The 57671-nt window shown below is 74.2% G+C and carries 30 protein-coding genes (2 of these 30 cut by a window edge); 12 read left to right on the forward strand and 18 right to left on the reverse strand.

What is annotated here, in order from left to right; genetic code table 11:
* Window positions 1-274, reverse strand: partial view of a bifunctional 3-(3-hydroxy-phenyl)propionate/3-hydroxycinnamic acid hydroxylase MhpA gene (mhpA, locus tag GA0070610_RS16070; RefSeq protein WP_089000793.1) — the 5' portion only. Its footprint begins 1298 nt before the window's first position; only the first 274 of its 1572 coding nucleotides appear in the window; it begins with the start codon at window positions 272-274; the stop codon falls past the left edge of the window.
* Between the two features lie 76 nt (window positions 275-350).
* Window positions 351-15233, reverse strand: a complete 14883-nt coding sequence (locus GA0070610_RS16075) for a type I polyketide synthase (protein ID WP_089000794.1) — start codon at window positions 15231-15233, stop codon at window positions 351-353.
* 224 nt (window positions 15234-15457) lie between these two features.
* Here GA0070610_RS16075 and GA0070610_RS16080 point away from each other — a divergent pair, with 224 nt between their 5' ends.
* Together GA0070610_RS16080 and GA0070610_RS16085 are read left to right on the forward strand one after the other, a co-directional pair.
* The gene (locus GA0070610_RS16080) at window positions 15458-16294 is read left to right on the forward strand and encodes a hypothetical protein (RefSeq protein WP_231925594.1); all 837 of its coding nucleotides are present in this window, start codon (window positions 15458-15460) and stop codon (window positions 16292-16294) included.
* Window positions 16275-17315: a 3-dehydroquinate synthase family protein gene (locus GA0070610_RS16085; RefSeq protein ID WP_089000795.1), complete on the forward strand. Its 1041-nt coding sequence runs from the start codon at window positions 16275-16277 to the stop codon at window positions 17313-17315. Before GA0070610_RS16080 ends, GA0070610_RS16085 begins: the two co-directional genes overlap by 20 nt.
* A gap of 124 nt (window positions 17316-17439) precedes the next feature.
* Here GA0070610_RS16085 and GA0070610_RS16090 read toward each other — a convergent pair whose 3' ends face one another.
* On the reverse strand, window positions 17440-18783 hold the full coding sequence (locus GA0070610_RS16090; protein WP_231925595.1) for an ATP-grasp domain-containing protein: 1344 nt from the start codon (window positions 18781-18783) through the stop codon (window positions 17440-17442).
* A gap of 929 nt (window positions 18784-19712) precedes the next feature.
* On the opposite strand from GA0070610_RS16090, the gene GA0070610_RS16095 reads away from it, so the two are divergent.
* The 3 genes from GA0070610_RS16095 (at window position 19713) to GA0070610_RS16105 (ending at window position 31022) form a co-directional block, all read left to right on the forward strand.
* On the forward strand, window positions 19713-23411 hold the full coding sequence (locus tag GA0070610_RS16095) for a non-ribosomal peptide synthetase (protein ID WP_089000797.1): 3699 nt from the start codon (window positions 19713-19715) through the stop codon (window positions 23409-23411).
* A gap of 127 nt (window positions 23412-23538) precedes the next feature.
* The gene (locus tag GA0070610_RS16100) at window positions 23539-27231 is read left to right on the forward strand and encodes a non-ribosomal peptide synthetase (RefSeq protein ID WP_089000798.1); all 3693 of its coding nucleotides are present in this window, start codon (window positions 23539-23541) and stop codon (window positions 27229-27231) included.
* Between the two features lie 86 nt (window positions 27232-27317).
* Window positions 27318-31022, forward strand: coding sequence for a non-ribosomal peptide synthetase (locus tag GA0070610_RS16105; protein WP_089000799.1), 3705 nt, complete (start codon window positions 27318-27320; stop codon window positions 31020-31022).
* 145 nt (window positions 31023-31167) lie between these two features.
* Here the strand turns inward: GA0070610_RS16105 and GA0070610_RS16110 are convergent, their stop codons facing one another.
* The 3 genes from GA0070610_RS16110 to GA0070610_RS16120 all read right to left on the reverse strand — a co-directional run bounded on the left by GA0070610_RS16110 (window position 31168) and on the right by GA0070610_RS16120 (window position 36674).
* Window positions 31168-32148 carry a hypothetical protein gene (locus tag GA0070610_RS16110; protein ID WP_157747167.1) on the reverse strand — a complete coding sequence of 327 codons (981 nt, stop codon included), beginning with the start codon at window positions 32146-32148 and terminating at the stop codon, window positions 31168-31170.
* A gap of 579 nt (window positions 32149-32727) precedes the next feature.
* Window positions 32728-35322 carry a DUF6493 family protein gene (locus GA0070610_RS16115; protein ID WP_089000801.1) on the reverse strand — a complete coding sequence of 865 codons (2595 nt, stop codon included), beginning with the start codon at window positions 35320-35322 and terminating at the stop codon, window positions 32728-32730.
* Window positions 35322-36674, reverse strand: a complete 1353-nt coding sequence (locus tag GA0070610_RS16120; protein WP_089003543.1) for an SWIM zinc finger family protein — start codon at window positions 36672-36674, stop codon at window positions 35322-35324. The genes GA0070610_RS16115 and GA0070610_RS16120 overlap by 1 nt, the downstream gene beginning before the upstream one ends.
* A 242-nt stretch (window positions 36675-36916) precedes the next feature.
* Here GA0070610_RS16120 and GA0070610_RS16125 point away from each other — a divergent pair, with 242 nt between their 5' ends.
* Window positions 36917-37240 (forward strand): mycothiol transferase, encoded by a 324-nt coding sequence (locus GA0070610_RS16125; RefSeq protein ID WP_157747168.1) that lies wholly within the window; start codon window positions 36917-36919, stop codon window positions 37238-37240.
* Window positions 37241-37259: 19 nt separating this feature from the next.
* On the opposite strand, the gene GA0070610_RS16130 is transcribed toward GA0070610_RS16125, so the two are convergent.
* Genes GA0070610_RS16130 through GA0070610_RS16140 form a run of 3 tightly spaced genes read right to left on the reverse strand, consistent with a single transcriptional unit; the run spans window position 37260 to window position 40286 of the window.
* The gene (locus tag GA0070610_RS16130) at window positions 37260-37955 is read right to left on the reverse strand and encodes an HAD-IA family hydrolase (protein WP_089000803.1); all 696 of its coding nucleotides are present in this window, start codon (window positions 37953-37955) and stop codon (window positions 37260-37262) included.
* Window positions 37956-37992: 37 nt separating this feature from the next.
* A complete protein-coding gene (locus tag GA0070610_RS16135; protein WP_089000804.1) occupies window positions 37993-39126 on the reverse strand; it encodes a Gfo/Idh/MocA family protein in 1134 nt (377 codons plus the stop codon).
* Window positions 39123-40286 (reverse strand): DegT/DnrJ/EryC1/StrS family aminotransferase, encoded by a 1164-nt coding sequence (locus GA0070610_RS16140; RefSeq protein WP_089000805.1) that lies wholly within the window; start codon window positions 40284-40286, stop codon window positions 39123-39125. The genes GA0070610_RS16135 and GA0070610_RS16140 overlap by 4 nt, the downstream gene beginning before the upstream one ends.
* A 335-nt stretch (window positions 40287-40621) precedes the next feature.
* On the opposite strand from GA0070610_RS16140, the gene GA0070610_RS16145 reads away from it, so the two are divergent.
* From GA0070610_RS16145 to GA0070610_RS16160, 4 genes are all read left to right on the forward strand, one after another.
* A complete protein-coding gene (locus GA0070610_RS16145; protein WP_089000806.1) occupies window positions 40622-41053 on the forward strand; it encodes a type II 3-dehydroquinate dehydratase in 432 nt (143 codons plus the stop codon).
* A gap of 91 nt (window positions 41054-41144) precedes the next feature.
* Window positions 41145-41498 carry a DoxX family protein gene (locus tag GA0070610_RS16150; protein WP_089000807.1) on the forward strand — a complete coding sequence of 118 codons (354 nt, stop codon included), beginning with the start codon at window positions 41145-41147 and terminating at the stop codon, window positions 41496-41498.
* Window positions 41499-41507: 9 nt separating this feature from the next.
* Window positions 41508-42443, forward strand: coding sequence for an ROK family protein (locus GA0070610_RS16155; RefSeq protein ID WP_089000808.1), 936 nt, complete (start codon window positions 41508-41510; stop codon window positions 42441-42443).
* 12 nt (window positions 42444-42455) lie between these two features.
* Window positions 42456-43016 carry an NADPH-dependent FMN reductase gene (locus GA0070610_RS16160; RefSeq protein WP_089000809.1) on the forward strand — a complete coding sequence of 187 codons (561 nt, stop codon included), beginning with the start codon at window positions 42456-42458 and terminating at the stop codon, window positions 43014-43016.
* Between the two features lie 137 nt (window positions 43017-43153).
* Here GA0070610_RS16160 and GA0070610_RS16165 read toward each other — a convergent pair whose 3' ends face one another.
* The 7 genes from GA0070610_RS16165 to GA0070610_RS16195 all read right to left on the reverse strand — a co-directional run bounded on the left by GA0070610_RS16165 (window position 43154) and on the right by GA0070610_RS16195 (window position 52023).
* Entirely contained in the window at window positions 43154-44662 is a 1509-nt protein-coding gene (locus tag GA0070610_RS16165; protein ID WP_089000810.1) for an MFS transporter, read from the reverse strand.
* Entirely contained in the window at window positions 44659-46482 is a 1824-nt protein-coding gene (locus tag GA0070610_RS16170; protein ID WP_089000811.1) for an IucA/IucC family protein, read from the reverse strand. The genes GA0070610_RS16165 and GA0070610_RS16170 overlap by 4 nt, the downstream gene beginning before the upstream one ends.
* Window positions 46479-47045 (reverse strand): GNAT family N-acetyltransferase, encoded by a 567-nt coding sequence (locus tag GA0070610_RS16175; protein ID WP_089003544.1) that lies wholly within the window; start codon window positions 47043-47045, stop codon window positions 46479-46481. Before GA0070610_RS16175 ends, GA0070610_RS16170 begins: the two co-directional genes overlap by 4 nt.
* A 5-nt stretch (window positions 47046-47050) precedes the next feature.
* Window positions 47051-48349, reverse strand: coding sequence for a lysine N(6)-hydroxylase/L-ornithine N(5)-oxygenase family protein (locus GA0070610_RS16180; protein WP_089000812.1), 1299 nt, complete (start codon window positions 48347-48349; stop codon window positions 47051-47053).
* 28 nt (window positions 48350-48377) lie between these two features.
* On the reverse strand, window positions 48378-49934 hold the full coding sequence (locus GA0070610_RS16185; RefSeq protein WP_089000813.1) for a pyridoxal phosphate-dependent decarboxylase family protein: 1557 nt from the start codon (window positions 49932-49934) through the stop codon (window positions 48378-48380).
* Between the two features lie 140 nt (window positions 49935-50074).
* Window positions 50075-51316, reverse strand: a complete 1242-nt coding sequence (locus tag GA0070610_RS16190; RefSeq protein ID WP_089000814.1) for an MFS transporter — start codon at window positions 51314-51316, stop codon at window positions 50075-50077.
* On the reverse strand, window positions 51313-52023 hold the full coding sequence (locus GA0070610_RS16195) for a siderophore-interacting protein (RefSeq protein WP_089000815.1): 711 nt from the start codon (window positions 52021-52023) through the stop codon (window positions 51313-51315). The genes GA0070610_RS16190 and GA0070610_RS16195 overlap by 4 nt, the downstream gene beginning before the upstream one ends.
* A gap of 98 nt (window positions 52024-52121) precedes the next feature.
* Here GA0070610_RS16195 and GA0070610_RS16200 point away from each other — a divergent pair, with 98 nt between their 5' ends.
* Together GA0070610_RS16200 and GA0070610_RS16205 are read left to right on the forward strand one after the other, a co-directional pair.
* A complete protein-coding gene (locus GA0070610_RS16200) occupies window positions 52122-54191 on the forward strand; it encodes a penicillin acylase family protein (protein WP_089000816.1) in 2070 nt (689 codons plus the stop codon).
* Window positions 54188-54748, forward strand: a complete 561-nt coding sequence (locus GA0070610_RS16205) for a GNAT family N-acetyltransferase (protein ID WP_089000817.1) — start codon at window positions 54188-54190, stop codon at window positions 54746-54748. The genes GA0070610_RS16200 and GA0070610_RS16205 overlap by 4 nt, the downstream gene beginning before the upstream one ends.
* Before the next feature lie 140 nt (window positions 54749-54888).
* On the opposite strand, the gene GA0070610_RS16210 is transcribed toward GA0070610_RS16205, so the two are convergent.
* Together GA0070610_RS16210 and GA0070610_RS16215 are read right to left on the reverse strand one after the other, a co-directional pair.
* Window positions 54889-56346: a cellulase family glycosylhydrolase gene (locus GA0070610_RS16210; RefSeq protein WP_089000818.1), complete on the reverse strand. Its 1458-nt coding sequence runs from the start codon at window positions 56344-56346 to the stop codon at window positions 54889-54891.
* A gap of 226 nt (window positions 56347-56572) precedes the next feature.
* Window positions 56573-57671, reverse strand: partial view of a S8 family peptidase gene (locus tag GA0070610_RS16215; RefSeq protein WP_089000819.1) — the 3' portion only. Its footprint extends 137 nt past the window's final position; only the last 1099 of its 1236 coding nucleotides appear in the window; its start codon lies beyond the right edge, outside the window; it ends in the stop codon at window positions 56573-56575.

Here is a 57671-nt window from a genome sequence, read left to right on the forward strand (position 1 = left end):
CGCCGGTCACCTTGACGTGCAGCAGGGTCCGGCCGAAGCCGTTCTTGAAGGTGTACTCGCCCGACGACTCCACCACCGGGCCGAGCCGGTCGGCGACCCCGGCGGCGGCCAGGATGCGGCTCGCCTCCCCGTCGTACGACACGGCACGCGGGAAGTTGTACGGGGTGGCCCAGCGCTCGACCGCCGTGACGGTGAGCCCTCGCTGCGCCAGCAGGATCGTGAGCATCTCACCGACGGGGCCGTAGCCCACGATCAGGACGTCGGTCATCAGCATCGGTATCGGTTCCTCGCAGGGTCGGTCGGACACGGTGTCGCAGGGACGGCTGCCGTGTGGGGCGGCCGGACGGCCATCAGAGACCGAGTTCGGAGTCGATGAGGTCGAAGAGGTCGTCGTCGCTGGCCAGTTCGAGGTCGAGGTCGGGATCGCCGCCCGATCCGGCGCGCATCGTCCGCCACTTGGCGATGAGCACCTCCAGGCGGGACCCGATCTGCTCGTGCAGCTCCGGCTCCACGCTGGCCTCGGTCAGCGAGCGTTCGAGGTTCTCCAGGTCCGCGAGGACCGGCGGAACCGCCGGGCCGGTGTCCGGCGCCAGCTGCGACACCAGGAACGTGGCCAGCTCGTTCGGGTCCGGGTAGTCGAAGATCAGCGTGGCCGGCAGGCGCAGGCCGGTGGCAGTGGTGAGCCGGTTGCGCAGCTCGACGGCGGTCAACGAGTCGAAGCCGATCTGGCTGAAGGCCCGGCCGGGGGCGACCGCGGCCCGGCTGCCGTGCCCGAGCACGCTCGCCGCCTGCTCGCGTACGAGGTCGACCACCAGGGTGTGGCGCTCGGGTCCCGCCAGTGCCGCCAGCTCGTCGGCGAGGGTGCGCGCGCCGCCGCTCGGGGTGGCCGAGCGCGCGGTCGGCCGTTCCCGCCGCAGGAGCCCGCGCAGCAGGGCCGGGGGCCGCTCGACCCGTTCGCCGAGCGCGGCGACGTCGATCCTGGTCGGCACCAGCACCGGCTCGGCCAACCGCAGGCCCGCGTCGAACAGGGTCATGCCCAGGTCGGACGGGATCGCGAGCTGCCCGTCGCGGGCGGTGATGCGGGGGTCGGTGCGGTCCAGCTTGGCGGTCATCTCGCTGGCCTGCTCCCACAGCCCCCAGGCGAACGAGCGGCCCGGCAGGCCCTCGGCGCGACGCGCCAGGGCGAGCGCGTCGAGGAACGCGTTGGCCGCCGCGTAGTTGGCCTGACCGGGCACGCCGAAGACGCCCGCGCCGGAGGAGAACAGCACGAAGCCGGCCAGGTCGAGGTGGCGGGTGAGCTCGTGCAGGTGCCACGCGGCGTCGAGCTTCGGCGCGAAGACCGTGTCGACGCGCTGCGGCGTCAGGGCGGTGACCACCCCGTCGTCGAGCACCCCGGCGAGGTGCACGACCGCGGTCAGCGGGTGCCGCGCCGGTACCGCCGCCAGCACCCGGGCCAGGGTGTCCCGGTCGGCCACGTCGGCCGCCACCACCGTGGCCTCGGCCCCCAGCGCGCGCAGTTCGTCGACCGCCTCGGTCGCCCCGGGGGCCCGCTCGCCGCGGCGGCTGACCAGCAGCAGCCGCCGTACGCCGTGGGTCTCGACCAGCCGCCGGGCGACCAGCCGACCCAGGGTCCCGGTCCCGCCGGTCAGCAGCACCGTGCCCTCGGGGTCCCACGCCCGGGGCGTGGTCAGCACCACCTTGCCGACGTGCCGGGCCTGGCTGACGTGCCGGAACGCCTCCGGCGCCTGACGGACGTCCCACACCTGGGTGGGCAGCGGGGTGAGCGTCCCCCGTTCGAAGAGCCCCAGCAGCTCGACGAGCATGCGCTGCACCTCGTCGGGGTCCTCCAGGGTCAGGTCGAAGGCGGTGTAGGCCACCCCCGGGTGGTCGGCGGCGACGCGGTCGGCGTCGCGGATGTCGGTCTTGCCCATCTCGATGAACCGTCCGCCGCGCGGCAGCAGCCGCAGCGAGGCGTCCACGAACTCGCGGGCCAGCGAGTCCAGCACCACGTCGACGCCCCGTCCGCCGGTGGCCTCGGCGAAGCGGGTCTCGAAGTCGAGGGTCCGGGACGAGGCCAGGTGCTCCTCGTCGAGGCCCATCGACCGCAGGGCGTCCCACTTGGCGGGGCTGGCGGTGGCGTACACCTCGGCGCCGAGGTGCCGGGCGAGCTGCACGGCGGCCATGCCGACGCCGCCGGCCGCCGCGTGCACCAGCACCGACTCGCCCCGGGTGAGCCCGGCCAGGTTGACCAGCCCGTGGTACGCGGTCAGGAAGACCACCGGCACGGAGGCGGCCTCGACGTACGACCAGCCGGCCGGCATCGGGGCCAGCAGCCGGCGGTCGGTGACCGCGACGGGCCCGAAGCAGCCCACGAAGACCCCGAACACCCGGTCGCCGGGGCGCAGGTCGGTCACCTCGGCGCCCACCTCGACGACCTCGCCGGCGCCCTCGCCGCCGAGCGGCCCCGCGTCGCCCGGGTAGAGGCCGAGCGCGTTGAGCACGTCGCGGAAGTTCAGGCCGGCGGCGCGGACGCGGACCCGGACCTCGCGGGGGCCGAGGGCGACGTCGGCGGCGTCGGTGGGAACCAGGGTGAGGTTCTCCAGGCTGCCGCGCACCGGCGCGTCCAGGCGCCACGCGGCGGCGGGCGGTGCGGTCAGCTCGCCGGCCGAACCGGCCCGCGCCAGCCGCGGCACGTACGCCGTGCCGCCCCGGATCGCGGCCTGCGGCTCGTCCGCCGCCAGCAGGGCGGCGACCTGGTCGGGGCCGATCCCGTCGCCGTCGACGTCGACGACGACCACCTGGCCCGGGTTCTCCGACTGGGCGGAGCGCACCAGACCCCACGCCGCCGCAGCGGCCGGGTCGGTCACCTCGCCGGCGTGGTGCACGGCCACCGCGCCCCGGGTCACCAGCAGCAGCCGGGACGCCGCCCAGCGGGGCTCGGTGAGCCAGCGCCGGACCAGGTCGAGGGCCCGTACGGCGGCGTGGCGCGCCGCGCGGGGGGTGGGCTGCGCGGGGTCCGCGTCGAGCGGCACGAGCACGACCCCGGGCAGGGCCAGTCCCGCGTCGACGGCGTCGGCGAGCCCGTCCAGTCCCGGCTGGAACGGGAACCCGGCCAGGCCGGGGGCGACGGCCACGGCGTCGACCGGGGTGGCCGCGTCGGCCGGCGGCAGCGGCGTCCAGTCGATCCGGAACAGGGCGTCGCGGGTGGCGCGGTCGTCGGTGACGGCCAGCTCCGCGGTGGAGATCGGCCGCATGGTCAGGGCGGTCACCTCGGCGACCGGGGCGCCGGTCGGGTCGGCGGCGGTCAGCGCGATGGCGTGCGGCCCGACCTGGGTGAGCCGTACCCGCAGGGCGTTCGCGCCGGTGGCGTGCAGGCTGACGCCGTTCCAGGCGAACGGCAGCAGCAGCCGCCCGTCGCCGGCCCCGGCGAGACCGCCGAAGTGCGCGGCGTGCAGGGCGGCGTCGAACAGGGCCGGGTGCAGACCGTAGCGGTCGGCGTCGACCCGCTGGGCCGCCGGCAGCTCCACCTCGGCGTAGACCTCGTCGCCGCTGGTCCACACCGCGCGCAGCCCCTGGAACGCCGGCCCGTACGCGTAGCCGTCGGCCGCCAGCCCGGCGTAGAAGCCGGTCAGGTCGACGGGCCGGGCGTCGCGCGGCGGCCACGTGGTGAGCTGCGGCGGTGCGGCGGGCTGGTCGGCGCAGAGGGTGGCGCTGGCGTGCCGGGTCCACGGGGTGCCCGCCGGCGCGTCGGCGGGTCGGGAGTGCACGGTCACCGGCCGGCGCCCGTCGTCGCCGCCCGCGCCGACCGCCACCTGCACCTGTGTGGCCCCGTCGGCGGGCAGGGTCAGCGGGGCCTCGATGACCAGCTCGTCGAGGCCGGGGTGGCCGATCTCGTCGCCGACGCGGAGGCAGAGCTCCACCAGGCCGGTGCCGGGCACCAGCACGCTGTCGGTGACGCGGTGGTCGGCCAGCCACGGCTGCGCGTCGGTCGACAGCCGCCCGGTGAACAGGTGGCCCCTCGTCTCGGCCAGCGCGATCGACGCGCCGAGCAGCGGGTGCCCGGCGGCGTCCAGGCCGGCGGCGCCCACGTCGCCGACCTCGCGCAGGGGCCGGGGCCAGTAGCGGCGGTGGGCGAACGCGTACGTGGGCAGGTCGACCCGCCGGCCGCCGGCCAGCGCGGGCCGCCAGTCCACGGCGATCCCGTACACGTGCAGCTGGGCCAGGGAGAGCAGGAACCGTTCCCGGTCGCCCTGGTCGCGCTGCACCGAGCCGACCACCACGGTCTCGCCCTCGTGGTCGGCGAGGGTCTCCTCGACGCCGACGGTGAGCACCGGGTGCGGGCTGCACTCGACGTACGTGTCGTGGCCCTGGGCCGCCAGCGAGCGGATCGCCCCTTCCAGCTCGACGGGCTGCCGCAGGTTGCGGTACCAGTAGTCGGGCCCCATCTCCTCGCCGTCGAGCCAGCGCAGGTCGGTGGTGGAGAACAGCGGCACGGCCGCCGGGCCGGGGGCGATGCCGGCCAGCACCTCGGCCAGTTCGTCGCGGATGCGTTCCACCTGGGCGGAGTGGGAGGCGTAGTCGACGGCGATGCGCCGCACCCGGGCCTGTTCGCCGGCCAGTTCGGCGAGCAGTTCCTCGACCGCCTCCGGGTCGCCGGAGACCACGACGGCGGCCGGGCCGTTCACGGCGGCGACCGAGATCCGGTCGCCGAAGCGGGCGATCCGGTCGCGGACCGTGTCCGCGGGCAGCGCGACGGAGGCCATCGCGCCGTGCCCGGCCAGGGCCCGCAGCGCCCGGCTGCGCAGCGCCACCACCCGGGCGGCGTCGGGCAGGGAGAGCACCCCGGCGACGCAGGCGGCGGCGATCTCGCCCTGCGAGTGGCCGACCACGGCGGCCGGCTGCACGCCGTGCGAGCGCCACAGCTCGGCCAGGGACACCATCATCGCGAACAGGGCGGGCTGCACCACGTCGACCTCGTCGAGGCCGGGCGCGCCGGGCACCTGGCGCAGCACGTCCAGCAGCGACCAGTCCAGGTACGGCCGAAGGGCCGCGTCGCAGGCCGCCATGCGTTCGGCGAAGACGGGGGCCTGGTCGAGCAGGTCCAACCCCATGCCGAGCCACTGGGAGCCCTGCCCGGGGAAGACGAAGACGCACCGGCCGGCGGGCCGGGCCTCGCCCCGCGTCACCGCCGGGTCGGGCCGGCCGTCGGCGAGGGCGTCGAGGGCGGCGGCGACGCGCTCCGGCGACGCGCCGACCAGCACCGCCCGGGAGTCGAAGGTGCTCCGGCTGGTGGCCAGCGACCAGGCCACGTCGAGGGGCCGCTGGTCGGGCCGCTCGGCGAGGTGCTCGCGCAGCCGGCGGGCCTGGCCGGCGAGCGCCTCGGGGGTACGCGCGGAGAGCAGCCACGGTAGGGCGTGCGCCTGCGGCGGCGTGGGAGCCTCGGGGGCCTGCGGCGTCGGTTCGGCGACCGCCTCGACGATCACGTGGGCGTTGGTGCCGCTGATGCCGAACGACGAGACGCCGGCGCGGGCCGGCCGGGCCGCCGGGCGCCACGGTCGTGCCTCGGTGAGCAGCTCCACGGCCCCCGAGTCCCAGTCGATCCGCGAGCTGCGGCGCTCGGCGTGCAGGGTGCGGGGCAGCCGGCCGTGCCGCATGGCGAGAACCATCTTCAGCACCCCGGCCACGCCGGCCGCGGCCTGGGTGTGCCCGAGGTTGGACTTGACCGAGCCGAGCAGCACCGGCGGGGTGCCGGCGGGGCGCTGCCCGTACGTGGCGAGGATCGCTTCGGCCTCGATGGGGTCGCCGAGCGACGTGCCGGTGCCGTGCGCCTCGACGACGTCCACCTCGGCGGCGCTCAGCCCGGCGGCGCTGAGCGCGGCCTTGATGACCCGTTCCTGCGACGGCCCGTTCGGGGCGGTCAGCCCGTTGGACGCGCCGTCCTGGTTGACCGCCGAGCCGCGGACCACGGCCAGCACGGGGTGGCCCCGGCGGCGGGCGTCGGAGAGGCGCTCGACCACCAGCATCCCGACGCCCTCGGACATACCGAAGCCGTCGGCGTCCTCGGCGAACGCCTTGCACCGCCCGTCGGCGGCGAGACCGCGCTGCCGGCTGAAGCCGGTCAGCCCGGCCGGGGTGGACATCACCGACACGCCGCCGGCGAGGGCCAGGTCGCAGTCGCCCTGGCGCAGGGCCTGCACGGCCAGGTGCAGCGCCACCAGGGACGCCGAACAGGCGGTGTCCACGGTGACGGCCGGTCCCTCCAGCCCGAGCGCGTACGCCACGCGGCCGGAGAGGACACTGCCGGCCGTGCCGGTGAGCAGGTGCCCCTCGTCGGCGGTGACCTCGCCGTCGTCGGACACGACGCCGGGGGCGACCCGGTCGGCGTAGTCCTGCCCGTGGGTGCCGGCGAAGACACCGGTACGGCTGCCGCGCAGGGTGACCGGGTCGATGCCGCCGCGCTCCAGCGCCTCCCAGGAGGTCTCCAGCAGCAGCCGGTGCTGCGGGTCCATGGCGAGGGCCTCGCGGGGGCTGATGCCGAAGAACGCGGCGTCGAAGTCGGCGAGCCCGGTGAGGAACCCACCGGCCCGCACGTACGTCCGGCCGGGCGTGCCGGGCACCGGGTCGTAGAGGTCGGCCAGCGGCCAGCCGCGGTCGTCGGGCAGGTCGCCGATGACGTCGGCGCCCGCGTCCAGCAGTCGCCACAGCTCCTCCGGGGAGCCGATGCCGCCGGGGAACCGGCAGGCCATCGCGACGATCGCGACCGGTTCGTCCAGGGCGACGGTGGTGGCGTCGGTGACCTCGGTGGCGGCGGTGCCGAGCAGCCGGGCGTGCAGGTGCGCGGCGAGCAGCTCCGGGGTGGGGTGGTTGAACACGGCGTGCGGGGCGAGCCGGACGCCGGTGACGGCGGTGAGCCGGTTGCTCAGCTCCACGGCCATCAGCGAGTCGAAGCCGAGGTCCTTGAACGGGCGGCGCGGCTCGACCTGCTCGGGGCCGGTGTGTCCGACCACGGTGGCGCACCGGGTGCGGACGAGCTCCAGCAGCAGCTCGGCGCGGTCGGGCTCGGCGAGTTCGGCCAGCCGGTCGGCGAAGCTGCTGGCGGAGGCGGGCGCGGAGGCGGCGTTGACGGCCCGGCGGGGCGGCGGCGGCAGCAGGGCCCGCAGTAGGGCGGGCACCTCGCCGGAGGTGCGTACGGCGGCCAGGTCCAGCCCGATCGGCACGAGCGCCGGCCGGTCGACGTGCAGGGCGGCGTCGAACAGCGCCAGTCCGGCGGTCGTTTCGAGGGGGCGGGTGCCGCCCCGGGCGAGCCGGGCCAGGTCCGCCGGGGTGAGCCGGCCGGCCATCCCGTCCTGGGCGGCCCACAGCCCCCAGGCCAGCGCGGTCGCCGGAAGGCCCTGGGCGCGACGGTGTGCGGCGAGCGCGTCGAGGAACGCGTTGCCGGCCGCGTAGTTGCCCTGACCGGGGCTGCCGAAGGTGGCGGCGGCCGAGGAGAAGAGCACGAACGCGGCCAGGTCGAGGCCGGCGGTGAGCTCGTGCAGGTGCCACGCGCCGTGCACCTTGGACCGCAGGGCCCGTGCCCAGCGGGCCGGGTCGAGGTCGGTGAGCAGGGCGTCGTCGGTGGCCCCGGCGGCGTGCACGACGGCGACCAGCCGGTCGGCCAGCGGGGCCACGACCTCGGCGAGCGCCGCCCGGTCGGCGACGTCGGCCGCGACCACGCGGACGGTGACGCCGGCCTCGGTCAGCGCGGTCGTCCAGTCGCCGGTCCGGCCGCTGCGGCTGACCAGCACCAGCTCGGCGACGCCGTGCACGGTGGCGAGGTGGGTGGCGACGTGCCGGCCGATCCCGCCGGTGCCGCCGGTGACGAGCACGGTGCCGCCGGCCAGCGCCGCGAGCGGCGTGCCGGTCGGGGGCCGGTCGACGGGGTGGAGCCGGGGCAGCAGCGCCCGGCCGTCGCGGACGGCGACCTCGGGTTCGTCCGCCGCGACGGCCAGCGCCGACCGGACGGTGGCGTCGTCGGTGGCGTCGAGGCTGAGCAGGAGGAAGCGGTCGGGCTGCTCGGCCTGGGCGACCCGGACCAGCCCGGCCACCGGGGCGTGCACCGGGTCGCCGTCGCGCACGGCGAGGGCGAGGCGGGTGGTCTCCGCGCGGGGGTCGGCCAGCCAGTCCTGGAGCACGCCGAGCACGGCGAGGCCGACGGTGTGCGCCCGGTCGGGCACCGGCCGGCCCGGCTCCCCGTCGCCGACCCGCAGCACCAGCAGCGGCGGCAGCGGCCCGTCCGGCGGCGTACCGTCGGCGAGCGTCCAGGTGGGCGCCGGGGTCGCCGGGAACGCCGCGGGCAGCCAGTCGACGGCGTACAGCCCGGCGGGCGCGGTCGGGGGCGCCGGCGCGTCGGCGGGCGGCAGGTCCACGCTCCGCAGCACCACCCGGTCCACGTCGAGCACGGGCACGCCCGCGTCGTCGACGGCGCTCAACGTCACCGCGTCCGCACCGGCCGGGGCCAGGCAGACGCGCAGCGCGTGCGCCCCGACGGCGTACCGGCGCACGCCCGTCCACTCGGTGGGCAACAGCCGGGCGGCGGGCCCGGCGTCGGCGCCGGGTGCGAAGTCGGCGAGCGGGAGCAGGCGCAGGGCCGCCTCCAGCACCAGCGGGTGCACGCCGTACCGCTCGGCGTCCGGGTCGCGGGCGTCCTCGGGTAGGCGTACGTCGACGAAGAGCCGGTCGGCGGCCACCCACGCGGCCCGGGCCAGCTCCCCGGCCAGCGCGCGGTGCTGCGGGGCGGTCAGGTCCACCGGCCGGGCCCCGGCGGGCGGCCAGGTCGGGGCGAGGGTGCCCCGCCCGTTCTCCGGGTCGACCGGGCCGAGCACGGCCTCGGCGACCTCACGCCAGGGCTGCCCGTCGCCGGCCCGGACGTGGCAGCGCGCCACGCGGCGCCGGTGCTCGTCGGGCGCGGAGAGGCCGACCTGCACGTCGAGGGTCGCCTCGCCGGGCAGCGGCACCGGCCCGGGGACGCTCAGCCGCTGCACGGTCGGTGCGCCGAACTGGTCGCCGAGGTGGGTGAGCATGTCCAGCAGGGCGGTGGCGGGCAGCACGGCGGCGGTGCCGTCGGCGGGGGCGGCCAGCCACGGCCGGGCGGCCGTGGGGACCTGACCGGTGCAGACGACCTGCCCGGTGCCGGCGACCGGCAGTACGCCGCCGAGCAGCGGGTGCCCGGCGTCGGCCAGCCCGACGCCGGCCGGGCCACCGGCGCCGGTGGGAGCGGGCAGCCAGTAGTGCCGGCGCTGGAAGGCGTACGTGGGCAGGTCGACGCGGCGGTGCGGCCCGGGGCCGGCGAGGGCGGCGCGGTCCACGGCGATGCCCCGCACGTGCAGCCGCGCCACGGCGGCGAGCAGCGCCTCGGCCTCGCCTGCGGTGCCCCGGACGGCGGGGACGAACGCCAGCTCGTCGGCCTCGGCGACGAGGCAGTCCTGGGCCATCGCGGTGAGTACGCCGGCCGGGCCGATCTCCAGGAAGGTGGTGACGCCCTGCCCGTGCAGGGCCCGTACGCCGTCGTGGAAGCGGACGGTGGCCCGCACGTGCGCCACCCAGTAGTCGGGCGAGCAGAGCCGGGCCGGGTCGACGGGGTGACCGGTCAGGTTGGACACCACCGGCAGGTGCGGGGTGCGGTACGTGAGGCCGGCGGCCAGCGCGCGGAACTCGTCGAGCATCGGCTCCATGCGCGGCGAGTGGAACGCGTGCGACACCCGCAGCCGGCTGGTCCGGCGCCCGGCGGCGCGCAGGGTGGCCGCGACGGCCAGCACCGCGTCGGTGTCGCCGGAGACGACCACGCTGGTGGGCCCGTTGACGGCGGCGAGGCCAACCCGGTCGGTCAGGTGCGCGGCGACCTCGGCCTCGTCGGCCTCGACGGCGACCATCGCGCCCCCGGCGGGCAGCTGCTGCATCAGCCGGGCGCGGGCGGCGACGAGTGCCGCCGCGTCGGCGAGGGGGAACACCCCGGCCACGTGCGCGGCGGCCAGTTCACCGACGGAGTGGCCGAGCACGGCGTCGGGGCGCACTCCCCAGGATTCCAGGAGGCGGTAGAGCGCCACCTCGAAGGCGAACAGCCCGGGCTGGGTGTAGAGGGTCTGGTCGAGCAGCTCCGCCAGCTCGGTGCCCTCGGCGGCGAGGACGACGTCCGCGACGGGGTGCGCGGCGTGGCCGGCGAGGCAACGGTCGAGTTCGGCGCAGGCGGCGTCGAAGGCGTCGGCGAAGACCGGGTACGCGGCGTGCAGCTCGCGCCCCATGCCGGCGCGCTGGCCGCCCTGCCCGCCGAAGAGCAGGCCGAGCTGGCCGTCGACGACCCGGCCGGTCAGCACGGTCGGCACGTCGGGGTCCGGCTCGCCGCGGGTCAGCGCGGTCAGGCCCGTACGGGCGGTGGCCGGGTCGGCGGCCAGCACCACGGCCCGGTGTTCGAGGGCGGCGCGGGTGGTGGCGAGCGCGTGCCCGACGTCGGCCGGGTCGGCGTGCGCCCCCGGCCCGTCGAGCCAGGCCAGCAGGCGGGCCGCCTGGTCGCGCAGCGCCTCGCCGGAGGCGGCGGCGAGCAGCCACGGCACGGGCGGTCGCCGGGTGGCGGCCCCGGGCGACGGCTGCCGTTCGGCGGTTCCGGACGGCGGCTGCCGGTCCGCGTCCCGCGGTCCGGCCGACGGGTCGGCGGGCGCCTCGACGATGACGTGGGCGTTGGTGCCGCTGATGCCGAACGACGACACGCCGGCGCGGCGGGGCCGGCGTACGTCGGGCCACGGGCGGGCCTCGGTGAGCACCTCGACGGCGCCGGCCGACCAGTCCACCTCCGACGTCGGGGCGTCCACGTGCAGGGTGCGCGGCAGCGTCCCGTGCCGCATGGCGAGCACCATCTTGATCACCCCGGCGGCCCCGGCGGCGGCCTGGGTGTGGCCGAGGTTGGACTTCAGCGAGCCCAGCCGCAGAGGTTCGGCGTCGCCGCGTCCCACCCCGTACGTGGCGAGCAGCGCCTGAGCCTCGATCGGGTCGCCCAGCCGGGTGCCGGTGCCGTGTGCCTCGACGACGTCCACGTCGGCGGCGGAGAGCCCCGCCGCGTCCAGCGCCCGGCGGATGACCCGCTCCTGGGCGGGCCCGTTGGGGGCGGTCAGCCCGTTGGACGCGCCGTCGGAGTTGACGGCGGAGCCCCGCAGCACGGCGACGACGGGGTGCCCGCGCCGGCGGGCGTCGGAGAGCCGTTCCAGCAGCAGCACGGCGACGCCCTCGGACCAGCCGGTGCCGTCGGCGCCGTCGGCGAACGCCTTGCACCGGCCGTCCGGGGCGAGCCCGCGCTGCCGGCTGAACTCCACGAACGCCTGCGGGGTGCCCATCACCGCCACGCCGCCGGCCACGGCGAGGGAGCAGTCGCCGGCACGCAGCGCCTGGGCGGCCAGGTGCAGCGCCACCAACGACGACGAGCACGCCGTGTCGACGGTGACCGCCGGCCCCTCCAGCCCGAGCGCGTACGCGACGCGGCCGGAGACGACGCTGCCGGCGGTGCCGACGCCGAGGTAGCCCTCGGTGCCGGGCGGCGCCTGGCGCAGGTTCGCGGCGTAGTCGTGGTGCATGACGCCGGTGAAGACGCCGGTGGCGCTGCCGCGCAGCGAAGTGGGGTCGATGCCGGCCCGCTCGAACAGCTCCCAGGACGTCTCCAGCAGCAGCCGCTGCTGCGGATCCATGGCGAGCGCCTCGCGGGGGCTGATCGCGAACAGGGTGGCGTCGAAGTCCGCGGCGTCGGTGAGGAAGCCGCCGACCCGCACGTACGAGGTGCCGGGACGGTCGGCGTCGTCGGAGAACAGGTGCGCCAGGTCCCAGCCCCGGTCGGTGGGGAACTCCGTGAGCCCCTCGCGGCCCTGCTCGACCAGCTCCCACAGCTCTTCGGGGGAACCGACGCCGCCGGGCAGCCGGCAGGCCATGGCCACGACGACCACCGGATCGTCCACGGTGGACGGGCTCGGCCGGTCCGTTTCGGGGCCGACCTGTCCGGTGGCGCCGCGCAGGCGCTCGGCGAGGTGTCGGGCGAGGGCGTCCGGGCTGGGCCGGTCGAACGCGGCCGTGGCGGAGAGCCGTACCCCGGTGGCCCGCGCCAGCCGGTCACGCAGGGCGACCGCGCTGACCGAGGTGAAGCCGAGTTCCTTGAAGGCGCGGCCAGGGCGGACGGCCGCCGGGCCGGACAGGCCGGCCACCTCGGCGGTGGCGGCGCGTACGAGGTCGAGCAGGAGCCGGTCCCCCTCGGCGGTGCCCAGCCCGGCCAGCCGGCGGCGCAACTCGGCGGCGTCCCGGTCGTCCGTGGCGTCGCCGGGCGCCGCGACGGGCCCGCGCCAGGCGGGGTGCGCGGTGTCGGCGTGGCCCGCCGGGCGGGCGAGCAGGACCAGGTCGTCGCCGTCGTGCGCCACGTCGAACGCGGCGAGGTCGGCGCGTACGGCCGCCGTCGCGGCACCGGTCCGCTCCCCCGGGTGGCGTGCGGTCGCCCCGGCGGTGCCGGGCGACGGCTCCCGGTCGGCGGGCGCGGTCGTGCCGACGAGGCGGGCCGGGAGACCGGCGGCGAGGCGGCGGGCGGCCAGGGCGTGCAGCGCCCCGACGGCGGCGGCGGCCCGTTCCCGGCCGGCGGCGCCCAGCAGCAGGGCGGACGGGACGAGGACGGTGAACGCGGCGGCCGGTTGCCGGGTCGCCGCGTCCAGCGCCGCGGCGAGGCCGAGCAGCCGGGCCACGCCCTCGTCGTCGGCCAGGTCGTCCTCGGACGGGCAGAGCACGACACCGCCGGTCGGCTCGTCGCCCGCCTGGCCGGCGGGCACGACGGCGGCCTCGGCGCCGGCGGCGGAGAGTTCGGCGGCCAGGTCGCTCAGGGCTGCCCCGGCCGTGTCGCCGACGTGCAGCAGCCGCAGCCGGCGGACCCGGTGCGCGGCGACGAGGTGCCGGGCCAGCGCCGCGCCGGTCGGTCCGTCGGCGCCGGTGATCGACACCGGGCGGTCCGGGTCGGCCACGGTCGCCGGCCGCGCCGGCACGGCCGCCGGGGCCGGCACGAGGGCCGCGTGCCGGGCGGCGCCGGCCCGCAGCGCGACCTGCGCGGCGCCGGCATCCACCACGGCGGGCAGCAGGGCGACCGACCGGTGTCCGGCGTCGTGGTCTACCAGCACGATCCGGTCCGGGTACGCGGCCTGGAGGGCGCGCCCGATCGCCGGGACGGCACCGGCCGCCGGATCGGGCCCGACCCCTCCGGCGGCGTCGCCTGCGCCGGCCGCGTCGGCGGGCGCGTCGCCCGCGTCGGGGCCGGTCGGGTCGTCGCCGGCCGGGCCGGTCAGCAGCACCAGCCGGGTGCCGGCGAACCGGTCGTCGTCGAGCCAGCCACGCAGCCGGTCGGCGAGGTCCGGCACGGCGGCGTCGGCCGGCCCGGCCAGCAGCACCGTCACGTCGGGCACGTCCGGGGCCTCGCGCAGGGCGGGCAGGTCCCGGTGGCACCGGAACCGGTCCCCGGGCGCCGCCGCGCGCAGCGGCTCCACCAGCGCCTCGCTGCCCGGGCCGACGAGCGCCCAGTGTCGGGCCGGGGCGACGGCGGCCTGCGCGGCCGTCGGGACGGGCGCTTCGAGCGGCGGTACGGCGGCAAGGTCCAGCGGCCGCCAGGCGAGCAGGCTCAGCGCCTCGTGGTGGCTGCCGTTGACCGCCCGCAGCCGCGCCGGCCGCTCGAGCAGGAGCCGCCGGGTGACCTTGCCGGAGGCCGTGCGCGGCACCTGCCCGATCTCGTACAGCTCCTCCGGCACCTTGTGGTAGGACAGCTTCTCCCGGCAGGCCGCGTACCCGGCGCGGGGGTCGAAGCCCTCCGGACCGGGCACCACGAACGCCACCGGCACCTCGCCGAGCACGTCGTGCGGGCGGCCGGTCACCGCCACGTCCGCGACGCCGGGCACGGCGCGCAGCGCCTCCTCCACCTCGGCCGGGTGGATCTTCTCGCCGCCCCGGATGATCAGTTCCTGGTGCCGGCCGGTGACGAAGATGTTGCCGTCGGCGTCGCGGCGGGCCAGGTCACCGGTGCGGTACCAGCCGTCGCGCAGGGCGGCGGCGGTGACCTCCGGCAGGCCGTGGTAGCCGAGCATGACGCTCGGGCCGCTGACCCAGACCTCACCCTCGGCGCCGATCGGCACGTCCAGGCCGGTCTGCGGGCTGACCAGGCGCACCTCGACGCCGGGCACCGCGCGCCCGCAGGAGCCCTCGACGCGGGGCTGGTCCGGCCGGGTCACGGCGATCGACCCGCAGGTCTCCGTGCTGCCGTACGCGTCGAGCAGCGGCGCGTCGAAGACCTCGTCGAACGCCCGGCGCAGCGCGCCGGTGGTGATCGCCCCGCCGACCAGGCAGACCCGCAGGGCCGGGGCGCGGAAGCCGGTCTCCCGGGCGGCGGTGACCAGGTGGTGGTACATGGCCGGCACGCCGGCCAGCACGGTGGCCTCGTCCTCGTCGACCGCGCGCAGCACGTCGTCGGCGGAGAAGCCGTCGATGAGCCGGGCCGTGGCGCCGACCGCGGTCACGCTGAGCACGCACCCGATGTGCGAGAGGCTGTGGAACAGCGGCAGCGGCCAGACCACCCGGTCGGCGTCGGTGAGCCCGGGGATCGGCACGTAGCAGGCGGCGACGGACCAGAGGCAGGTGCGCTGGGTGGAGAGCACGCCCTTGGGCCGACCGGTGGTGCCGGAGGTGTAGAGCATCCAGGCGACCTCGTCGAGCCCCAGGTCGTCGCGGGCGTCCACGCCCGGCTCGGTGTCGACCAGGTCGCGCCACGCGGTGACCCCGGCGGGCACCGGGCCGTCCCCGGTCACCACGAGCCGCAGGGCCCGCCGGTCGGCGCGCAGCCGCAGCAGTTGGTCGAGGTGCCGCTGGTCGGTGACCACCAGCACCGCACCGGAGTCGTCCAGCAGGTGGGCCAGTTCCGCGTCGGTGCTGTGCGGGTTCACCGGTACGCCGACCGCGGCGGCCCGCGTCACGGCCAGCCAGGTCTCGACCGTCTCCACCCGGTTGCCGAGGCAGAAGGCGACCCGGTCGCCCCGCCCGACGCCCGAGGCCGCCAGGTGACCGGCCAGCCGGCGGGTCCGCGCCGCCAGGTCGGCGTAGCCGACCGCCCGGCGCTCGTCGCGGAACGCGACCTTGTTCCCCAACCTGGCGGCGTGCGCCTCGATCAGATCGGACAACGGCTGGATCAGGTCGCTCCGAAGCATGTCACCACATCCGTCCGTCGGCGAGACTTCTCATCCGCGGCGTAGACCCCGCTCGCCGTAGCGGCCCAAGTCTTCCGAGCACCCTGCCGGTGTCCTACCCCTGTCACCCCCTAAGTCGTCCCCAGTTCGGACCGCCGATCCGGTGGCGGGACGGGCCGCAGGTCGATGATGGTGCGACCCCCGCAGACCGTCGAGTCCCGTGCTCCACCCGCCCGTCAGCCGAGGTGCCGTCGTTGGAACGCTGCTGGATGTTCGCCCGCTCGGCCGTGCCGGCCGAGGGATGCCCGAACGCGCGGGTGATCGAGCTGGTCGGAACGGTCCTCACCGGCCTGGTCGCCGCCGCCCGCCGGGCCGATCCGGGCCTGGACTGGTTCTTCGACCCGGAGGGCTCGCCCGCCGGGCCACACGTGAGCCTCGGCTTCCACGCCACCCCGCCCGCGCTCGCCGCGGTACGGACGCGGCTGCTCGCGTACGACCCGGGGGTGTCCTTCCCCGCCGACCGCCGGGTGGTGCGCGACGCCGCCCGGGGCGGCCCGCTCGCGTCCGCCGGCAGCGACCTGGCCCTGACCCTGCTCGGCGGGGACGCACCCTGGCTGGCCGGCGTCGAGCTGCCGCTGGCCGTGGCGCACCTGCGGCACCTGACGGCGCTGGTGCCGGCGGCCGACCGGCTGGCGTTCCTCTTCCTGCACTGGCAGGAACGCAGCCAGCGGCTCACCGGCGCGCAGCGGCGGGACCTGGCGGCGCAGGCGGACGCCGGGGCGGAGAAGATCGTCCTGTCGGCCGGCGACCTGCCGCTGGGCGGGGAGGTCGCCGTGGCGTGGCAGCACTACCTGGACCGGGTGGCCGACGTGGTCGGCCGGGAGCATCCGGCGGCGCCGTCCGGCTTCCTGCTGGCGCACCACGCGCAGCTCACCCACGACCGGTGGGGCATCGGGCCGCAGGTCGACTCGCTGGCCGCGCTGGCGCTGCGCCTGTCGATGGTCCGGGACCGCCCGGTCGTCGTCGCGCCCGTCCCCGTCGCCCAGAGGAGGCAGCAACCCCATGCAAGCGTCCGCACCTGAGCGCCGCGCCCCCGCCGAGCCCGCCCGGATCGAGGTGGCGCTCGGGGAGCGCGCGTACCCGGTGCTGATCGGCCCCGGCGTGCGCCACCGGCTGCCGGCGGAGGTGGCGCGGATCGGCGCGCGGCGGGTCGTGGTGGTCTCGGCCCGGCCGCCGGAGTGGACGCCCGACCCGGGCGTGCCGCACCGGGTGGTGCCGGCCCGCGACGGCGAGCACGACAAGAACCTGGCCACGGTGGAGCAGCTCTGCCGGGCGTTCGCCGAGTTCGGGCTGACCCGCGCCGACGCCGTCGTCTCCTGCGGCGGCGGGACGACCACGGACGTGGTCGGGCTGGCCGCCGGCCTCTACCACCGGGGCATCGCGGTGATCCACCTGCCGACCTCGCTGCTCGCCCAGGTGGACGCCAGCGTCGGCGGGAAGACCGCGGTCAACCTGCCGGAGGGCAAGAACCTCGTCGGGGTGTACTGGCAGCCCCGGGCGGTGCTCTGCGACACCGAGCACCTGGACACGCTGCCGCGCCGGGAGTGGCGCAACGGGTACGGCGAGATCGCCCGGGCGCACTTCATCGGCGCGGGCGAGCTGCGCGGCCGCCCGGTGGCGGAGCAGATCGCCGCCTGCGTGGGGCTCAAGGCCCGGGTGGTGGCGGCCGACGAGCGAGACTCCGGCCTGCGGCACATCCTCAACTACGGCCACACCCTGGGCCACGCGTTGGAGCGGGCCACCGACTTCGGGCTGCGGCACGGCGAGGCGGTCGGCGTCGGCACGGCCTTCGCGGGCCGGCTGGCCGGCGTCCTCGGCCGCGTCCCTGCCGAGCGGGTGGCCGAGCACCACGACGTCGTGGCGGGGTACGGCCTCGACACCGACCTGCCCACCGGCGTCGACCACGACGAGCTGATCGCGCTGATGCGCCGGGACAAGAAGGCGACCTCCGGTCTGTCCTTCGTCCTGGACGGCCCGGCCGGGCCCGAGCTGGTCGCCGACATCCCCGAGTCCGCCGTCCGGGCCGCTCTCACGGGCATGTGACGCCCGGCCGCTCGTACGGCGTCCGGGTCGGGCGGTTCGGCAGGCACCGTCGCCACCCACTGCGGCCCCGCTGGGGCGGACCGGTCTCCCCCGGGCCGCCCGCACGGCCCGGGGGACGACCACGTCAACTGCCCAGCGCCCGCTGGATCTGCGCGATCAGCACGCCGCAGGCGTACCGGTCCGAGGCGCCGACCATGCCGACGATGCTCGCCGGCAGCGGTCCGTTGTCCGTCTCCGCCGGGTCGTGGTGCATGAACACGACCAGCTCCCCCCGGTCGATGAACGGCGCGAGGATCGGCTCGGCGTCGACGCCGGGGGCCAGCGAGAAGAACGTGGTCATGGCGCACCGGTGCTGGCCCAGCAGCGAGCTGCGGTGCAGGATCGAACTGGTGGCCCCGCTGACCCGGAAGTTGGGATCGATGACCCGCAGTTCGCCGTCGCGGCCGATCCCGGCGTCGAAGGAGCAGTACCCCCGGTACCCGAGCGCACTGGCCTTTCGGACCCCTACGGTCAGCGCTTCGATCAGCTCCCCCGGCGGCTGGTCGTCGTCCATCACACAACCGACCCACGTCGACGTGGGCTGCGGCAGGTGTACGGACGCACCGAAGTAGTGCACCGCTCCGCTCTCCGTCACGCCGAACTGGAGGCCCCAGATCGTCCGGAAGGGCACCTCCTCCTCGACGATCCACCGGTCGCTGACCTGTTCGAGCTGGTTGAACAGCGACCGGTTCCGCCGGTCCTGCAAACGCCTGGTGAAGATCGCGATTCCGCTGTAGACCTCGACGCCGGCCGGTTTGATCACCGCGGGCCGGCGGTCCTGCCGCACGATGCGACGCACCTCCTCGGGGGTGGCGACCTGGCGACGGGGCAGGTATTCCGGTGCGAGCAGTGTCTCCAGGACGGTCTTGTTGTTGAGGCGGGCCAGCAGCTCCGGCGACACCCGGGCCGATGCGGCCCGCAGGTGCGGATCGTGCGGGGGAAACTGGAATTCCAGCGTCTCGCCCCGTTCGGCGGCGTCGCGGGCGAGGCGCACCGCCTGCGCTCCGGAGCGGAACTCGCGCAGATCGCTCGGCGTCTTCAGACCGCACCGGCTGATGAGCCGCAGTGACTTGTCGGCACTGGATCCGGTGCTGCAGATCGCCGCCGACTGGTGCGGGAGGGTCAGATGGAGGCCGGTGATCATGTCCAGCCCGTTGTGCAGGGCGGCGCCCGCGCTGGCGAGATAGCGGCTTCCGGCGGTCGCCACCGGGTCGGGCGGCCGGGCGAGGACCACCCCGTCGTGGGCGAACACTTGTACCTGGATAGGCCCGTGCATTTGGATCTCCTGACATGCCGGCCCACAAAGGGCCTCGGGGTGGCACGAAGTCCGGGTGCCCACGACCACGAACAGCGGAGAACGTGGACGGTTGCGGGGCTCCCGGTCCTGATGAGGCCGCTCGGCCACGAGAGTCGGGCGTGCCGCGTGCACCGACCGGACGGTCTCAGGGCTGGACCGGCCAGGTAGCGGGCTGGCTTGTGGTCAGCGCCGCGTCGGCGGGGTGCACACCATCAGTCGGTGGCTGACGTGCAGTCACCGACTTGGTCATGATCGGGAAAGCATAGTCCGTCCTCATTGCCCGGGGATGGGCCGGTCAGCCGAACACGGGCGGCCCTTTTCGCGGCCGGGATCGCCAGTTCTCCGAGCGGGCCCGTCGACTCGGGCTGACCGAAAAGACGCTTTTCGAAAAGGGCTGCGGGACCATTCACCGCCGAACCCGGACAATCGCACACCGACCCTCTCGGAGGGCACCTACTATCAACTATAGAAAAGATATAGCTGCATGTGTTTTCACTATAAGGTTAGCGCATCCGAGCGGGATCGTGACCGGCAATTCAAATGGACCACCGCACTGAGCAGGGCACTTCGGCAATCGGGCCGCGACGAGGCCGTACCGGGGCCCAACCGGGTCGCCGCCGGCGGCGGATCGCGGCGGTCCTCGGCGGGGGATCTCCGGCTGACGCGCTAGGGGTCGACGTGCGTATCTCTAGGGGTGTACGCCACTCCACGGGGCTTCGTAGGGTCGGGCCCCATCGGTTCGTCGTTCCCTTTTCAGTGCACCGGATCGGGGACGAATGTGGGTGCGCGACGCCCGGACGGACGGGAGGTGCCGGTGACCGGATCGGGCACCGGTCTGCTCCTTTCGATCAATGACGCGGCCGCGGCCCGGGATCCGGACGGTGACCCCGTCGCTGATCGCGCGGCGGTTCCCGCACGCCGGCCACCCGACCGGACCGCACGCCCCGCGAACCGCTCCTGCCGCGCCGACCGGAGTCCGCCCGGCGGTACGGCACCTCGGCTGACCGGCCGTTGCGGCCCCGTGCCTTCCGGTCGCCACCTTTCGATCGGAGGTTGAGCTGATGTCTGTCGGGTTCGATGGTGCCCGGAGCGTGGCCGGTGCGGTTGACGCCGGGACCCTGGACCTGGTGGGAGACCTGCGCCGGCCGACGGTGTGGCCCGCCCGGGCGGCCTCGGTGCACCGGGTGCTCCCCTCCTGGCTGCCGGACGTCGGACCGGCCGCCGACGTCGTGCTCGCCGGGCTCGTGGCGGTCCTGGCGCGCTGGACGGCCCAGGAGGAGATCGTGCTGGGCCTGTCGTCGGGTGACGGCGGGTCGGTGCTGCGGGTGGACGTGGCGGGTGATCCGGGCTTCGGGGAGTTGACGGCGCGGGTGGGTGCGGCGTTGGCCGAGCCGGTCGCGTTGGGTGCGGGTGTGGTGGGTCCGGTGGTGGTGGGTGTGGTGGATGGGCCGGTGGCGGTGGTGGGGCCGGGTGTGGTGGGTGTGGATCTGGTGGTGTCGGTGGCGTCGGATGCCTCGGCGGTGCGGGTGGATTACGCGGTGGAGGGTTTTTCGGGGCAGTGGGTGCGGAGTCTGGTGGATCAGGTGGTGGTGTTGGTGTCGGCGGGGTTGGCGGGGTCGGGGCTGGGTGTGTCGGGGTTGCCGTTGGTGGGTGATGCGGAGCGGGAGCGGTTGTTGGCGTGGGGTCGGGGTCCGGTGCGTGAGGTGCCGGGTGAGCCGATCCACGAGTTGGTGTTGGCGTGGGCGCGGCGTTCGCCGGAGGCGGTGGCGGGGGTCTTCGGTGGTGAGGTGTTGACGTACGGGGAGTTGGATCGTCGGTCGGGGGTGGTGGCCGGGTATCTGCGCGGCTCGGGTGTCGGCGTGGGTGATGTGGTGTCGTTGGCGTTGGATCGCAGCCTGTGGACGTTGGTGGCGACGTTGGGTGTGCTGCGGGCGGGGGCGGCGTACACGCCGATGGACGTGTCGTGGCCGGTGGAGCGGATGCGGATGCTGCTGGCCGACCACGGCGCGCGGGTCGTGCTGACCGTCGGGGAGGTCGCCCCCCGCGTCCCCCGTCCCGACGGCGTACGGGTGGTGGCCCTCGACGACGACTGGCCCGCCGTGCAAGCCGCCGACGCTGTCGACCTGCCGCAGGTGCCGGCCGACGCGCCCGCGTTCGTGATCTACACCTCGGGCTCCACCGGCACCCCGAAGGGCGTCGTACTGACCCACGACAAGCTCACGAACTTCCTGGCGTGGATGACCGACGAGTGCGCCATCGGCCCCGACAGCCGCATGCTGCACTCGGCGGCGCCGGTCTTCGACGCCGCGTTCGGGGAGATCTTCGCGACGCTCACCGGTGGCGGTCGCGTCGTCGTCTGCTCCCGCGACGACCTGCTCGACGCGCGCCGGCTCACCGACCTCGTCAACACCCACGACGTCACGCACACGTTCGGGCCGGCCACGAACATCGCCCCGCTCGACCCGGCCGCCTGCCCGGGCCTGCGCTGCATCATCTTCGGCGGCGAGGCCGTCCCGCCGCAGTTGGCCCAGCGCTGGCTGGCGGCCGGTACGCGGGTGGTGAACGCGTACGGGCCGGCGGAGATCGCCGTGGCGTGCACGTGGTTCGACGCGTCGGCCGGCTGGGGCGGCGCCTACGTACCCATCGGCTGGCCCATGCCCAACCGCCAGATCCGCGTCGTCGACACCAACCTCGGCCTCGTCCCCATGGGCGTACCCGGCGAAATCCTCATCACCGGCCACGGCGTCGCCGACGGCTACCTCAACCGCCCCGATCTCACCGCGCAGCGCTTCGTCACCGACCCGTACAGCGGCGGCGTCGCCTACCGCACCGGCGACCTCGGCCGATGGAACGCCTCCGGCGCCCTGGAGATCCTCGGTCGGATGGACCACCAGGTGAAGGTCAACGGCATCCGCATCGAACTCGGCGAGATCGAAGCCGTGCTCGAACAGCACACGGACGTCGGCACGGCCGTGGTGGTGCGCCGCGAGGACAACGGCACCGCCCGACTCGTCGCCTACGTCACCGGGCGCAACGGCCGTACCCCCGCCGTCGGCGACCTGCGCGCGCACGCCGCGGCCCTGCTGCCCGCCTACATGGTTCCCGCCGCCACCGTGCTCCTCGACCGCTTCCCCGTCGGCGGCACCGGCAAGATCGACCGAAACGCGCTGCCCGCACCCGACACCCAGCGTCCCGACCTCGGTGTCGAGTACGTCGAGCCGACGACGAACTCCGAACGCCTCGTGGTGGGGGTGTTCGCGACCGTCCTCGGCATCGACCGGGTCGGTACGCGGGACAGCTTCTTCGACCTGGGCGGCACGTCGTTGCAGTCGGCGACGGTGGCCACGCGCCTCGACGAGGCCGCGGACGTCGTCGTGCCCGTCTCGCAGATCCACCGCACCCCCACACCACAGGGGCTCGCCCGGTGGCTGACCACCGCGCCCCGCCGGGTGGACACCGGCGCGAGCGCCGGGCAGGCCCGTCAGCGTCCCGGTCCGGTTCCGCTCGCGCAGCAGGTGGCGAAGTGCCTGATGTCGCCGCTGGAGGTCGTCGTCCCGGTCACCTGGTGGATCGAGGGTGAGCTGGACCTGCGCGCGCTGATGGCGGCGCTCGGCGACGTGCACCGTCGGCACGAGGCGCTGCACGCCCGCTACCGCCGCGTCGACCCCCCGGTGGCGCTCGTGCCGCCGAACCCCGGCATGCCGCAGCTGCGGTTGCTCACCGACGCCGCCACCGAGCAGGAGGCCCTGGACCAGCTCGCCGACGCCGTGCAACAACCCCTCGACTACACCCAGGGCCGCAACTGGCGCGCCGCCCTCATCCGCGACAAGTCGACCGGACGGGTCCTGTTCGGCGTCGGCATCCACCACATCGCCTTCGACGGCTGGTCGTACGGGCTGCTGGTGCGGGACCTGAGTCACGCCTACACGGCGCGGTTGTCGGGGACGGCCCCCGAGTGGGCGCGGCCCGCGCCGACGCTGCGCCAGTCGTACGAGGAGTACACCCGACTGCGCGACGCCGCCGACCTCGAAACCCAGCGCGCCTACTGGCGCGAACAGCTGCGCGGCCTGCCCCGCCAGGGCAAGGGCCCGGCCACCGCCCCGCTGGAGCAGGCGCTGGCCTGGGGCCCGAAGGCCGGGCACACCGTCACCGTCACACCCGAGGTCATGCAGCGCTGGGACCGGGCCGCCCGGGAACAGCGGTTCAGCCGCTCCAGCTACTTCGTCGCGTCATTCGCCTCGGCGCTGCGCGCGATCCACCAGCAGGACGACATCGGCCTGCTGATGGTGGTGGCGAAGCGGGGCAGCCGCGTGCTCGACTCCGCCTTCACCACCCGACTCAACCTCAACTGCGTCCGGGTGCGCTTCGACGGGCCGGAGGACGACAAGCTCGTCCTGCGGGTCAACGAGACGATCACCGACCTCATGCGGGCCCAGGACGTCCCCTTCGCGGAGACCGCCGACGACCCCGCCGCCGGGCTCTCGGGCGAGGTCGTCGCCAGCCTGCCGACGTTCGTGTTCCAGGACAACGTGGTCGTGCCGCTGGAGCTGCCCGGCTGCCGGGCCGAGGAGGTCGTCGACCCGTACGCCCGGGAGGTGCCCAACGGGCTCACGGTCGAGGTGCTGCCCCGCCTCGACCACGCCCTGCTGCGTGTCACCATCCGCACCGACTACCTGCCGTACAGCTTCGCCGAGGAGCTGAACCGCCGCATGCTGCGCTTCCTGGAAGCCGGACCGGCGGGCTCCCCCACCGCTGGTTGACCGTTTCACCCCCGTCCACACCGGACTGCTCGTCAGCCGGGGACGCGCGCACCGCGTCCCCGGAGTTCGTGGTTCTTCCCGCCCGGCGTACCCGTGGGCCACGCCGGCACTGATCGGAGGTTGGCTCATGTCTGTCGGGTTCGTTGGTGGTGGGGTCGCGGCCTCCGGCACCGACTTCGAGGTCCTCGACCTGGTGGGCGACCTGCGCCGGCCGACGGTGTGGCCCGCCCGGGCGGCCTCGGAGTTCCGGACGCTGGACCTGCCCGGCCTGGCGGGCGCCCGGTCGCCCGGCGCGGTGGTCCTGGCCGGCGTCCTGGCGGTGCTGGCCCGCCACACCGGTCAGGGCGAGGTGGCGGTGGGGCTGTCGTCGGGTGGGGTGCTGCGGGTGGACGTGGCGGGTGATCCGGGCTTCGGGGAGTTGACGGCGCGGGTGGGTGCGGCGTTGGCCGAGCCGGTCGCGTTGGGTGCGGGTGTGGTGGGTCCGGTGGTGGTGGGTGTGGTGGATGGGCCGGTGGCGGTGGTGGGGCCGGGTGTGGTGGGTGTGGATCTGGTGGTGTCGGTGGCGTCGGATGCCTCGGCGGTGCGGGTGGATTACGCGGTGGAGGGTTTTTCGGGGCAGTGGGTGCGGAGTCTGGTGGATCAGGTGGTGGTGTTGGTGTCGGCGGGGTTGGCGGGGTCGGGGCTGGGTGTGTCGGGGTTGCCGTTGGTGGGTGATGCGGAGCGGGAGCGGTTGTTGGCGTGGGGTCGGGGTCCGGTGCGTGAGGTGCCGGGTGAGCCGATCCACGAGTTGGTGTTGGCGTGGGCGCGGCGTTCGCCGGAGGCGGTGGCGGGGGTCTTCGGTGGTGAGGTGTTGACGTACGGGGAGTTGGATCGTCGGTCGGGGGTGGTGGCCGGGTATCTGCGCGGCTCGGGTGTCGGCGTGGGTGATGTGGTGTCGTTGGCGTTGGATCGCAGCCTGTGGACGTTGGTGGCGACGTTGGGTGTGCTGCGGGCGGGGGCGGCGTACACGCCGATGGACGTGTCGTGGCCGGTGGAGCGGATGCGGATGCTGCTGGCCGACCACGGCGCGCGGGTCGTGCTGACCGTCGGGGAGGTCGCCCCCCGCGTCCCCCGTCCCGACGGCGTACGGGTGGTGGCCCTCGACGACGACTGGCCCGCCGTGCAAGCCGCCGACGCTGTCGACCTGCCGCAGGTGCCGGCCGACGCGCCCGCGTTCGTGATCTACACATCGGGCTCCACCGGCACCCCGAAGGGCGTCGTACTGACCCACGACAAGCTCACGAACTTCGTCACCTGGATGCGCGACGAGTGCGCGGTGGGCCCGGACAGCCGGATGCTGCACTGCTGCGCGCCCGTCTTCGACGTCGCCCTGGGCGAGATCTACACCGCGCTGACCTCCGGCGCCCGCGTCGTGGTCTCCTCCCGCGACGACCTGCTCGACGGCCGGCGACTCACCGACCTGATCGCCAAGGAACAGGCGACCCACGCGTTCTGCCCGCCCACCAATCTCGCCGCCGTCGACCCCGCCGACTGTCCGAGCATGACGTGCGTGACCCTCGCCGGGGAACCCATCCCGCCCCACATGGCACAGCGGTGGATGACCGCCGGCGCGCGGCTGATCAACGCGTACGGGCCCGCCGAGGCGTCCGTGGCGTGTACCTGGTTCGACGCGTCGGCCGGCTGGGGCGGCGCCTACGTACCCATCGGCTGGCCCATGCCCAACCGCCAGATCCGCGTCGTCGACACCAACCTCGACCTCGTCCCCATGGGCGTACCCGGCGAAATCCTCATCACCGGCCACGGCGTCGCCGACGGCTACCTCAACCGCCCCGAGCTGACCGCCCAGCGCTTCGTCACCGACCCGTACAGCGGCGGCGTCGCCTACCGCACCGGCGACCTCGGCCGATGGAACGCCTCCGGCGCCCTGGAGATCCTCGGTCGGATGGACCACCAGGTGAAGGTCAACGGCATCCGCATCGAACTCGGCGAGATCGAGACCACCCTCGCGGCGCACCCCGACGTCGGCACGGCCGTCGTGGTGCGCCGCGAGGACAACGGCACCGCCCGACTCGTCGCCTACGTCACCGGACGCAACGGCCGCACCCCCGCCACCGCCGAGCTACGCGCACACGCCGCCACCGTGCTCCCGCCCTACATGGTCCCCGCCGTGATCATGGTCCTGGACCGCTTCCCCGTCGGCGGCACCGGCAAGATCGACCGGCGGGCGCTGCCCGAACCCGGCTCGCAGCGCCCCGACCTGGACGTGGCGTACGTGGAACCGGCGACCGACTCCGAACGCCTCGTCGCGGGGGTGTTCGCGGCGGTGCTCGGGCTGGACCGGGTCGGCGCGCACGACGGCTTCTTCCACCTCGGCGGCACGTCGTTGCAGTCGGCGGCGGTCGCGGCGGGCGTCGACGAGGCGGCGGACGTCGTCGTGCCCGTCTCGCAGATCCACCGCACCCCCACCCCACAGGGGCTGGCCCGGTGGCTGGCCACCGCGCCGCGGCGCCCCAGGGTCGAACCGGAGGCGCCCGTCACCGGTCGCCCCGGCCCGTCGAAGCCCGTCCCGCTGACCCTGTCGGTCGCGAAGTGCGTCTGGCTCCCCTTCGAACTGGTCTGCCCGACCACCTGGTGGGTCGAGGGCGAGCTGGACCTGCGCGCGCTGATGGCGGCGCTCGGCGACGTGCACCGCCGGCACGAGGCGCTGCACGCCCGCTACCGCCGCGTCGACCCCCCGGTGGCGCTCATCCCGCCCAACGCCGGCATGCCGCAGCTGCGGCTGCTCACCGACGCCGCCACCGAGCAGGAAGCCCTGGACCAGCTCGCCGACGCCGTGCAACAACCCCTCGACTACACCCAGGGCCGCAACTGGCGCGCCGCCCTCATCCGCGACAAGTCGACCGGACGGATCCTGTTCGGCGTCGGCATCCACCACATCGCCTTCGACGGCTGGTCCCACTCGCTGCTGGTGCGGGACCTCAGCCACGCCTACGCCGCCCGGCTGTCGGGGACGGCCCCCGTCTGGGCGCGGCCCGCGCCGACGCTGCGCCAGTCGTACGAGGAGTACACCCGACTGCGCGACGCCGCCGACCTCGAAACCCAGCGCGCCTACTGGCGCGAACAGCTGCGCGGCCTGCCCCGCCAGGGCAAGGCCCAACCGCAGGCGCCCCTGGAGCAGGCGCTCGCGTGGGGTCCCAAGGCCGGACACATCGTCACCGTTCCCGGCGAGGTCATGCAGCGCTGGGACCGGGCCGCCCGGGAACGCCGGTTCAGCCGCTCCAGCTACTTCGTCGCCGCGTACGCCTCGGCGCTGCGCGCCATCCACCAGCAGGACGACATCGGCCTGCTGCTGATCGTGGCCAAGCGGGGCAGCCGGGTGCTCGACTCCGCCTTCACCACCCGGATCAACTCGAACTGCGTACGGGTCCGGTTCCGGCCGGGGGCGGACCTGCTCCGGCACGTCCAGCAGACCGTCGACGAGCTGATGGCCGCCCAGGACATCCCCTTCTCGGAGACCGCCGCCGACCCGGCCGTCGGACTGCCCGGCGAGGTGGTCGCGAGCATCCCCGGCTTCGCCTACCAGGACAACGTGGTCCTTCCGCTGGACCTGCCCGGCTGCCGGACCGAGGAGGTCGTCGAGCCGTACGCGCGGGAGGTGATGAGCGGGCTGACCGTCGAGGCGATCCCCCGCGACAGCGACGCCCTGCTGCGCATCACCATCCGCACCGACCTGATCCCGTTCGCCCTCGCCGAGGAGTTGGGCGCCCACATGCTGCGCTTCCTCGAAGCGGGGCCCGACGCGGCCCCCGGCACCGACTGAACCCCCACCCCGTCCTCCCCACGCCGGGGAGGTCGCGCTCCGGCCGTACCCCTGCGGGTGTGCCTGTCCTGATCGGAGGTCTGCCCATGTCCGTCGGGTTCGTCGGTGCTCCGTCCTCTGCCAAGGGTGTCGACGGGCCCGGCACAGGCTACGAGGCTCTCGACCTGACGGGTGACCTGCGTCGGCCGCCCGTCTGGCCGGCTCCGGCGGCGTCCGCACTGCGGACGCTGGAGCCGCCCGACCCGGCCGGGCCGGGGCCGGCCGGGCTGGTGGTGCTGGCGGGCCTCGTCGGGGTGCTGGCCCGCTACACCGGCCAGGAGGAGGTGGCGCTCGGCCTGACATCGGGTGGATCGGTGCTGCGGGTCGGCGTGGCGGACGATCCGCCGTTCGGTGAGCTGACGCGCCGGGTGGGTGTGGCGTGGACCGCGCCGGTGGCGGGCGCGGGTGTGGTGGGGCCGGTCGCGGTGGGCCTGGTCGACGGCCCGGTGGCCGACGCGGGCCCGGAGGTGGTGGACGTCGACCTGGTGGTCACCGTGGCCTCGGACGGTTCCGGGCTGCGGGTGGACCACGCCGTGGAGGGGTTCTCCGCGGACTGGGTGCGCGGCCTGCTGGAGCAGACCGTGACGCTCCTGTCGGCCGGCGTGCGGGAACCCGAGGTCCCGTTGTCCGGGCTGCCGCTGCTGGGCACGGCCGATCGGGAGCGGCTGCTCGCGTGGGGCCGGGGCCCGAGCCACCCGGTGCCGGACGAGCCGCTGCACGACCTGGTGTTGCGGTGGGCGCGTCGGACGCCGGACGCGGTCGCCGGCGTCGCCGGCGGCGAGGTCGTCACGTACGGGGAACTGGCACGCCGGTCGGAGCTGCTGGCCCGCTACCTGCGCTCGGCGGGCGTCGGCGTCGGGGACGTCGTGTCGCTGGCGCTGGACCGGGGCATGTGGACTCTCGTCGCCACCCTGGCGGTGCTGCGGGCGGGGGCGGCGTACACGCCGATGGACGTGTCGTGGCCGGTGGAGCGGATGCGGATGCTGCTGGCCGACCACGGCGCGCGGGTCGTGCTGACCGTCGGGGAGGTCGCCCCCCGCGTCCCCCGTCCCGACGGCGTACGGGTGGTGGCCCTCGACGACGACTGGCCCTCCGTGCAAGCCGCCGACGCGATCGAGCTGCCGGTGGTGGACACCTCCCGACCTGCGTTCGTGATCTACACATCGGGCTCCACCGGTACCCCGAAGGGCGTCGTGCTGACCCACGGCGACCTGACGAACTTCGTCACCTGGATGCGCGACGAGTGCGCGGTGGGCCCGGACAGCCGGATGCTGCACTGCTGCGCGCCCGTCTTCGACGTCGCCCTGGGCGAGATCTACACCGCGCTGACCTCCGGCGCCCGCGTCGTGGTCTCCTCCCGCGACGACCTGCTCGACGCCCGCCGGTTGACGGAGCTGATCGCGAAGGAGCAGACCACCCACGCGTTCTGCCCGCCCACCAATCTCGCCGCCGTCGACCCCGCCGACTGTCCGAGCATGACGTGCGTGACCCTCGCCGGGGAACCCGTGCCGCCGCGCATGGCGCAGGCTTGGATCGCGACGGGCGCGCGCCTGATCAACGCGTACGGGCCCGCCGAGGCGTCCGTGGCGTGTACCTGGTTCGACGCGTCGGCCGGCTGGGGCGGCGCCTACGTACCCATCGGCTGGCCCATGCCCAACCGCCAGATCCGCGTCGTCGACACCAACCTCGGCCTCGTCCCCATGGGGGTACCCGGCGAAATCCTCGTCACCGGCGCCGGGGTGGCCGACGGCTACCTCAACCGCCCCGAGCTGACCGCCCAGCGCTTCGTCACCGACCCGTACAGCGGCGGCGTCGCCTACCGCACCGGCGACCTCGGCCGATGGAACGCCTCCGGCGCCCTGGAGATCCTCGGTCGGATGGACCACCAGGTGAAGGTCAACGGCATCCGCATCGAACTCGGCGAGATCGAAGCCGTGCTCGAACAGCACACGGACGTCGGCACGGCCGTGGTCGTGCGCCGCGAGGACCGGGGCGTCGCCCGGCTGGTCGGCTACGTGACCGGCCGCGACGGCAGGAAGCCGGCCGTGACCGAACTGCGGGAGCACGCCGCGACCGTGCTGCCCCCGTACATGGTCCCCGCCGTGATCGTGGTCCTCGACCGCTTCCCCGTCGGCGGCACCGGCAAGATCGACCGGCGGGCGTTACCGGAACCGGGCTCGCAGCGCCCGGACCTCGGCGTGCCCTACGCCGAAGCCACGACCGACGAGGAACGACTGGTCACGGGCGTGTTCGCCGCCGTACTCGGCATCGACCCGATCGGCACCGGGGACAGCTTCTTCGCCCTCGGCGGCACCTCCCTGCAATCGGCTGCCGTCGCCGCCGCCATCGACGAGGCCGCCGACCTCGTCGTACCCGTCTCGCAGATCCATCGCACGCCCACGCCACGGGAGCTGGCCCGCTGGCTCGCCACCGCGCCCCGCCGCCCCACGGGCGAGCCGCCCGTCACCGGCCGTCCCGGCCCGGCCGAGCCGGTACCGCTGACCCTGTCGGTCGCGAAGTTCGTCTGGCTCCCCTTCGACCTGGTCTGCCCGACCACCTGGTGGATCGAGGGCGAACTTGACCTGCGTGCGCTGATGGCGGCGCTCGGCGACGTGCACCGCCGGCACGAGGCGCTCCACGCCCGCTACCGGCGGGTGGACCCGCCCGTGGCCGTCGTCCCGCCGAACCCGGGCATGCCCACACTCCGGCTACTCACCGACGCCACGAACGCGCAGGAAGCGCTCGACCATCTCGCCGAGGCGGTGCAGCAGCCCCTGGACTACACCCAGGGCCGCAACTGGCGGGCCGCGCTCATCCGCGACAGATCGAGCGGGCGCGTCCTGTTCGGCGTCGGCATCCACCACATCGCCTTCGACGGGTGGTCCCACGGGCTGCTCGTCCGCGACCTCGGCCACGCCTACACCGCCCGCCTGGCCGGCCGGGCACCCGTCTGGGACCGCCCCGCGCCCACGCTGCGCCAGTTCCACGACGAACACACCCGCCTGCGGGCCGCCATCGACCTCGACGCGCAGCGGGACTACTGGCGCGAGCAGTTGCGCGGACTCGCCCGCCAGGGCGAGGGCCGGCCGCGGCCGCTCCTGGAGCAGACCCCGCCCTGGGGCCCCCGGACCGGGCACATCGTCACCGTCGCGGCCGAGGTGCTCGAGCGCTGGGACCGGGCCGCCCGGGAACACCGGTTCAGCCGCTCCACCTACTTCGCCGCCGCGTACGCCTGCGCGCTGCGCGCCATCCACCAGCAGGACGACATCGCCCTGCTGATGATCGTCGCCCAGCGCGGCAGCCGGATCCTCGACTCCACCTTCACGAGCAGGATCACCTCCAACTGCCTGCGGGTGCGCTTCGACGGGCCGGAGAAGGACCTGATCCGAGCGGTCCAGCGCACCGCGGAGGGACTGATGGCCGCCCAGGACGTCTCCTTCGTGGAGATGACCACCGATCCGGTCCTCGGCATGTCCCGCGAGGTGGCGAACAGCATGCCCTCGTTCGCCTACCAGGACAACGTCGTGCCGCCGCTGGAACTGCCCGGCTGCCGGACCGAGGAGGTCGTCGATCCGTACGCCCGGGAGTGGTCGGGTTCCTGCGTCGCCGAGGTGCTGCCCCGTGGCGGCGACGCGCTGCTGCGCGTCACCATCCGCACCGACCTGGTCCCGGCCCCCGTCGCCGAGATGCTGACCACCGCCATGCTGCGCTTCCTGGAGGCCGGGCCCGAGGCCGCCGACGAGACGCGCTGAGCGCGCTCGACGCCGCTCGACGCGGTGGCCCACCGGGCGGCGTCCGCAGTTGGTCGTGCGCGGACGCCGCGACCGGCCTGTCGAGCGGACCCGGCGGCCGGCTCCGGACCGGAGTCCGGGACCGATGGCGGCCGGCCACGGATCGTCAGCGCCGGAAGCACCGCCTCAGGTACTCGTGGACGGACGCCAGGTCCGCTGCGGTGAGCACCGTGGTGGGGTGGTTCTCCCGCTCGCCGTATCGGTCGAGGGTGTAGCGCAGCGGGTCGTGGTGACGCCGGATGACGTACCGCACGTCGGTGCCGAACGCCGCCGACTCGCGGGTGCCCACGAACCGTCGCAGGGGATTGCCGCTGCGGTCCGCCTGGGCCAGGAGTTCGGTGGTGACCAGGGACAGGTCGGGCCCCTCCGAGATGATCCGCAGCGGCGGGTCCGGACGCTCGGTGCGGTACGCCCGGATGATCGCCGCGAGGTCGAGGGCACGCAGCGCCGCGAGTTCCCCCTCGTCGGCCCAGCAGATCCGGAACGCCACGCACGGCCAGCCCACCGGGCGTGGGGCGGAACGGTTGCCGACCTCGGTGAGCAGCACCCGGGTGACGTCGGCCAGGTCGTCGGCGGCGTACACCGGATCGCCGAGCTTGGCCACGCCGTGGTCGCGCAGGTGCAGCTCGAACCGGCCGTCGCGTTCGGCGATCCGGTACGACTCCCGGCCGTGGGTGGCGACGAAGGGGTTGCCGTACAACTGCACCGGCGGCCACCAGCCGCACTCGCGCAGCCAGTCGACCGCGACGGGATCGAGTTCGTCGGCGGTGACCGCCCGGACGCTGCCGGGCGGATCGAGCCTGCTGGCGATGGCCCACAGCGCCTCGCAGGCGGCCTGCTCGGTGGCGAAGACGACCGGCTCCGGGCCGTGGGTGTCCGGGGGGAAACGGGCGGGGCGGTTCAGGTCGCGGACGGTGACGGTGTACCGGCCGTGCTCGACCAGCAGGTTCCACGCGCCGTAGCAGACCGACGTCGACCTCCTCGACGCGGGAACCTGGCTGCGCAGCGTGTCGTAGTGCCCCGCGTACACCTGGAACGGGTCGTGCCCGGCAGCGCGCAGGCGCTGCTGCAGCTCCAGAAAGTTCACCCGGTCATGGTGCACCTCCCGCACGGGTTCGGCGCGGGCGGCCAGGCTGAGCCGCACGCCGCCGGGGATGCGGGCTGGATCATGGCAGCAAGGGCCGGCGGGTCCTGACGTCCGGAAGCGTCGGTGCCGGACACCATGGTGGCCCGCCGTGGGCCGACGACGAGCCCGGCGCTTTCGCTCTCAGAGGGCGGTTCGGCAACCTTCGGGTTGATCTATGCGGGGGTCCGTTTGGAGATCGTTCTGCGGGTTGGTGTAGATAGTGATCACTCGATGGCATGAAAGGTGGACCCGGGTCGCGACCGATGTCGTGGCTGCGGCGTTCGCGGGTCATGGATGATCGACGTGGGTGATCGGAAGCCGTACCCGAGCGATGTGACCGATGGGCATGGGCGTTGATCGGGCCGTTCCTGGATGCGTGGGCGGGCCACGCGTGTCTCGGTCGCGGGCCGTCAGGGCGAGCACGACCTGCGGGAGATCGTGAACGCGATCCAGCCGCCAGATCCTGACCGAAACCAAGCCCGGAATCTTCACCCTCACCCAGAAACGGACCCGGTCCTTTCGGACCGCCCTATCGGACGCTCATCGCGCCGATTCGGCCAGGATCTGGCGTAGGCGTCGTGCCTGTTTGATGGTTTGCGAGCTGCCGGTGCGGTCGGCGATCGCGTCCAGTTCGGGGATGCTGCCGGTCGCGCCGGAGGTGCTCGCGCAGTCGGCGGCCAGCGACAGCAGGGCTCCGAGCCGGCGTGGAAGCTCATTTGCGCTGAGTAGGCCGGGCAGTGCGCCGGCCAGGATGTTCCAGGCGGTGGTGTGGGCGCCGATGCGCGCGATCTCGGTGAGCAGGTCGAGCAGGTCTGGTGCCGGTTGCCGTCCACCCCGCTTGTTCCGCGGGATCAGGCATTCGCCGACATGCTTCGCGTCCATCTCGTTGCGGGCGACGAGCTGGAGCAGTGCGTCCATATCGCCGTCCGGGCGACCCCGTGACAAGGTGTTGGCCAGGAATCGGTGGAACAGCGGCCCGATCGGGCCGTCGGCCGCCGCCAGCAGCGGTAGGTCCGACACGTAGTAGTAATCTCGTCGCCAGGCGCCCGTCCACATCAGCTGTGCCGCGATGTACTCGCGCAACAGCGGCAACGTGGCGACCCACTGCGGCAGGTCCAGCGGCCGGGCCGGCTGGTGATAGATGAACGAGTCGGGCAGGTCCTGGTTGATCGGGCCACCGTCGTGGTGCTTGAGCAGCAGGACGTCCAGTCGCCGAAACGGGTCGGTGAACCCGTCCCGCAGCGCGGGCAGGGCCAGACCGGTGCTTTCTTCGACCACCGTGAGCCCTCCGGACGACAGCCACTGCGCGAACCTGGTGCCCTCCGCGGTGCCCAGTGCGGCGGCGGCGCCGGCCAGCCGGTCGCGGTCTGGGCCGACGGGGATCCGCACCCGTAGCAGAGCCTGATCGAAGTCGGCCGGTCCGGCCGTGATGCCGAGTCTCGCGTACTCGGCCAGCCGGTCCAGCAGGACGTCGGTGTCCACCACACCGGTACGCCAGGAGGGTGCGGACAGCAGGAACGGGGGCGGATCGGCCAGCACAGCGCGGGCGACTTCGAAGATCCGCGCTCGCCAGGCGGCACGGAAGACGCAGTGCCCGCACTGCGGTGGGAAGCCGGTTCCGTTGTCGGACATCTCGGGGGGTACGACGGGAAGACTCTCGGCGTCGAACCCGTCGAGGAGGAGAGCGAAAACGATGACGCCGATGCCCGCGACCGGGTACGGCTGCCGGTCGGGGAACCACTGGGAGGTCACCGGGCCCTCGCTCTGCCAGGGCCACTGCTTGGCGGGGACGGTCCGCAGCGCTGCGGCCAGGGCCGCCCGGTCCCGGTACGCGAAGCGAACCAGGTCGTCGAGGGCGTGTTCCGACTCGACGGTCGATGCGTGCGGCGCGGCGACGATCGCGACGATCTCGCCGATCAGCTCCGGCAGGGTCTCGGTCGGCGCCGTGGCACGTTGCGGCGCCATAACCGGCGGCAGCGTCTCCTGGTACGGCGTTTGCGCCCGCTCGCTGCCGGGCGTACTGCCGCCGAGTGCTGCGGTCGCCTGCTCTCGCAGGTCGGGGGTGAGGCCGGCGACCGCTTCGACGATCTGCGCACGGGCCGTCGGGTCCGCCGCTCCGACGTGCCGGGCGACGAGTTTCCAGGCCTGCTCCTGCACAGCGTTGTCCTCGTGCCCGAAGGCCACCGTCGCCGCTGTCAGCAACTGGCCGGCACCGTCCGTGCTCGACCGCAAGGCGTGACCGAGATGCTTGAGCTGCGCGCTGACCAGTCCCTTCTCCGGGCGCGCCAGCACGTCCCGCGAGGCGTCCGCGAGCAGGCCGACGTCCAGCCGTCCGGCATCGATCAACCGGCGCAGTCTCTGCACCGCGTCGCCGGCGGTCGGTGCGTCGGCGTCCGCGGCCAGCCGGGCCCAATCGCCGGCCCGATCCGCGAGTTCGTCGTCGGTGAGGGTCAGATCGTCCAGCAGCCGCCGGAAGCCGCGCAGCTCATGCGGTCGTCCGCCGCGGAACAGCCGACCCACGCACTGGTCGATCAGCGCCGTGCGATCAAGTTTCCCGGACTCCGTCATGTCCACCAGGCCCGGCCCCAGGTAGCCCATCCGCGCCCCGAAGCCCTCGACCTCCAGGGCGATCGGCACCAGTATCGGTGCATCCGGGTTGGTCAGTCCGCCGAACCGGAGCCGCTGAATCGCATAGCCAAAGTTGGTCGGCGTCGCACAGCCCGAGAGTCCGATCAGGTTTTGCACCAGGTGATAGTGCAGCGGCGTCCCCTCGAACTGTCTTCTTTCCTTGTCGAGTTCGGCGGCGAGCCGATGCGCCAGCTCGCCGAGCCATTCCGGGCCGTGCCCGGCCAGGATCTCGGCTGACGAGGCAGGGAACTCCTGTCTCCGCAGCCGGTTGATCCAGAGCACCCACTTCGCCGCCCCGGCCGGTGTGGATTGGCAGGCCAGGCCGGCCAGCCGGCCCGCGTAGAAGACCGACCACTCGTTTTCCGGGCGCAGCCCACGGAGGATCTGCGTCACCGCCGGCACACACCCGCTCCGGGCCGCGGCGTCCATCTTCTCGACGAGGGCGGCGGACAGTTCCTCGTCGCCGGCCCGGATCGCTTCCAGCAGCGCATCACGCTCAGCGGTCATCAGTTATCTCCCCGTGTGGTCATCCGTACCGCGAGTGCGTGTTTGCAGGGACCGCGGCCGCCCCGGTGCCCAGCCCACCACGGGCACGTGCACCCCATGACCGCGCTGCGGTGGTCGACGAGATAGACCTTGTCTCCGGAGCGGACCGACGCCGTCTCACCGTCGACCGTCACGGCGCCTGCCCGCACCAGCGCCCGGGCGTCGCGTAGGCGCGGGTTGTGCAGTTCAACCTGGCCGACGCGATACGGCAACTCGCGATGGAAGTACGCGGCCTCCGCGGCGTCGTAGCCCACCCGGCCCGCAGTCCCCAGCCGGGTCAGCGCCGAACGCACCCGGTGGGTCGTCAGCCCGGCCTGCGCCGCGAGGTCAGCCACGTCGATGCGCGGCTCCCAGGCGAGCAGTGCGGAGATCAGGTCCGTATCGGCCTGCACGTCGTCCGCGGCCAGGGCCTCCAGCACCGCGCCCTCGCCGGAGAACCCGCGCGACACCTGCGGCGACAGCATCAGCGTCAGCCGCATGCCGGGCAGCGTCACCTCCCATGCGCTGGCCACCGGTGGGCTGCCTGCGGTCACCGCGGGACCGTACAGGCGAAGGGTCCGAGCGTGTCGTAGTACACGATCCAGTGTCGCCAGCCGGCTGGGCCCGGGAAGGCAGACAGCCCCCGGAGCCGGACCGCCCGTCGTTCGCAGGGTCCGCCCGACGGGCAGCACCCAGAGGTCCGGTACCCGGCCGCGGGTCGGTAACGACCGCAGGAACCGCGCCGCGTCTGCGGCCGGCACCTCGGCACGCAGGTCGAACCCCGAGGCGATCACCTGCGTCTCCGCGAAACCACGCAGCCAGCGTTGCGGCAGCGGTACCTTCTTCTCGACGAGCGGTCCGTCGAGGGTGGTGACGGCAAGCTCGTCCGGGCCGACCCGCAGGTACAACGGATCGTTGGCATGGATCCGCGACAGTGCGATGCGCAGCGGTGTGTTGACGTCGACATTGGTCGTTCCTTGACCAACCTCGCCTCCGTCGAGGCCGTCGGTGAGGATGTCCAGTCGCGCGTACACCCCGCAACAGCCTGAGAAGGACTCGAAGCGCAGCCGGTCGCCGTTTCCGGTGACTACCGGATCGAGAGAGCTTCTCAGTGTCGGCTGGTAGTAGCGGGTGGCGGCCACGTCAGCCACGGCGAGCAGCCCGGACGCGGCTATCCGCGGGTCGGTAAGGAAGCCGGAGAAGAACCCTGGATTGGCCTCCGCCCCCTTCGACGTTCTACCGCCAGAGGTCTCCAAGCCGACGATCTTGCTTCCGTCTGCGGAGTACACCTCGGAGGATCGGACGTACGAGACCGCGTGCGCTGTCTCGGTCATGACGCGACCGCCCCGATCGCAGACGGCCGACGCCGAGGCGGAGCACATGCTGGAGGGCGGTGTCGCACGGCGATCCTTACCGTCGGCGGGTCCAGGTGATGGCGGCATGCGACATCAACGCGAATGCCCGTCCACCTCACAGGAGGACAACCAGGAGAGCCAGGTTCCGATGCTCCGTCGGGCCATTATAGGGAGCGCTCTCTCAAGGCATCATCAACGAGTCCTACCAACGAATCCTGGCCGTGCTCACCGCTGACGGTGCCGGCCTGCGCGCCGAAGACGTCTGTCTCGCCCTGGGCGTCGGCACCGAACCCGAAGACGTCGACCTTCCGGACCGTCCTCTCAACCCGGAGGACTCGCTGGCGGAGATCCTCGAGGCCTACCAGGCTGAGTGCGCGCGGTCCTCGGCGGTCGTGGCGGGCGCGGCGCTCGACGACCGCGCCCGGGCCGCCGATGTCTCCTTCACCCTGCGAGACGCGCTCGCGCACACGATCCAGGAGACCGCGCGTCACTGCGGCCACCTGGACCTGCTGCGCGAGAGCATCGACGGGCAGGCCGGCGAGTAGCCGGAACCGCCGGTGCGGGTCAGTGGACGAGGGCGGCGGGGCAGTGCGCGAGCAGGTCCGTCGGGGCGTGCAGGACCAGGTCGGGGCCGGCGGCGAGCAGCGCGGCGACGTCCCCGCCGTGCCACGTGGTGGCCACGGCGGTTGCCCCGGCGCCCCGGCCGCTGAGCAGGTCGATGACCGCGTCGCCCACCATCATCGCCTGCGCCGGCGGCACGTCGAGGTGGCCGAGGGCCTGGAGCACGATGTCGGGGGCCGGCTTCGGGCGGGCCACCTCGTCGGAGCCGATCACCTGGTCGAACAGGCCCAGCACGCCGAGCGTGTCCAGCAGGGAGCGGGCCCGGGGCCCGCTCTTGCCGGTGGCGATCGCCATCCGGATCCCCCGCGAGTGCAGCGCCTCCAGGGTCTCCCGTACGCCGGGGAAGAGCGGCACCAGGTGGGCCATCCGGTAGCTCTCCCGGACGAACGGCTCCTCCATCTCCAGCGGCAGCCCCATCAGGCGCATGATGTCCGGGAAGTACCGGCCCATGTGCCGGTTGTACTCCTCGAACGGCGCCGGCCCGTCGCCCACCACCTCGGCGTACGCGATGCTGAACGCCTCCCGCATGACGGCCGAACTGTCGACGATGACGCCGTCGAGGTCGAACACGACCGCGCGGATCGGGCCGCGGGCCGGCGACGGCGCGGTCACCTCGACGGTGGACGATGGATGGCTCATGGCTGCTCCCGGAAGCGAGTGGGGCCGACGGTGGTTCTCACCGGTCGCGATGGCCCGCCAGCGCGTGCTGCCGCTCCGGCCGGATGGGCCGGGCGGACTGGTAGATCCGTTCGATGATGTCGATGGTCCGGTGGGCCTCGGCGACGGCTGCGCCGCGGGACGCCGGGTCGGCGAGCAGCGCGGGCAGCTCGTCGAGCTGGCGGTCGTACTCGGCGCCGATCGGCTCCTCGGACAGCGGCAGCCGTACGGTCTCGCCGTCGCGGGTCCGGGTCAGCACCGGCGTCGGCTCCCGGTTGGGGCTGAACCCGAACGTGCAGCGCAGCGTCGCCGACCCGGCGGCACCGTGCACGGTGACCGTGGTGCGGTCCAGCGACTCGTGCGACGCCCAGCAGGCGTGCAGGGCGACCGACGCCCCCTCGGCGGTGAGCAGGAAGCCGCGCGCGGTGTCCTCGACGTCGCCACGGTCCCGGCCACCGCCGCCGGCGTCGCTGCGCCAGGCGGCGTGCGCGGCACTGTCGTTGACGAAGTCGTCGGAGACGCTGCCGATGGCGTGGGTGACCCGGGTCGTACCGAGCAGCGGCAGCACCGTGTCGAGCAGGTGCCAGCCGAGGTCCACCAGCGCTCCCCCGCCGGACAGGTCGCGGCGGGTGAACCAGCCGCCCGCGTCGGGCACCCCCCGGGCGCGTACCCAGGCGACGTCGACGTGCCGGATCGGGCCCAGCTCGCCGGCCACGGCGGCCAGCGCCCGGATGTCGGCCCGGTAGCGGGCGGCGCTGCCGGCGAGCAGCACCGCGCCGCCCTCGCGCTCGGCCTCGGCCAGCAGGGTCGCCTCGGCGGAGGTCAGGCAGACCGGCTTCTCCAGGAACACCGGCACGCCCCGACGCAGCAGCCGGACGGCGACGGCGGCGTGCAGGTGGTTCGGCACCGCCACCACCACCAGGTCGGCCGCTCCGGCCGGCAGGTCGTCGACGTCGGCGTACGCGGACGCGACGTGGTGGATGTCGCGCGCCCGGTCGCGTACGCCCGGCTCCGGGTCGACCACGGCGGTCACCTCGAAACCCGGATGCGCGGCGAGCCGGGGCAGCCAGATCTCCCGCCCGGCCCACCCGAGGCCGGCCACCGCGACCCGCACCGGTCGGTCCGACGCGGCGGCCGGGGGCAGGGCGGTCATCCGGCGAGGACGTCGGCGAGCACGGCGGCGATGTCGTGCATCTGCTGCTCCGTGCCGAGCAGGGTGCGGTGGTGCAGCCAGATGCAGTCGGAGTGGATCTGCTCGACGTTGGGGCAACGGGCCGCGATCGCCTCGACCGACTCGTCGGGGGCGCCGGCCTTCCAGAAGCCCTCGCACCGGTAGATCGCGCGGAACGCCACGAAGGCCGGGACGCCCCGGGCGATGAGCGCGTCCACCACCGCGCGGCGGCGCTCGATGGTGATGCCGGGAACCCGGAACATCGCCATGTAGTGCGGGTTGCGGTCCGTACGGGGGTCGGTGGTCTGCGGGACGACGCCGGGGATCTCGGCGAGCAGGCGCGACAGCAGCGGCCAGCGCTGCTCGCGTACGGCGATCTGCTCGTCCAGCCGGGACAGCTGCGCGCGCAGCACTGCGGCCGTGAACTCGCCCATCCGGTAGTTCGAGCCGGTGGTGCCGTGCAGGTAGTCCCGGTCGGTGCGGGGCCGGCCGCAGCTGTGCACGAGGAACGCCCGCTCGCGCAGCTCCTCGTCGGGGAAGACGACCGCTCCGCCCTCGCCGGCGGTCATCAGCTTGCCGTTCTGGAAGCTGAACGCGGCCACCGAACCGAGCGCGCCGGCCCGCCGGCCCTGCCACTGCGCGCCGTGGGCGTGCGCCGCGTCCTGCAGCACCGCCACGCCGGCGTCGGCGGCGAGCTTGTCCAGCGCGTCCATGTCGGCGAACTGCCCGGCCATGTGCACCGGCATGATGACCTTGGTGCGGGGCGTGATCGCGGCCTCGACGGCGGCCGGGTCGACGCAGTAGGTGTCCAGGTCGACGTCGACCGGCACGGCGACCGCGCCGAGGCGCTGGGCGGCCAGCGACGAGGAGATGAACGTGAAGGCCGGGACGATCACCTCGGTGCCCGGCCCGACGCCCAGCACCTCCAGCGCGACCTCCAGGGCGTGGGTGCCGTTGGTGACGGCGAGCGCGTGGGGCGTGCCGTGGTAGTCGCCGAACTCCCGCTCGAAGGAGTCAACCTCGCTGCCGCCCATCCGCCACCACTGGCCCTGTTCGAGGGCGCGGATCAGGCCGGCCCGCTCCTCGTCGCCGAACTGCGGCCACTCGGGGAACTCCGACACCGTCGAGGGCTGACCACTCATGACTTCCCACTTCCCAACTCGGGCAGACCAGGGGCTTCGCCGGACCATCGGCCGGGACGACCCGGGACCGCCGGTACGCGGTCCGGGCACACCGGGGCGCCGGATGGCCGGTACGAGGTAGGTGACGCTGCCGTTGGAGCCGGCGTCGTCGCTTCAGCAGGGAGGACGGTAACCGACCCGGCAGCACGGTCACCGCCCCTAACAGCCCCTAGCCACCCCTTAGTCCGCCCGTGCCACCGCCGCCGCCGGTTCGCCCGGCGCCGCGGGCGTAGTAAGACTGCGTGGACCAGTCATCGGGCCTTGTCGGGACAGGGCCACGCCCCGCGAGGTGAAGTGTGTCGGACGTGCTGCTGCTGAACGGCCCGAACCTGGGCATCCTCGGCCAACGGGAGCCGGAGATCTACGGCACCGACACGCTGGACGACATCGAACGCGCCGTCGGCGAGGAGATCGCGGGGCGGGGCTGGCGGGTGGTGGCCGAGCAGCACGACTGCGAGGGCGCCCTGATCCGCGCGATCCAGAACAACTACGACACCGTCGGCGCCATCGTCAACCCGGGCGCCCTGATGATCGCGGGCTGGAGCCTGCGTGACGCCCTGGCGAACTACCCGCGCCCCTTCGTCGAGGTGCACCTGTCCAACGTCTGGGCCCGGGAGAGCTTCCGGCACGATTCGGTGATCGCCCCGCTGGCCAGCGGCGTCATCGTCGGGCTCGGGTCGCTGGGCTACCGGCTGGCCGCCCGCGCCCTCGTCGCGACCGTCCGGTGACGACCGCGGGCCCCGCCGTCCGGTCCCGGCTGCGCCGCCACGGCAGCGGTACGGTCGTCCGCACGTCCCGACTCTTCCCGAAGGACCTCACGTGCACATTCCCATCCTCGTCCTGACCCTCATCCTCGCCGCGGTGTTCGTGGGCACCGCCGTGCCGAAGCTCACCGGGCAGGCACAGATGCGCGAGCGGATGGAGCACCTCGGCGTCTCGCCCGGGCTGACCCGCCTGCTCGGGGTGCTGGAACTCGCCGCGGTCGCCGGCCTGCTGCTCGGCCTGCTCTGGCCGCCGCTGGGCATCGCGGCCGCGATCGGTCTCGCCCTGCAGATGGTGGGCGCGGTCGTCTACCACGCCCGCGCGAAGGACCCGGCCGCGATGACCCTGACGCCGGTGATCTTCGCGGTGGCGGCCGTCGCGCTCGTGGTCCTGCACGTGCTCCAGGGCTGAGGCCCGGGCGTGACCGGTCCACAACGGACCCCCGGTGTGCTGGGCGTCGACGTCGGCGGTACCAAGGTGGCGCTGCGCGCGGAGGCGGCCGGGCGGCCGGCGTACGAGCGCAGCTTCCGCTGGCCGCCCGGCGCCGACCTCGCCGGGGACCTGGCCGCGCTCGCCGCCGAGGTCAACCGGCTGCGCGACGTGTGGGGGCCGGTGGGCGCGGTGGGCGTGGCGATGCCGGCGACCACGGACCCGGCGGGCACCGTCACCACCTGGCCCGGGCGGCCCGGCTGGGCCGGGCTCGACCTCGCCGGCGCGTTGCGCCGCCTCTTCCCGGACGCGGCGACCGCCGTGGCCGACGACGGTGACCTCGCCGCGCTGGCCGAGGCCCGACGCGCCGGCGCGGACGACGTGGTCTACCTGGGCGTCGGCACCGGGATCGGCGGCGGCGTGGTGCTGGCCGGGCGGTCGGTGCCCGGCCGGTCCTCCGCCGAGATCGGCCACATGGTCGTCGCCCTCGACGGCGAGCGCTGCGACTGCGGCCGGCGCGGCTGCCTCCAGTCGATCGCGTCCGGCCCCGCCACCCTGCGCCGGGCCGGCGCCGGCCGGGGCGCCGAGGTCAGCTTCGAGGACCTACGGGCGGCACTCGACGAGCGCCGGACATGGGCGGTGGCGGCGGTCGACGCGAGCTGCCGGGCGCTGGCGGCGGCGGTGGTGAGCCTCGGCGAACTGCTGGACCCGGCGCTGGCGATCGTCGGCGGCGGGTTCGCCGCCGGTCTGCCCGACTTCGTGCCGCTCGTCGCCGAGCGGGCCCACGCCGCCGGCCGTCCCGGGCGGCCGGCGCCGCCGGTGCGCGCCGCCGCCCTCGGCGCGTCGTCGTCCCTGCACGGCGCGCTGGAGCTGGCCCGTGATCTGGCCGGCCTGCCGGTGCCCGTACGTCCCGTCCCCACCCCGTAGAGGAGATCAGCCATGGTCAGGATCGGTGTCATCGTCGGCAGCACGCGGCCGGGCCGCAAGGCCGACGCCGTCGCCCGCTGGGTGACCGACGTCGCCGCCAAGCGGAGCGACGCCACGGTCGAGCTGGTCGACATCGCCGACTACGACCTGCCGCACTTCGACGAGGTGCTGCCGCCCTCGATGGCACCGTCGAGGCGCCCCGCCGTACGCCGTTGGGCGACGACCGTCGCTGGCTTCGACGGCTTCATCTTCGTCACCCCGGAGTACAACCACTCCATCCCGGGCGCGCTGAAGGACGCCGTCGACTTCCTGTTCAAGGAGTGGCAGCATGCCGCCGCCGGCCTGGTCAGCTACGGCGTGCACGGCGGCACCCGGGCGGCGGAGCACCTGCGGCTGGTGCTCGGGCAGCTCGGGGTGGCCGACGTCCGCTCACAAGTCGCGCTCTCGCTGACGACCGACTTCGTCAACTTCCGCGACTTCCGGCCGGCGGCGCACCAGGAGCAGGCCCTCGCCACCGTGCTCGACGAGGTGGTCGCCTGGGCCGGCGCGCTGCGTACGCTCCGCCGGGGCTGAGCCGCCCACCCGCTCGGGCCGGGCGTCCCGGGGGCTGGCGGCGGTACCGTCCGCCCGAGGCCAACCGGCGCCAACCGGCGCCGCCCGGCGGCGGGCGGAATCGGGCAGCGGCGGGCGGGACCGGACCGCCCCCCGGGTCAGCCGGCCCGCTCGGCGCGGCGCAGCAGCGCGGCGGCGACGCAGCCGCCCGCGAAGACGGCCACGGCGCCGACCGTCTGGCCGGTCTCCAGGGCGGAGCGGAACGCGTCGGAGACGAGCGCGCGCTCCGATTCGCTGCGCGCGGCGGCCAGCGCGGCGGGGAACGATCCGGCGCCGGCCACGGCGGCCGGCAGCAGGGCAGCGAACCGGGCGTTGAGGATGGCGCCCAGCACGGCGACGCCGAGGCTGCTGCCGACCTCGGTCATGGTGCCGTCGACGCCCGCGCCGGCCCCGGCCTTCTCCGGCGGGATCGCGCTCATCACGGCCTCGACGATGGCGGGGTTGGCCACGGCGCAGCCGGCGCCCATCACCAGCAGGCCCGTCAGCAGCACCGGGTAGCCGTCCGTCGGGGCGTGGGTGATCAGGGCGAGACCGCCGGCGAGCAGCGTCATGCCGAAGGCGATCGACCACGCCAGCCCGAGCCGGCGGATCACCAGCGCGGCGATCCCGCCCACGTTCAGCAGGACGATGGAGAGCGCGAACGGCATCATCCGCAGCCCGGCCTCCCAGGCCGGGTAGCCGCGCACGAACTGGAGGTGCTGGGTCAGCAGGAACAGCGCGCCGGTGGCGCCGAACGTGATCAGGACGACCCCGGAGACCGCCCCCACGAAGCGGGGGTTGCGGAAGAAGTGCATGTCCAGCATGGGGTCGGCGACCCGCCGTTCCCAGGTCACGAAGGCGGCGAGCAGGAGCACCCCGGCGACCGCCGCGCCCAACACCGAGGCGGCGGCCCAGCCCTGCTCCGGCCCGGCGATGATCGCGTAGACGACGGCGGTCAGGCCGGCCGTGGAGAGCAGCACCCCGCCCAGGTCGAGGCGGCCGCGGGTCGGCTGGCGCGACTCCGGCACCAGCGCCCACGCCGCCACCAGGCAGACCAGCACGATCGGGACGTTGACCAGGAAGATCGCCCCCCACGGCAGGTGGGCGAGCACGAGCCCGCCGAAGGGCGGCCCGGCCGCGAACCCCAGGGCACTCGCCGCCGCCCAGAGGCCGATGGCGCGGGTCCGCTCGGCGTCGTCGAAGACCTGCATCGCCACCGCGAGGGTGGCGGTGACCAGCAGCGCGCCGCCGATCCCCATGCCGGCGCGGGCGGCGATCAACTGGCCGCTGGACCCGGCGAGCCCGGCGGCCAGCGAGCCGAGCCCGAACAGCACGAGCCCGGCCAGCAGCATCCGACGGCGGCCGTACCGGTCCGCGGCGCTGCCCGCGGTGAGCAGCAGCCCGCACTGGACCAGCGCGTACGCGTTGATCATCCACTGCACGTCGGCGGTGCTGGCGGCCAGCTCGGTGGTGAGCACGGGGATCGCCACGGTCAGCACCGTGTTGTCGAGCACCACGGTGACCTGGGCGAGGCAGAGCACGGCGAGGATCAGCCACCGGCCGCGTACCCGGCCGTCGGCGCCGCCGACCGGTGGTTCCGCGGCCGGCGCGAGCGTCGTGGTCGTCATCGGGCCGACGGGGCGAAGCGGGCGATGGGGTTGGTCAGGGTGCCGACGAGTTGCAGCGCGGCCGACGGGTCGGCCAGGTCGACCATCTGCTGGTTGTTGCGCAGCTGGAGCCGGTTCAGGCAGGACAGCGCGAACTCCGGGGCGAACAGGTCGTAGCGCCGCAGCCGCTCGGCGAGGTGCGGGACGCTGTCGGCGTAGTCGGCCGCGCACTCGGCGACCGTGCGCCAGAAGGTCTCCTCGTCGAGGACGTCCTCGGTGACGAGGATGGCACTGAGGTAGCGCAGGAAGCAGTCGAAGACGTCGGTGAAGATGGACAGCAGCTTCATGTCCTCCGGCACGTCGGCCCGGACCCGTCGGACCTGCGGCGGCAGGTCGGCGTCGGGGTCCATCACCACGATCTCCTCGGCGATGTCCTTGAAGATCGCCCGCTCGACCGTCGCGCCGTCGAGGACGAGGATGACGTTCTCGCCGTGCGGCATGAAGGCCAGGTCGTGGGCGTAGAAGCTGTGCAGCAGCGGGGTGAGGTAGGCGTCGAGGTAGCGGCGCAGCCACGCCTTCGGCGCCAGGCCCGAGCGGGCGATGAGCGCGGCGGCGAACGAGCGGCCGTCGCGGTCGGTGTGCAGCAGCGACGCCATGGTGGCCAGCCGCCGACCCGGCTCCAGGCCGGGCACCGGGCTCTCCCGCCACAGGGCGGCGAGCATCTTGCGGTACGGGGAGTACCGGTCGGTGGCCGCCTCGTACTCCAGGTGGCGGTAGCCGACGGCGGCCCGTTCCCGGATGATCGTCAGCCCGGTGCCCTTGAGCACCTCGTCGCCGTCGATCAGCTCGGCGAGCCAGTCGTTGATGGCCGGGGTGGCCTCCATGTACGCGGCCGACAGCCCCCGCATGAAGCCCATGTTCAGCACGGACAGCGCGGTCTTGACGTAGTGCCGGGACGGGTCGGTCACGTTGAAGAAGGTGCGGATGGACTGCTGGGCCAGGTATTCGTCGGGGCCGGGGCCGAGGCAGACCAACCGCCGCTGCGCCACCTCCGCGGCGAAGGTGACCGAGATCCTGTTCCACCACTGCCACGGGTGCACCGGGACGAGCAGGTAGTCGGCCGGATCGAGGCCGAGCCCGGTCAGGGTGTCGGCGAACCGGGAGAGGGTGTCGTCGCCGAGTTCCGCGCGGATCAGCGCGTCGTAGTCGAGGTCGGCGGCGCAGGTGAAGGTCGTCCGGTCGCGGTGCGCGGCCACCCAGATCAGCCGCACCGGGTTGCCGGCCTCCGGGGCGTACGCCCGGTATTCGTCGACGCCGAAGCCGATGCGGCCGTTGTTGGCGACGAAGCCGGGGTGGCCCTCGGTCATCTGGGTCTCGATGGTCTGGAAGTCCGCGTCGGCGAGCTCGGCGGCGCTGACGGCCGGCTTGTCGAGCTTGTACGCGGTGCTGGCCAGGGTGGAGCTGATCTCCTCCAGGTAGACGGGGAGGATCTGGTCGGTGAGGCCGAGCGCGCCCCGCAGGTCGAGGCAGAACTCCAGGGCGTCCAGCGGCAGCTCGGTGTCGCCGCGGTGACGGGTGATGCTGTCGGCGTCGATGCGCCAGTGCTCGAGGGCCAGCAGGCTCGCGGTGAACCGGTAGACGACCTCGCCGTCGTCGCCGCGCACCTGGTACCGGCGCGCGCCCGCCGCCGCGCCGGCGGGGGCGGGCACGTCGGCGGGGACGGGCTCGGGCGCGAGGAGCCGCTCGTGGGCGAACTCGGCCAGCGCCTTGCGGACCAGCAGCCGGTTGGCGTGGGCCCAGTTCGCGGGCGTCAGGTGGGCCACGGATGCGAGCGGGTTCACGCGGGCACGTCTCCTCGGGTTGCGGCGTGGAACTGGTCACGGGTGCAGACGCTGAGCAGCGCGTCCTTCTCGGGCTTGCGGATCGGGCCGACGACGGTGAAGCCGACGGCCGCGTTGAGCGCGTGCACCGCCGTGTTGCGCACGTCGGGCTCCACGACGACCCGGCGGGTGGCCGGGTCGGCGAAGAGCCACGCCATCACCGTCGTGATCACCGCCAGGGTGAAGCCGTGCACCGGGGCGTCGGCGGGGGCGCAGAGGAAGTGCATGCCGACGTCGCCGTCGGCCGCGTCGTGGAGGCCGACGAGTTCGACGTGGGCGGGGTCGTAGCGCTCGGCGAGGAACGCCGGACGACCCTCGTGCAGGCCGAGGAACGCGTCGTGGTGCGGGTGCGCGGCGATCCGCCGGTACTCCTCGGCGACCCGGGCCACGTCGGCGTCCTGCATGAGCCAGAACGCCGCCTTCGGGTGGGTCACCCAGCGGTGCAGCAGCGGCGCGTCGGCGTCCGGATCGAGGGTACGCAGGGCGAACTCGCCGAGCCGCTCGTCGACCCGGCGGTGGACCACCTCGGTCACGACGCGGCCCCGGCCGGCACGCCGAACTCCTGGAAGGCGATGCCCTTCTCGATCGGGTAGTGCTCGCGGCCCAGCAGCTCCCGGATGATCCAGGAGTTGCGGTACGGGCCCATGCCCAGGTCGGGCGAGGTGACGCTGTGCGTGTGGGTGCCGGCGTTCTGCAGGAAGATGCCGCGGCCGGTGTGGTCGATGCTGTAGTTGCGGGCCACGTCGAAGCGCCCGTGCGCGTCCCAGCGGATGCGCTCGCGCACCGGCTCCAGGAACTGCGGGACCCGGTAGTGGTAGCCGGTGGCCAGCACCAGGCCCTCGGTGTCCAGCGTGAAGTCGCGCTCCTGCTCGACGTTGCGCAGGCCCAGCGTGTACGTCCCGCCGGACCCGTCGTACGCGGCGGCGGTCAGCTCGGTGTTGGTCAGCAGCCGGGTGCGGACGGGGCCGGGGATGCTCTTGGCGTAGAGCAGGTCGTAGATCTCGTTGATGAGGTCGGCGTTGATGCCCTTGAACAGCCCCTTCTGCTCGGACTCCAGCCGGTAGCGGGTGGGCTCCGGCAGGGCGTGGAAGTGGTCCACGTAGTCCGGCGAGGTCATCTCGAGGGTGAGCTTGGTGTATTCGAGGGGGAAGAACCGGGGCGAGCGGGTCACCCAGTTGAGCTGGTAGCCGCACGTGTCGATGTCACCGAGCAGGTCGTGGTAGATCTCGGCCGCGCTCTGCCCGCTGCCGATCACGGTGATGCTCCGCTTCGCGCGCAGCGCCGCCCGGTGCTCCAGGTACCGGGAGTTGTGGATCATGTCGCCGCCGAGGTCCACGCAGGTGTCCGGCACGTACGGCGGGGTGCCGGTGCCGAGCACCAGGTGCCGGGCCCGGTAGGTGACCGACTCCCCCGTGGCCGCCACCGTGGCCGTGACGGTGTAGTGCTCGTCGGCCGGATCGTAGCCGACGGCCGTGACCTCCTGCCCGAACCGGATGCTGTCCAGCTTGCCGGCGGCCCAGCGGCAGTAGTCGTCGTACTCGCTGCGCAGCGGGAAGAAGCTCTCCCGGATGTAGAACGGGTAGAGCCGCCCGGACTCCTTGAGGTAGTTCAGGAAGGAGTACGGCGAGGTGGGGTCGGCGAACGTGACGAGGTCGGCGATGAACGGCGTCTGGAGCCGGGTCGACTCCAGCAGCATCCCGGGATGCCAGCTGAAGCTGTCCCGCGCCTCCAGGAAGATGCCGTCGAGTTCGTCGATCGGCGCGGTCAGGCAGGCCAGGCCCAGGTTGTACGGGCCCAGCCCGACGGCGATGAAGTCGTGCGTCGACATGCGGTTCTCCAGAGCGGGGGGCGGATCGTCAGCCGACGGGGCAGGACAGCTCGGCGGTGGCCCTGGTCCGGGCGTACCAGCCGGCGTGTTCGGCGATGAGGTCGAGGACGTGGGCGATGTCGTCCAGCGTGGTCTCGGGGTTGAGCAGGGTGAACTTGAGGTAGTGCGCGCCGTCGACCTTGGTGCCGGCGACGAGGCCGGCGCCGGAGGCGGCCAGCGCCTCGCGGGCGTACAGGTTGGCGTCGTCGACGACCTCCCGGCCGGCGGCGGCCGGCAGGTAGCGGAAGACCACGGTGCTCAACTGCGAGCGGGTGACGACCTCGAAGCGGGGGTCCTCGGTGAGCAGTTGCCACGCGGCGGCGGCGCGGTCGATCACCTCGTCGAAGAGCGCGCCGATCGCGTCCGGCCCCATGATCCGCAGGGTCAGCCAGAGCTTGAGGGCGTCGAAGCGGCGGGTGGTCTGGATGCTCTTGTCGACCTGGTTGGGGATGCGCTGCTCGACCATCCGCGCGGGGTTGAGGTAGTCGGCGTGCCAGGTGGCGTGCCGCAGCACGCGCCGGTCGCGTACCAGCAGCGCGCTGGAGCTGACCGGCTGGAAGAACGACTTGTGGTAGTCGACGGTGACCGAGTCGGCCCGCTCGATGCCGTCGAGCAGGTGCCGCCGGGTCGGCGACACCAGCAGCCCGCAGCCGTACGCGGCGTCGACGTGCAGCCAGACGCCGGCGGCGGCGCAGATGTCGGCGATCTGCGGCAGCGGGTCGATGGTGCCGAAGTCGGTGGTGCCGCCGGTGGCGACGACGGCCATCACCACCAGCCCCTCCTCCCGGCACCGGGCGATCTCCCGGGCCAGGTCGGCGGTGCGCATCCGCCGGTCGGCGTCGGTGGGCACGGTGATCACGGCGTCGGCGCCGAGGCCGAGCAGCTTGGCGGCCTTCTGCACGCTGAAGTGACCGGCCGCCGAGGTGAGGATGCGCAGTCGGGACAGCAGCTCCGGGCGGGACTGCCGCTCGGTCGCCCGGCCGACCAGGCTCGCGCAGGTCTCCTCGCGGGCCAGCAGCATCGCCTGGAGGTTGGACTGGGTGCCGCCGCTGGTGAAGATGCCGTCGGCGGCGGGCCCCAGGCCGATCCGGTCGGCGGTCCAGTCGATGAGCCGGCGCTCGATCAGGGTGCCGCCGACACTCTGGTCCCAGGTGTCCAGCGAGGAGTTGACGGCGCTGAGCACCGCCTCGCCGAGCAGCGCGGGGATCACCACCGGGCAGTTGAGGTGCGCCAGGTAGCGGGGGTGGTGGAAGTAGACGGCGTCGCGCAGGTAGACGTCGTGCAGCTCGTCGAGCGCGGCCCCGCTGTCGCCCAGCGGCCGGTCCAGGTCGATGCCGGCGATCCGCGGCGCCAGCTCGTCCGGCGTCGCACCCGTGAAGGGCCGGTCCACCTCGCTCACCCGGGCCGCCACCCGGCCGATCCCCTCGGCCAGCACCCGCCGGTACTCCTCGACCGAGCCGGCGGTGAACAGGTGGGCGCGGGCACCGTCGGACCCGGGGGTCACCCCGGTCGAAGGCACCTGGACGGTGGATCCGGGCAGGCTCATGCGGGTCCTCAAACGGTCGGGAATGGACGTGGGCGGAATGGCGGGACGTCACCGCCCGCCCGCAGCCGGTGATCGAGCGAGCTTAGGTTACCCTAACCTAAGGATGTGTCAACATCGCCGTCCACATTGAGCTGCATCACTCAGCCCGGCACCTTCGCGAGCTCCCGCTCGCCCGGCGCCGCACCGGATCGGTGCCGGAAGCGCCGCTGGTGCCCGAGGCCCAGCGCGACGCCGAGCGCCACCAGGACGACGGCGGCCACGGCGACCACCGGGTAGCCGAACACCTCGGCCGCCGCCAGCGCCACGGAGGCCGCCACGAAGGAGCAGACCAGCCCGAACGACGACAGCACGGTGAAGTCCGTACCGCCCGTGCCGGGCCGGGAATAGTCCATGTTGACCGTGTAGAGCACGACGTTGGCGATCGTGTAGGCGGCCATGAAGCAGCAGAGCGCGGCAACCGTCCCCGCGAGCGGGGCCCGGCCGTTCATCAGCGGCAGCAGCATCGCCGTGGAGAGCGCGAGCGCCACTCCCCCGGCCACGAGGACGCGGCCGCGCCCGAACCGGCCGATCGCGGCCCCGGCGAGCAGACCGGCCACGATGGCCGGCAGGCTGGTCACCACGCCGGTCACCACGCCGATGCGCGCCAGTGACCAGTCCGCGTCCACCAGGGCGGGCGTCACGAGGGCGTACGTCGCGCCGGCGCCGATGTAGACCGGCGGCACCACGCCGAAGGTCCACCACCGGCAGCCGGGCTGGCCCAGCACCGACAGCAGCGCCCGGTACGCCGCGCCGGCGCTGGCCACGCGGTCGGTGCGCTCCGGTTCCCGGAACCGCCACACCACCAGCAGCCCGACGGCGGTCAGGGCGGCGAGCAGCAGGATCGCGGGCACCCAGCCGAACCGGTCGTAGACGACCACGCAGGCGCCGCCGCCGAGCAGGTTGCCGACGTAGCTCGCGGCGACCTGGATGCCGTTGCCGGTTCCCCGCGAGCGCTCGGAGAGCAGCCGGACGGCGACGGCGTCGACGGCGATGTCCTGCGTGGCGGAGAGGAACACGTACGCGACGCAGATCGCCACGACCGGGCCGAGCTGCCCGGCCGGGCGGTCGAACGGCAGCAGGGCCAGCAGGGCCAGCACCATGCCGCCCTGGAGCACCACCAGCCAGGACCGGTAGTGACCGCGGTGGCGGGAGCCGTACCTGTCGATCACGGGCGCCCAGAGGAACTTGATCGGCCAGACCAGGCCGACGAACTGCAACAGCGCCAGCGTGTCGAGGGAGGTGCCGCCGTCGCGCAGGATGGCGGTCAGCCCGACGGTGATGAAGCCGATGCCGAGGTACTGCGTGACGTAGAGCGCGGTCAGGGTGCCGAGCCGACCCCTCACCTGGCGCTCCAGTAGGCCAGCGAGGTGAGCTGGTGCTTGCCGACGCCGAGGTTGCGTCGTACGTGCTTGGCGATGCCGCGCGTGCTGGCCGCCTCGCAGGCCACCCAGTAGTGGGCGTCCTCGGCGGCGGGCAGGGCCGCGCAGACGGTCTCGACCAGGTGCCGACCGTCGTCGCGGCGCGGCACCCAGTTGACGTCGTGCGGGGCCGCGGCGCGCGGCGCCAGCTCCTTCTCGCCCTCGTGGGCGTACTCCAGCCAGACCGTCGCCGGGACGTCGGGGGCCGCGGCGAGCAGGCTGTTCACCGCCGGGAGCGAGGCGGCGTCGCCGACCAGGTACAGGTGTCGCGGGGCGGGGTCCGGCAGGCTGAACCCGGTGCCCTGCACGGTGGCGTCGATGGTGTCACCGGCCTGCGCGGCGGCGGCCCACCGGGCGGCGCATCCGTCGTGGATGGCGAACTCCAGGTCGAACCGGCCGGTCTCCGGGTCCGGGTCGACGATGGTGTACGCGCGCTGGTGCGGCTTGCCGTCGTTGTCGAACCACAGCCGTACCCACATGGTGGGGTGCACGCCGCACGCCTCCAGCAGCCCGCCGCCGTCCATGCGCAGTCGGCGGTAGTGCTCACCGACGGACTCCGTGCCGAGCACGGTCAGCCGGAAGTCGCGGCCGCCCATCGCCTTGAGCACCAGGGCTTCCCAGTTTCGCTTCACGCACCCCTCCAGGTAAGGTTCGCCTCAGTTAGGGGAGGGTAGCCTAAGTTGACATTCCTGTGGCAGGTGGGCCGAGCGCCCAGCCGCGAGGCGCGACGATGACCGGCATCCATCGCGACCGGTGGGGGATCCCCCACCTGCGCGCCGACGACGTCGACGGGCTCGCCCGGTTGCAGGGGCGGGTCGCCGCCCTCGACCGGGCCTGGCAGATCGAAGTGGAGCGGTGGCGCTCGGAGGGTCGGCTCGCCGAGCACGTCGGCCCCGCCGAACTGGGCTGGGACCGCTTCGCCCGCCGGGCCCGCCTCGACGACACCGCCCGGCGCTGCTTCGAGCGGCTCACCCCCGACACCCGGCGGTGGGTCACCGCCTACGTCGACGGGGTCAACGAGGGGCTGGCCGAGGGGGCCGCGGCGGCACCGGAGTTCGCGGCGGCCGGCTGCGTCCCGGGACGGTGGCGACCGTGGTCGCCGCTGGGTGTCTTCCTCGTCCAGCACGTGCTCTTCTCCACCTTCCCCAACAAGCTGTGGCACGCCCACGTCGCCGCCACCCTGGGCCCGGCGGCTGTCGACCTGTTCGCCGTCGAGGGGCCGGGCGGGTCTGGCAGCAACGCCTGGGCCCTGCCCGCCGACCCCGCCGCCGGGCGGGCGCCCGTCATCGCCGGCGACCCGCACCGCATCCTGGAACTGCCCGGCATCTACCAGCAGGTGCGCCTGGCCTGCCCCGAGTTCGACGTGTTCGGCTTCGCCTTCCCCGGGGTGCCCGGCCTGCCCCACTTCGGGCACGCCGGCGAGGTCGCCTGGGCCGTCACCAACGCCATGGCCGACTACCAGGACCTCTACCGGGAACGGTTGCGCCGCGACGGCGACGTGGTCCTGGTCCGCGAGGCGGACGGCTGGGCGCCGGCACGCCGGCACGTCGAGCGCGTCGAGGTCCGCGGCGGCGAGCCGGAGACCGTCGAGGTGATCGAGACGCCGCGCGGGCCCGTCGTCGACCACGACCGGGGCACCGGCGAGGCGATCAGCCTGCGCGTGCCCAGCCGGGTCGAGCAGCGCCTCGGCTTCGACGCGCTGCTGCCGCTGCTGCGGGCCCGCAGCGCCGACGACGTGGCCGACGCGCTGCGCGACTGGGTCGAGCCGGTCAACAGCGTCCTCGTCGCCGACCGGCACGGGGCGGTCCGCCAGCTCGTCGCCGGGCTCGTCCCGCTGCGCGACGACCGGTGCCGCCGCGAGCCCGTGCCCGGCGACGACGCGCGCTACGGCTGGCACGGCGGCTACGCCGAGCCGCGCCGCACCGTCGTCGACGGGCCGGCCGTCTGCGCCAACGACCGCCGCCCCGACGTGGCGGACCTCGGCACCGGCTTCGCCCCGCCGCACCGGGCCCGCCGCATCCGCGCCCTGCTCGCCGAGGGCGCCCGGGCGGAGGCCGTACACATGGACACCCGGCTGGAGGCCGCGACGCTGCGGGGCGTGCTGGACCGGGTCGACCCGGTCGCGCTCAGCGGGCCGGCGCGGCGTCTGCGCGAGCGGCTGACCGCGTGGGACGGGCAGATGCGGGCCGACAGCGCCGACGCCGGCGCCTGGGCCGCCTGGCGCGCGGCCCTGGCCCGCCGCCTGCACGACCACCCCTGCCTGCGCCCGCTGCGCGACGCCCCGAGCGCGTTCGACGGCCTCTTCGCGCCGTGGACCGACCCGCTGTCGCGCATCGGCCACGCCCTGGACGGGGTGGCCACCGGGCTGCACCGCCTCGGCGGCGAGATCGGCCCGGTGGCGGCCGGCGCGCTCGAGGACGTGGCGGCGGGCGAGCCGCCGGGGCCGTGGGGCCGGCGGCACGTGCTGCACCCCGTGCACCTCGGCGTGGCGGCGGCGGTCGACGAGGCGGTACGCGGCATGCGCGAGCGGGTCGCGCTGGGCGGCGACGCCGACTGCGTGCTGGCCACGTCGAGCGTGCCCGGCGTGTCCGACGCGTGCTGGCGGGGCCCGGTGGCCCGCTACGTGTGGGACCTGACCGACCGCGGGAACAGCCGCTGGGTCGTCCCCTTCGGCGCGTCCGGGCGACCCGGCGACCCGCACTTCGACGACCAACTGCCGCTGTGGGCCGGCGGGGAGCTGGCTCCGGTGGTCACCGACTGGCGTGAACTCACCCGAGAAGCAGGAGACGCGACACCGTGACATACCAGGAGAAGATTGCCGGCTTCGGCGAGCTGTCGCTCGTCGTGCTGGACCCGAAGGCCCACGCGGAGCTGGTGCACGGCTGGGTGACCGAGCCCCGGGCGGCGTTCTGGGGCATGGGTTCGCACTCGGTCGACGAGGTGCGCGAGATCTACGAGTTCGTCGACAGTCTCGACACCCACCACGCTTACCTGATCATGCTCGACGGCGCGCCGGTCGGCCTGCTCCAGACGTACCAGCCGGAGGCGGATCCGGTCGGCGAGCGCTACCCCGTGCGGCCCGGCGACGTCGGGATGCATCTGCTGCTCGCCCCCGGCAGGCGCCCGCCGAAGGGCCTCACCACGGCCATCGGGCCGGCCCTGGCCCGCTTCCTGTTCGCCGATCCCACCCGGCTGCGGATCGTCGTCGAGCCCGACGTCCGCAACGAGCGCGCGCTGGAGCGGCTGCGGCGGGAGGGCTTCACCTTCGCCGACGAGATCGACATGCCCGACAAGCGGGCCCAGCTGGCGTTCCTGACCCGGGAGCGGTTCGAGTCGGAGCACGCGGTACCCGCCTGAGGGTGTGGTGCGACCGGTGAATCGTCCACGACATCAGCTCGCCAGGGTCCCGCGGGTGGATCCTCCGCCGGCCGGCGCCTCGTTCCGACGAGCACGGCGAGGCCCCGCCGGGTGCGGCGGGGCCTCGCGCGGGAACGGGATCAGGCGGTGGGGAAGTTGTCCGGCGTACGGATGCGGTCACGGATGAGGGCGCCCGACTCGGTCAGCACGCCCGGGCCGGTGTAGGTGCTCCCGGCGCAGGTGCCCGGCCGCAGCGCGGCACTGCCCTCGGCCTTGTCCGAGTAGGTCCAGTTCGCGTAGCTGATCTTCAGGCGGTCCAGCAGGTCGATCCAGGCGTTGCTGCTGGCGACGTCCACCCCACCGTCGCCGGTGTAGTCCACCGTGCCGAACTCGGTGACGAACAGCGGCAGCCGGGCGGCGGCCCGCTCCACCTCGGCGCGGTAGTTGTCCCGGTGCGACGCGGCGTAGAAGTGGAACGTGTACATGACGTTGGCGGCGTTCACCGGGTTGTTGATGACCTCGTTGGCGTTCGAGCCGTCGGAGACGCCCAGCGAGGACCAGCCGCGGGTGCCGACCACGACCACCGCGTCCGGGTCGTTGGCGCGGATCACCGGGATGACCTGCTCGGCGTAGCTCTTGATGGTCGCCCAGCTGACGCCGTTGGGCTCGTTGGCGATCTCGTAGATGACGTTCTTCTTGGCGGCGTTGCGGGCCGAGACGGCGGCGAAGAACGTCTTGGCCCGGTCGAGGTTGTACGTCGGGTCGCCCGGGGTCAGGGTGTGGAAGTCGATCAGCGCGTACATGCCCCGCTGTTCGGCCTCGTCGACGAGGGCGTTGACCCGGTTGGTGAACCCGGCCGGGTCGGTCTCGTAGCCGTCCTCCTGGACGTACATGGCGATGCGCAGCAGGTCGGCCCGCCAGTCGTCGGCGAGCGCGTCCAGTGAGACGTCGTTGTAGCAGCGGGCGAACCACTGGATGCCGTGGGTGCTCATGCCCCGCAGCTGGATCGGCCGGCCGTACTGGTTGCACAGGTTGACCCCGCACACCCGCAGCTGGCCGTTGATCGCGACCGGCGTCTGCCCGCCCGGCGGCGGGGTCGTGGGAGGCGGGGTGGTCGGCGGCGGGGTGGTGGGCGGGGGCGTGGTGGGGGGCGGCGGAGTGGTCGGTGTGGTCGCGCCGGTGCAGGCGGTGCCGTTGAGGGTGAACGCCGTCGGCGCGGGGTTGGCGGCGCTCCAGGTGCCGTTGAACCCGATGCTGGTCGACGCACCGGTCGCCAGCGCGCCGTTCCAGCTCACGCTGCGGGCGGTGACGGCGGCGCCGGCCTGGCTCCAGGTCGCCGACCAGCCCTGGCCGACCCGCTGGCCCGCGTCGGGGAAGGCGAAGCCGAGCGTCCACCCGTCGACCGCGTCGCCGAGGTTCTTGATCGTGATGTTGGCGGTGAAGCCACCGGTCCAGCTGCTGGTCGTGTAGGTGACGGCGCAGCCGGTGGCGGCCTGGGCGTCGGCGGGCGGGACGGCGGCCGACGCCGCGACGGTCAGCGCGCCGACCGCGCCGGCCATGAGCAGGGTGCGCCGGGACGGGCGCGCAGGGAGCTTCATGCGGGTGCCTTCGCTTCCGAGGGGGTGGTGGGGGTGCCGGCGGTCCGACGGCGGATCGTCCGGTGGGGAGGCTCGCGGACGCCCTGCCCACGGGGCCGGGAGCGCTCCCATTGACGGCAGCCTAGGCGGGCCGCCCGCTCCCCGCAACATGGACGCATGTCGACGTGTGCACACGCGCCGACCCCGGGGCGCGTACGCCCCGGGGCCGGTGTGCCGACGGTGTCGGTCAGAACGTGGGAGCCAGGTAGAGCAGGCGGTTCGGGGAACCGGTGCCCGGGTTGGTGATCACGTTGGTGGTGGCCTGGCCGACCAGGTACGAGTGCACCTGGGCGGGCGTCCAGCTCGGGTAGACGCTGAGCACCCGGGCCGCCGCGCCGGCGACGTGCGGCGACGCCATCGAGGTGCCGCTGATGGTGTTGGTGGCGGTGTTGCTGTTGTACCAGGCCGACAGGACGCCCACGCCCGGGGCGAACATGTCGGTGCAGGTGCCCCAGTTGGAGAACGAGGCCCGCGCGTCGTTGCTCTGCGAGGCGTTGACGGTCAGCGCCGTCGGCACGGAGGCCGGCGAGAAGTTGCAGGCGTTGGCGTTCGAGTTGCCGGAGGCCACCGCGTAGGTGACGCCGTCGGCGATCGAGTTCGCCACCGCGGTGTTCAGGGAGGCGTTGTAGGAGCCGCCGAGGCTCATGTTCGCCACCGCCGGCTGGCCCGCCTGGTGGTTCGAGGTCACCCAGTTGATACCGGCGATGACCTGCGCCCAGGTGCCGCTGCCCTGGCAGTTGAGCACCCGCACGCCCACCAGCCGGACGTTCTTCGCCACGCCGTAGGTGTTGCCGCCGACGGTGCCCGCGACGTGCGTGCCGTGGCCGTTGCAGTCGGCGGCCGGCAGCGCGTTGTCGATCGCGTCGTAGCCGTCGACGGCCTGACCGGCGAAGTCGTTGTGGCTGGTCCGGATGCCGGTGTCGATGACGTACGCCGTCACGCCGGTGCCGCTGCTGTTGTAGGTGTAGGTGCGGCTGAGCGGGAGGGGCCGCTGGTCGATGCGGTCCAGGCCCCACGGCGGGTTGCTCTGGGTGGCCGCGAGCGACACGGTGTGGTTCTGCTCGACGTAGGCGACGTCGGGGTGCGCGGCGAGGCGCTTGGCGGCCCGCTCGGAGAGCTTCACCTCGAAGCCGTTGAGCGCGTCACCGTAGACGTGCCCGACGCTGCCGCCGAAGCGGGCGGCGAGCGAGCCGGCGGTGCTCTTCACCTCGCCCTGCCGGGTGCCGGCACGGCCGCCGACGCTGGCGTCCTTGAGTACCACGATGTAGCTGTCGGCTACGGCGGTC

It is taken from the genome of Micromonospora echinofusca (assembly GCF_900091445.1).
GTDB lineage: Bacteria > Actinomycetota > Actinomycetes > Mycobacteriales > Micromonosporaceae > Micromonospora > Micromonospora echinofusca.

Bases quoted from the DNA above. Each gene is read 5' to 3' on its own strand.
- GA0070610_RS16075 (WP_089000794.1), bottom strand. From the start codon at position 15,233: ATGCTTCGGAGCGACCTGATCCAGCCGTTGTCCGATCTGATCGAGGCG.
- GA0070610_RS16085 (WP_089000795.1), top strand. From the start codon at position 16,275: ATGCAAGCGTCCGCACCTGAGCGCCGCGCCCCCGCCGAGCCCGCCCGG.
- GA0070610_RS16095 (WP_089000797.1), top strand. From the start codon at position 19,713: ATGTCTGTCGGGTTCGATGGTGCCCGGAGCGTGGCCGGTGCGGTTGAC.
- GA0070610_RS16100 (WP_089000798.1), top strand. From the start codon at position 23,539: ATGTCTGTCGGGTTCGTTGGTGGTGGGGTCGCGGCCTCCGGCACCGAC.
- GA0070610_RS16105 (WP_089000799.1), top strand. From the start codon at position 27,318: ATGTCCGTCGGGTTCGTCGGTGCTCCGTCCTCTGCCAAGGGTGTCGAC.
- GA0070610_RS16115 (WP_089000801.1), bottom strand. From the start codon at position 35,322: ATGACCGCTGAGCGTGATGCGCTGCTGGAAGCGATCCGGGCCGGCGAC.
- GA0070610_RS16120 (WP_089003543.1), bottom strand. From the start codon at position 36,674: ATGACCGAGACAGCGCACGCGGTCTCGTACGTCCGATCCTCCGAGGTG.
- GA0070610_RS16130 (WP_089000803.1), bottom strand. From the start codon at position 37,955: ATGAGCCATCCATCGTCCACCGTCGAGGTGACCGCGCCGTCGCCGGCC.
- GA0070610_RS16135 (WP_089000804.1), bottom strand. From the start codon at position 39,126: ATGACCGCCCTGCCCCCGGCCGCCGCGTCGGACCGACCGGTGCGGGTC.
- GA0070610_RS16140 (WP_089000805.1), bottom strand. From the start codon at position 40,286: ATGAGTGGTCAGCCCTCGACGGTGTCGGAGTTCCCCGAGTGGCCGCAG.
- GA0070610_RS16160 (WP_089000809.1), top strand. From the start codon at position 42,456: ATGGTCAGGATCGGTGTCATCGTCGGCAGCACGCGGCCGGGCCGCAAG.
- GA0070610_RS16165 (WP_089000810.1), bottom strand. From the start codon at position 44,662: ATGACGACCACGACGCTCGCGCCGGCCGCGGAACCACCGGTCGGCGGC.
- GA0070610_RS16180 (WP_089000812.1), bottom strand. From the start codon at position 48,349: ATGTCGACGCACGACTTCATCGCCGTCGGGCTGGGCCCGTACAACCTG.
- GA0070610_RS16185 (WP_089000813.1), bottom strand. From the start codon at position 49,934: ATGAGCCTGCCCGGATCCACCGTCCAGGTGCCTTCGACCGGGGTGACC.
- GA0070610_RS16200 (WP_089000816.1), top strand. From the start codon at position 52,122: ATGACCGGCATCCATCGCGACCGGTGGGGGATCCCCCACCTGCGCGCC.
- GA0070610_RS16210 (WP_089000818.1), bottom strand. From the start codon at position 56,346: ATGAAGCTCCCTGCGCGCCCGTCCCGGCGCACCCTGCTCATGGCCGGC.